Raw genomic sequence first — 55,220 nt, forward strand, 5'->3', positions numbered from 1 at the left:
CTGACGGCGGCCTTGGACAGCATCCTCGCGCAATGCTTCGCCGACTTCGAGCTGGTGATCGTCGATGACGGATCGACGGACGCCTCTCCGGCGATCATCGATCGTTACGCCGCGCGCGACCCGCGCATCCGGGTGATCCGCCAGGCCAATCAGGGGCTGATCGCCAGCCTGAACCATATCATCGACGTGGCGCGCGGTGAGTATATCGCGCGGATGGATGGCGACGACATCGCGCTGCCCGAGCGATTCGCGCGCCAGGTCGCCTTTCTCGACGCGCATTCCGATCATGGCGTGGTCGGCACCCAGATAAGGGGCATTACCGAAAGCGGCGCACCGCGCCCCGGTCATAAGGTCGAGTATCCCACATCCTCCGACGCCGTGGCCGAAACGCTCGCGTCGCGATCGCCGCTCTGCCATCCCTCGGTCATGATGCGACGCGAGGTATTGCGATCGGTGGGCAGGTACCGGGCGGCTTATCGCCATTGCGAGGATTATGATCTGTGGCTGCGGCTGGTCGATCGGACGCGCATGGCCAATCTGCCCGATCCCCTGCTCCTCTATCGTGCCTCCGCCACGCAGGTGTCGAACCGGCATGTCCTTGCCCAAAATTTCGGCGCCTCGGTCGCGCGGATCGCACGTGCCGAGCGACTCGCGGGACGCCCCGATCCGACCGACGACTGGGACAGCCTGCCCCCGATCGAGGCAATGGACGCCGCGTTCGGACGCCCCGGCCTATCCGCCCGGATCCGCGCGGACGTGACGCGCGGCATCCTGTTCTCGCCCGATGCACTGGCGGGCGAGGGCCTGTCGCTGATCGATGCGCATCTGGAGGATGTCCGACAGCAGCGGGTTCCGCCGGTCCCCGCCTTGTGGCGGACCGTCGCCCGGCTGGTCCGCCATCACCGCCCGGTCGCGGGCCTTCGGCTGGCGGCGGCGCTGGCCGCCCATGCGGTGCGGCGATGAGCGGCGCGTCGGTACGGGGGGCGGCGCTCTGGTCGATCGGGGCGCAATATATCGCCTTTGCGGTTCAGTTCATCGTCAGCGTGCTGATCTCGCGCTTCTTCCTGTCGCCCTCGGAGATGGGCCTCTATTCGATCGCGCTGTCCGCCGCGATGATGGTGTCGGCGCTTCAGGATTTCGGCATCCGGCGCTTCGTCGCGGGCGAGCGCAACCTGACCGAGGAGCAGATCAGGACCTGCTTCTCGGTGTCGGTGATCTTCGCGCTGGGCATCGGGCTGCTGATCCTGGCGCTCGCCTGGCCGGTGGCGCAATTCTACGACAATGCGCGGCTGACGCCGTTGCTGGTCATCATCGCCAGCTCCTATCTGATCGTCCCCTTCGGCATCGTGCCCAGCGCGATGCTGCAACGGCGGATGGACTATTATTCGATGTTCCTGGTCAGTGTCGGCGCGGCCCTGGTCAATGCCGCGCTGTCGCTGGGGCTGGCCTGGGCGGGCTATTCGGCCTTTGCGCTCGCCTGGGCGGCGGTCGGCCAGCAGGTCGCGCGCGCGTTGATCGGCCAGTGGCGATCGGGCATCCGGCCGCCCTTTCCGCCCAGCCTGCGCGGGCTCGGGCCGATCCTGCGCTTCGGATCGAACAGCTCGCTGCTCTATATCAGCGACGCGATCAGTTCGCGCAGCCCCGATCTGGTCGTCGGCCGCGTCCTGGGCCTGACCGCCGTGGGCCTGTTCAGCCGCGCCTCCAGCCTGGGGGCGCAATTGCAGATGCTGGTCAGCGGCGCGGTCGACGGCGTCTTCTACCCCGCCTTCGCCCGGCTGCGCGATGCGGGCGCCGATCTGGCCGCCCCCTATCAGCGGGTGGTGGCCGCCTATAGCGGCGCGACCTGGCCCGCCATGGCCTTTCTGGCGACCGCCGCGACGCCCATCGTCCTGCTGCTTTATGGTCCACGCTGGGCGGGCGTCGCGCCGCTGCTCAGCTGGATCGCAATCGGGCAGCTTTTCTTCGCCGCCATTCCACTGCATTTCGAGCTGCCTATCCTGCTCGGGCGGATCCGGCGGCTGGTGGTGGTCAACGCGCTCGACACCATCGCCTCGATCGGACTGTTGGTGCTGGGGGCCTGGATCAGCCTGGAATGGGCGGCGGCGTCGCGCATCCTCTATGGGCTGGCGTGGTTCCTGCTCTATGCGGGGTTGATGAAGCCGCTGACCGGATTCCGCTGGCGGGGAATGCTGATCGTCTATGCGCAGAGCCTTGTCGGAACGCTGGCGACGGTGGCGCCGCTGCTGGCGGTGTATCGCTGGGTCGCGCCGCCCGAGGCGGTCGGCATGGGACTGTTGAGCCTGTCCGCTGTCGCGGGGGTGCTCGCCTGGATCGCGGTGGTCTATGCGCTGCGCCATCCGATCCGGTTGGAGATCAATGCGATCGTCACCAGCCTCTGGAGCCGGATCGCGATGCGCGGGGCCGAGCGCACCGCCTGATCCAGGTCAGCCGCCCGCCTTGCCCCGGCGGCGCCCGCGACCCATAGTCGGGGGCATGAGCCCTCCCCCATCCGGTCTCGACGATCCCGAACAGGCGGCCTTCGCCTGGGCGCGGTTCCGCCGCATCATGGCGTGGATGACGATCGCCGCCGCCGTCGCGGTCGGCTTTTCGCTCGCAATCCTCGCGCATGTTTACGGCACGCTCAACTGGGTGACGGTGCTGGGGGTGATCGGTGGGATCGGTGGCATGGTGATGCTGACCGGCGCGCTGATGGGCCTGGTTTTTCTCAGTTCCGGAACCGGTCATGACGAGGATGTCGACCGGCGTTGATCCATCGCAAAAGGGCCGGTCCCCGCGTGATGCGGCGACCGGCCCTTTTTCATCAGCCCGAATAGCGGACGAGGCGGATCAGCCCGCCGCCGCCTCCGGCTCGACCGGCGCGGCCGCACGAACGCGGCGACGGCGCGGCTTTTCCTCGACGGGGGCGTCCGCTTCCGGAGCGGCGCTCAGCGCGGGGGGAAGACGATCGGCGTCGAAGCCTGCGGACTCGACCTGGTCCTGGGTCTCGACCGGGCGCTCGCGGCGCGGACGACCGCGACGACGGGGCGCCTCTTCCTCGGCCTGGGGCGCGAGCGTCTCGACCGCAGCGACCGGCTGAGCCTCTTCGGTCATGACCGGCTGCTCGGCGCGGACCTGTTCGGCGCGGACCGGGCGACGATCGTCGCGGCGCGGGCGATCCTCACGGTCGCGACGGGGACGATCGTCCCGGTTGCGGTCGTCGCGCTGCTGGTTTTCGCGCTGTTGTTGGTTTTCACGGGGCTGATTGTCGCGATACTGACGCTCGCGACGCGATTCCGCCTCGCCCTGCTGCTCGCCCGGACGGATGGGATCGCCCTCGTCGCCATAATCCTCGGCATCGTTGTCGAAGCCGTCATCGAACTGCTCGTCGCGCGGTTCCTCGCGCTGGCGGCGCTGATTCTGTTCCTCGAAGCGCGAACGGCTCTCGCTCAACACCCGGAAATAGTGATCGGCGAACTGCCAATAATATTCGGTGTTGACCCGATCGCCCTGACGCTGCGCCTCGGTCGCCAGATTCTTGTACTTTTCGTACAACTGGTTGGCGTTGCCGCGTGCGCGGTTGTCGATGCGATTGCCATTGTCGGAACGGCCGGGATTGCCACCCGGACGCTGCCCACCATTGTTGTTGCCGCCACGACCGCGACGGCGGCCGGCCTGCCGATTATTGATCAAGCTGTTCGTCCTTAGTCGTCAAACCAACAAGGTCCACTTTTCCCGGCACCGCGCGCGTCCCGCACGATGCGAAGCTCTCGCGCCCTCACCGGGCGCTTGCCACGGCCGCCGGACAGCAGCGACTGCATGACGAAGGGTATGGGCATCGGCCCGACATCAACGACCCCGAAAAACGGTGCCCCGAGATAACGGTGGGAATGCCGAATGTTCGCGTGCCCCTGCGCCCGCTCTAGCGGGTCGGACCTATGTCCTTCAAGTGAAATATGGGGCATCATCGCGATTGTTCAATGTGCCAATAGGGCACGCGGTCGCCCGCCCAGGTCGCGGTGGAGCGTGACGGCGAACCCTTGCGCCTCCAGAAGCGGGGTGACGGCCCCCGCCTGCTCATGCCCGATCTCTACCACCGCCGCGCCGCCCGGGGCGAGCAGCCGCCGCAACGCCGGGGCGAGCAGACGGTAATCGTCCAGCCCGTCGGGCCCGGCGAACAGCGCGGCGCCGGGCTCATAGTCCCGCACCTCCGCCGACAGGGGTTCGTCGGTGCCGATATAGGGCGGGTTGGTGACGATGCAGTCGAACGGGCCGGTCAGCGCCGCCGCCCAGTCGCCGCGCACGAACCGCGCCCGCTCGGACAATCCGCAGGCCGCAGCATTGGCGACCGCATAGCGCAGCGCCTCGCCCGAGCGGTCGACCCCCACCCCCTTCGCGCCCTGCCACTCGTCGAGCAGCGCGAGCAGCAACGTCCCCGGCCCGGTGCCGAGGTCGAGCAATGTCGCGGGCGGCCGATCCCCGAAATGGGCGAGCGCGGCGGCGATCAGCGTCTCGCTATCGACGCGTGGGACGAGCGCGCCGGGGCCGACCATCAGGTCCAACGTCCAGAAACCGCGCGTGCCGGTGATATAGGCGACCGGTTCCTGCGCGGCGCGGCGATCGACCAGCGACCAGAAGCTGTCGGGCACGGCGCGGGTCTGGTCGAGCAGCAGCGCGTTCCGCTCGATCCCCAGCGCATGGGCGAGCAGCAACTCGGCATCGAGCCGCGCGGTCGGCGAAAAGGGGAAACGCGCGGCGGCTTCGACCAGCGCGGTGCGGGCGTCGGTCACCTTATCAGCCGAACACCCCGGCGAAAGCCGGGGTCTGACATGAAGAGAATGGTTCGCGCAGAGGCGCGGAGGACGCAAAGATGTCTCGCCCCTGACAACGCCCGAACATGATTCGCGAGCAAAGGAAAAGGCCTTTGCCGCAGCGGGCCAACCCTCTCTGCGTCCTCTGCGCCTCTGCGCGAACTTCATCTTGCGAGATAGAGCGACACGCTTGAACACTCGTCGCCACTGAACCCCGGCCTTCGCCGGGGTGGAAGGATGAGAGGTAGCCGCAGGCGTCACCCATCGAGTGCGGCGAGCCGTTCGGCCTCATCCTCCGCCAGCAGCGCGCCGACCAGTTCGTCCAGTTCGCCTTCCAATATCTCGGGCAGGCGGTGCAGGGTCAGGTTGATCCGGTGGTCGGTCACGCGCCCTTGCGGGAAGTTGTACGTCCGAATCCGCTCCGATCGGTCGCCCGAACCGACCATCGAGCGACGGGTGCCCGCGCGTTCCGCCGCCAGCCGCTCGCGCTCCGCTTCGTACAGGCGGGTGCGCAGCACCTTCATCGCCTTGGCGCGGTTCTTGTGCTGCGAGCGTTCGTCCTGCTGGATCACGACCAGCCCGCTGGGGATGTGGGTGATGCGGATCGCCGAGTCGGTGGTGTTGACGTGCTGCCCGCCCGCGCCCGACGAGCGATAGATATCGATGCGCAGATCCTTGTCGTCGATCTGGAGGTCGACCTCCTCCGCCTCGGGCAACACCGCGACGGTCGCCGCCGAGGTGTGGATGCGCCCACCCGATTCGGTCACCGGCACGCGCTGCACCCGGTGGACGCCGGATTCGAACTTCAGCTTGGCGAAGACGCCCGCCCCCACGACCGAGGCGACGACCTCCTTATAGCCGCCCGTGTCGGGCACCGAGGCGGACATGACCTCGACCCGCCAGCCCTGCCGCTCGGCATAGCGCTGGTACATGCGGAACAGGTCGCCCGCGAACAGCGCCGCCTCGTCCCCGCCGGTCCCGGCGCGGATTTCCAGCATCGCCGCGCGCTCGTCGGCGGCGTCGCGGGGCAGCAGCGCAAGGGCCAGCGTCCGATCCGCCTCGGCCAGCGCGGTGCGGTTGGCGTGCAGTTCCTCCGCCGCCATCTCGCGCAACTCGTCGTCACCGTCCTGCGCCATGAAGGACAGGCTGTCGGCCTCCTGCCGCAGACGCCGCACCTCGGCGGCGGCGTTGGCGACGGGTTCCAGTTCGGCATATTCCTTCGACACCGCGACGAAGCGGTCCGAGGGCAGGTCGCCGGTGGCCATCATCGCCTGGAGTTCGTCGCGTCGCGCCTCGATCTGGGCGATGCGTTCGGCGGAGATGGTCTTCATGGCGTCGTCAGACGCTGCGCCAATGAGGGAAGCGCCGCGCCATGCTCGGTCGCAGCTTCGTCATCGAACAGCAGGTCGAAGATACTCTCCGCGACCGATTCCAGCGGCACCGTGACCTGATCGCCGGTCTTCAACGCCTTCACCTGCACCTGGCCATTCGCCAGTTCGTCATCGCCCAGGATCAGCGCATAGCTGGCGCGCTGGTCATTGGCCTTGGCCATGCGACGCTTCATGTTGCCACGAAACGCCATGTCGGTGGCGACGCCCGTGCGGCGCAACTCGGCCACCAGCCCGGTCGCGCGCAACTCCGCCGCCGCGCCCATCGGCACCACGACCGCATCGATGACCGGCCTGGGCGGTTCGTCGAGCAGCATCGCCAGCCGCTCGACCCCAGCCGCCCAGCCCACGCCCGCCGTGGCGGGGCCGCCGAGCGACTCGATCAGCCCGTCATAACGCCCCCCCGCCAGCACGGTGCCCTGCGACCCCAGCCGGTCGGTCACGAACTCGAACGCGGTGTGGCGATAATAATCGAGGCCGCGCACCAGCCGCGCATTGCGCGTCCAGGCCACGCCCGCCGCGTCCAGCCCCGCCGTCACCGCCTCGAAAAAGGCACGGGCTTCGGGCGTCAGATAGGCATCGATATCGGGTGCCGCATCGGCGATCGGCCGGTCGCGCGGGTCCTTGGAATCGAGGATGCGCAGCGGATTCTTCTCCAGCCGCACCAGGCTGTCCTCGGACAACGCGCCCCGATGCGCCTCGAAATGCGCGACCAGCGCGTCGCGCCACGCATCGCGCGTTTCGGCATCGCCCAGCGTGTTGAGTTGCAGCGTCACGCCCTCGGCGATGTTCAGTTCGCGCAGCAACTGGTCGGCCATCACCAGCAACTCGACATCCGCCGCCGGTTCGGGCGCGCCCAGGATTTCGGCGTCGATCTGGTGGAACTGGCGATACCGCCCCTTTTGCGGGCGCTCGTACCGGAACACCGCGCCCGACGTCGCCAGCTTCAAGGGCGCATATTGCTGCCACCCCTCGGTCAGGTACGCGCGGGCGATCCCGGCGGTGAACTCCGGCCGCAGGGTCAGCAGGTCGCCGCCGCGATCGGGGAAGGTGTACATCTCCTTCGACACGACATCGGTCGTCTCGCCGATCGAGCGGGCGAAGACCTGCGTATCCTCGAACACCGGCAGGTCGAGCCGCTGGAAGCCGTAGAGTTCGTGGACATACTCGAAAGTGCGCAGCACCTCCGCAAAGCGGCGCTGCTCGTCGCCGAAGATGTCCTGCGTGCCGCGCACGCGCTTGGGGGTTTCGATCCGTGCCATAGAGGTGGCGGTATCTAGGGTAGCGAAGCCCCGTGCGCTAGAGTGCGATCACGCCTCGCTCGCCAACCAGTCCGCCAGCGCGAGTTCGTCGGTGGCACGGGTTTCGGCGCACATGCTGTGCCGCATGATCTCCAGCGCCCAGCGGCGATGCGAATCGCTCTCGCTCGCCACCGTGTCCGCCGGCACCCACAGGTCATATTCGCGCATATGCGCATCGGCGGCGGTGAACAGGACACAGATATCGGCCGCCACCCCGGTCAGGATCAACCGGCTGACGCCCAGTTGCGGCAGCAGCACCGGCAGATTGGTCGCGTAGAAGCCCGAAAATTGCGGCTTCACCACGAAGTAATCGCGGTCGCGCGGGCGCAGCGCCTCGATCAGCGCGCGGCCCGGACTGTCCTCCCGCGCGCAATGATCCACGATCGAGGAGCGCTCGGAATGCCAATGGCCGAAATTGTCGTTGACGTAGAGCACCGGAACCCCGGCGGAGTCCGCCTCGTCCCGAAGGGCGACGATCCGCGCGGCGGCGGCCTCGGCGGGCTCACGAAGATGCTCGCCGCCCTCGAAATCGAGGTCGTTGATCATGTCGATGATGATCAGCGCGGCGGAATGGGGTGCGGAATCGGCCATGGGCGATCATGGCATGATCGGACGGCGGCCGCGTTGATGTACCTTAGTGACCGGCCCCCTCGCCGTCCGGCACGGCGAGGGGGAGGCGCGGCATCAGGCCTTCAGGCCCTTGGCCATGTTGAGATGCGCGGTGACGGTCGGGATCAGGCCGGTCGCGAAGGTCTTGAGCGGCGCGGACTCGCCCGTCGCGGCATAGGCCTTGAGCGTGTCGAGCGTCTGTTGATGCCCGGCGGTCTGCTCCGCGATATAGGCCTGGTCGAAGGCGGTGCCGTTCAGGCCCTTCAACTGGTCCAGCTTCTGCTGCTGCTCGGCGTTCAGCGTGGGATCGGGGGTGATCGCCGGGGTGGCCGAACCCGCCGCGGTCTTCAGCTTGGCGGTCGAGGCGGTGTGCGCCTCGATCATCGTGCGCGCATAGCTCTTGACCGACGCCGATGCGCCGTTGGTCAGCGCCAGCTTCGACGTCTCGATCTCGAAGGCATCGCTCGCCGCCGCCGCATTGGCGAAGACCTGCGCCGCGGGCAGCGCCGCCGGGGTGGCCTCGGCCATCGCATTCCCCTCGGCCATGCCATTGGTGCTCATGGTGTCGGCGGTCATGCCGTTCTGCGCCTGGGGCTCGCTGCGGTTACAGCCCGCAAGGGCCAACAGGGCGGCGGCGCCGAGAGCGGTTGCGCGAATGCTCATGCCAATAAGCTCCTAAGATGTTTCGTCAAACCGTGTAAGCGCGCCGTGACGCAGGACGTTCCGTCGCATCCGGACCCGAAAGCCGATCGCATCGTTTGAACCTGGCAACGCCGCTGGGGCGAGATGATGAAGGAACCCGCGTTATGAGCATCTTCGGCAATATTCTGGGCAAGATCTTCCACCACGGCGCGGCCAAGCCCGCCGGAGCGGCCCCGACGCCCGCCCCCGCACCGACCACGACCCAGGCCGCGCCGCAGCAACCCGCTCCCGCCCCGGTGGCCGATGCCGCACCCGCCGCACAGTCGGTCGATGTCGGCGCGGTGCTGAGCGAAATGGCGGCGATGAAGAATGGCGGCGGCAACTATCAAAGCTCGATCGTCGACCTGCTCAAGCTGCTCGACCTGGATTCCAGCCTGGCCGCACGCAAGGAACTGGCCAACGAACTGGGCGTCCACGCCGCCGAGGACGGCTCCGCCGAGCAGAATATCGCACTCCACAAGGCGGTGATGGCCAAGCTGGCCGAAAATGGCGGCATCGTGCCGGACAGCCTGCGCAACTAAGGTCGGATCAGGCCTCACCGACACGCATGCCGCACCGCCCTCCTGCCTTCCCTGCAAGGATTCCTCTGCGAAATTCATCCACCACCAACCCGGCGAAGGCCGGGGTCCAGTGACGTCACGATGGGAGTGACTTGCCAACGCCTTCCCAACTGGATTCCGGCCTTCGCCGGGTTGGTCTGGCGGGTTTTGCAACGATCCCCTTCCAGGGGAGGAAAAGGACCGTTGCCCATCCGTCCTGTTCAGGGAGTCGGCTAACGGCATCCGACAGCGATAGCCAAGTGAGGCGTGACGGGATTACATCCGGCTCATGACCACCACCCGCTGGCAGCGCCTGACGACCCGTATCGGCGACCGGATCGCACCGCCGCGTTTCCTGGCCTTCGCGCTGATCCTGATCGTATCGGCCATGCTCCTCGTTCCGCCGCTAGGGCTGACGCGGGGCATATTAGCCGGCTTCGATATCGCCGCCTTCCTGTTCCTCGTCTCGCTCATTCCCCTGTTGCGGCAGGGCGAGGCGGCGAAGATGCGGCGGCGCGCGGCACGGAACGATGCCAATCGCGCGGTCCTGCTGGTCTTCTGCGGCATCGTGCTGTTCGTCATCCTGATCGCGGTCGGGGGCGAGTTGCGCGGGCGGAGCAGCCCCGTCACCGTCGCGCTGGTCGTCGGCACGCTGATCCTCGCCTGGCTGTTCTCCAACATCGTCTATGCGCTGCATTATGCGCATCTCTTCTACAGCGCGGGGGACAAGGGGGATGTCGGCGGCCTCGACTTTCCCGACACGGCGGAGCCCGATTACTGGGACTTCCTCTATTTCTCGGTGACGCTCGGCATGACCTTCCAGACCTCCGACGTGTCGATCGCCTCGCGACGGATGCGGCGGGTGGTGACGGGCCAGTGTCTGGCCGCCTTCATCTTCAACCTGGGCGTGATTGCCTTCACCGTGAATGTGCTGGGCGGCGGCGGCGGATAAGGCCTAGCCACGGCGCGCGGGGAAAAGGTCTGGACGACTGGCCTATCGGGTGCCTAACCTGCCCGCATCTCTCTTCGCCGCAAAAGGCTCTCCATGATCCGTCCCGTCTTTCGTTCCCTGATCGTCGCGTCCCTGGTTTCGACCGCCGCCGTCTCGCTCGCGCAGGTGCCGTCGGGCAATTCCGCCCCCGCCGGTCCCCTGCCCTTCGTCAACACGATCCCCGATGCAGTCGACACCCCCTATCCGGGCACGATCAAGCTGGTGGTCGACGCCACCGATACCGAGCGCGGCATCTTTCGCATGAAGGAGACGATCCCCGTCGCCAAGGCGGGGCCGATGGCGCTGCTCTTCCCGAAATGGCTGCCCGGCGCGCACAATCCGCGTGGCGAGATCGAGAAGCTGGCGGGCCTGGTCATCAAGGCCAATGGCCGCATCCTGCCCTGGACGCGCGACCCGGTCGATGTCTTCGCCTTTCATATCGACGTGCCCGCGGGCGCGAAGCAACTCGACCTGGAGTTCCAGTTCCTGTCGGCAACCAAGCCCGACCAGGGCCGCATCGCCGTCACCCCGACGATGATCTCGCTGCAACCCAATTCGGTCAGCCTCTACCCGGCGGGCTATTATACCCGACAAATCCCGATCCAGATGACCGCGATCTTCCCCGCAGGCTGGACGGCGGCGGGCGCGGTTCCGGCCAAGGCGTCGGGCTCGACCTACACCTATGACACGACCAATTACGAAATCCTGGTCGATTCCCCGGTGCTGGCGGGCAAATATGGCAAGGTCTTCCCGCTGACCCCGCGCGTCAACCTGAACGTCTTCGCCGACAACGCCGCCGAGTTGAACGCCAAGCCCGAACAGATCGCCGCGCACCAGCGGCTGGTCGATCAGGCGGTCAAGGCGTTCGGCGCACAGCATTACGATCATTATGAATTCCTGCTGTCGATCAGCGACCAGCTCGGCGGCATCGGCCTGGAGCATCACCGTTCGTCGGAGAATGGCGTGACGCCGGGCTATTTCACCGAATGGGATTCGGGGCCGGGCCGCCGCAACCTGCTGCCGCACGAATTCACCCATAGCTGGGACGGCAAGTTCCGGCGCGGGGCCGATCTGTGGACCCCCGATTTCCGCACGCCGATGCGCAATTCGATGCTGTGGGTCTATGAGGGGCAGACGCAATTCTGGGGCTATGTGCTCCAGGCGCGGTCGGGGATGGTGTCGAAGCAGGATACGCTGGACCAATATGCATCGATCCTGGGCATCTACGACACCGCGCCCGCGCGGCAGTGGCGCGACCTGATCGACACCACCAACGACCCGATCATCTCGTCGCGCAAGCCCAAGGGCTGGACGAGCTGGCAGCGGTCGGAGGATTATTACAATGAAGGCCTGATGGTCTGGATGGAGGTCGATGCGATGCTCCGCCAGAAGTCGAACGGCACCAAGTCGATCGACGATTTCGCCAAGGCCTTTTTCGGCATCCGCAACGGCGACTGGGGCGAGGTGACCTACACCTTCCAGGATGTCGCCGACACGCTGAACGCGATCGTGCCCTATGACTGGGCGGGCTTCCTGACCAAGCGCCTGACCGAAACCGGCCAGCCCGCGCCGATCCAGGGCTTCGCGATGAACGGCTACAAGCTGGTCTACACAGCCGAGCCGACCCCGACCTTCAAGCAGAACGAGAAGGGCCGCACCGATGTCAGCTACTCGCTGGGCATGGTCGTCTCGAACAGCGGCGACGTCACCAGTTCGATTTGGGACAGTCCGGCGTTCAAGGCGGGGATCGATGTCGGCACGCAGATCCAGGCGGTGAACGGCGAAAGCTATTCGGGCGACCGTCTGAAGGCCGCAATTCTGGCCGCCAAGGATCCCGCCAGGCCGGTCAAGTTGTTGATAAAGAACCAGGATCGCTTCCGCGAAGTGACGCTCGCCTATACCGGCGGCCCGCGCTATCCGCGTCTGCAGAAGGTGGGGACCGGCGAAACCGGGCTGGACCGTTTGCTGACCGCACGCTGACGTCTTTCTGACGAGGGCGTCACTGCCCTCTATCGACACCCTATGGCGGGTTGCGCTATCGCGCCCGCCATTGTTTTTCCACCGGAACCCGGTTCCGGTCCATTGGCAAAGAAAGACTGACCGATGCGCATCGACCTCATTCCCGTCGGCAAGAGCCCGCCCGACGACATCAACGTCGTGATCGAAGTGCCCACCGGTGGCGAGCCGGTGAAGTATGAGTTCGACAAGGCGAGCGGCGCGCTGTTCGTCGACCGCATCCTGCACACGCCGATGCGCTATCCGGCGAATTACGGCTTCGTGCCGCACACCCTGTCGCCCGATGGCGATCCGCTCGACGCGCTGGTCGTGTCGCGCACGCCCTTCATTCCGGGCTGCGTCGTGCGCGCGCGCCCGATCGCGGTGCTGAACCTGGAAGACGAAGCGGGCGGCGACGAGAAGCTGGTCTGCGTGCCGGTCGACTCGACCTTCCCTTATTATTCGAACGTTGGCGGTCGCGACGACCTGCCCGAGATCGTGTTCCAGCAGATCGAGCACTTCTTCACCCATTACAAGGACTTGGAGAAGAAGAAGTGGGTGCGCATCGGCACCTGGGGCGACCGCGACGAAGCCCGCCGCATCGTCGTCGAGGCGATCGAGCGCTATGACGACGCCAAGGCGAAGGGCGAAGAGCCGCACGACCACGACGTGCCCGGCCGCGCCTGAACCTTTCGGATTTCTGTTGGAAGGAAACGCCTCGGTGCCCGGCACCGGGGCGTTTCTTTTATCCCCTCTTCTCGCTCCCCTCCCGCAGCCGGCAGGGGCCGTCTCTTCTTCTTTCTCCCCTCCCGCAGGCGGGAGGGGCTGGGGGAGGGCAATCCCGGAGCCCGGGGAGAGGACTTCCCATGACCTTCGACTACGCTCAGGCTGAACGGCGGTTGAGGAAGCGGATGCGCAGTCCCCATCCTCCGTTCACGCTGAGCGAAGTCGAAGCGCACGCCCCGCCGTGCGGCATAGTGACGTGAATCCCTTGGCCTTCGACTATGCCCAGCCTGAACGGGACGGGGATAATCGGCGAAGAAAGAAGGATGGTTCACGCGGAGGCGCGGAGACGCGGAGGTGTCTCGCCCGTCGCTGACGGCATCCGGCAAAACCAAATTGACGGCAGGAAAATGACGCGCGCCGCCAGGCCAACCTCTCCGCGCCTCCGCGCGAACCCTCTTTCGCCCTACCGCCCCGCCAACCGCGCCAACGCCTCGCCGGAAACCCGCTGCACCGTCCACTCATCCATCGCCCGCGCCCCCATCGCACGGTAGAATGCCACGGCGGGCCTATTCCAATCGAGCACCGACCATTCGAACCGGCCCCAGCCGCGATCCCGCGCAATACCCGCGAGATGGACCAGCAACGCCTTGCCCACCCCGCCCCCGCGCGCGGACGGCGTGACGTAAAGGTCTTCCAGATACAGCCCCTGCCGCCCGGTCCAGGTCGAGAAATTGGCGAAAAACAACGCGAAGCCCACTGCCTGCCCATCGCGCTCGGCGATCACCGCCTCCGCCGCCGGGCGCTCGCCGAACAGCGCCGCTTCCAGCATCGGCTCGGTCGCGACGACGGCGTCGGGCTCGCGCTCGAACGCGGCCAGTTCGCGGACGAAGCGCAGGATGGTCGCCGTGTCGGCCCGCTCAGCCGCCCGGATGGTGATGCTCATAATCCCGCCTCGCTCTGGGGCCCCGGTCCCGGTTGCCGCACCGCGAAAACGCAGCCCGCGATGATCAGCGCCGCCCCGACCAGCGTGAACGGCGACACATGCTCCCCGAACACCGCATAGCCCAGGCACGCCGCCCAGACGAAGGCGGTATATTCGACCGGCGCCAATATCTGCGCCTCCGCCCGCGCATAGGCCCAGGCGAGCAGCAGCGCCGACAGGCTGCCCAGCGCCGCGGCGGTGACGATGGCGGGCCACTGCCCCATGGCGGGCCAGCCCGAGACGAAGGGGGCGGCGGGCGTCATCAGCACGGCGATCACCAGCATGGTGAACAGCGCCACCTCGGTCGGACCCGCGACCTGCGCCTGTCGCCGCAACAGCACCAGGCTGACCGCATAGAGGATCGAGGCGACGAGGATGGCGAGCGAGCCCAGCACCGTCTGGGTCGAAGCCTGCGCCTGCACCTCGCCGCCCGCGATCACCAGCACCCCCGCCCCCGCGATCAGCGAGCCCAGGATCGCCGCCCGCCGGACCGTCTCGCCCAATGTGAAAGCCGCCAGAAACAACGCGATCAGCGGCGCCAGGAAGGTCAGCGCCACGCTCTGCGCCATCGGCACCCGCGCCAGCCCCCAGAAGAACAGCAGCACCGACGCGCCCCCGGTCGCCCCGCGCGCGATATGAAGTGTCAGCGCATGACGCCCCGGCCAGCGCCCACCGCGCAACAGGAACAGCGCCCCCGTGATCGCAACGCCCACCCAGGAGCGCCACAGCACCGCGCTATAGGCTCCGCTATCGATCGACAGCCGCTTCATCAGCGTGTCCATCACCGAATAGATGGCGATGCCCAGCGCCGCGGCGCCGAAGGCGATGACGGGAGAGGTGCGCGCGCTCATGCGGTCGGCGATACCGGGCGTGACGGGGAAAGGCGAGTGTCCGATCACCACGTCGCCACCCTCACCCTTCCGACGCTTCGCGCCTCCCTCCCTCTCCCAACGGGAGGGGGAAGGATCAGGGTATCACCCCATCGAACATCTCCGGGATTAAACCCCGCCCCGCATCCGTTGCCCCTGCGAGACACGACACCAAGGGACAAAGGGTCATGAAGACGCTCCTCGCCGCAACGGGTCTGGCCATGCTGCTGGCGGCGCCCGCGAGTGCACAGGTCACCGCCTCGATCGGTGCCGACTATACCTCGGGCCAATATGGCACCGGCCAACGCGTGCGCAGCGCCAGTTCGACCGCCTCGCTGCGCGCCAAGCACAAGCGGGTGACGGTGTTCGCCGCGCTGCCTTATGTGCAGGTCGATGCGCCGGGCAATGTCGTCGCCCCCGGCGGGCCGCTGGGCCTGCCGATCCTGGTCGATCCTACCCGCCCCGCGACCCGCGTGAAGCGCAGCGGGCTCGGCGATGCGGTGGTGGGGGCCTCGGTGCAACTGGTGCCGCCGCGCCGTCATCACCTGGCGCTGGCGCTGACCGGCAGCGCCAAGCTGCCCACCGCCTCGGCCTCGCAAGGACTTGGCACCGGCAAGGCGGATTATTCGGTCGTCGCCGAAGCCGCCGTGCCGGGCAAGGTCACGCCCTTCGCGGCGGTCGGCCACACCTTTGTCGGGCAGCCCGACGGCTATGCCTTGCGCGACGTGACCAGCGCGCGCGGCGGCGTGGCGCTCGGCATCGGCAAGGCGAGCGAGGTCAGCGTCTCGTACAATTACGCCTCGCGGGTCAGCGATCAGGTCGCCGACCGGCAGGAGATCGGCGCGGGGCTCGACACCGCGCTGTCGCAGCGCCTGTCGCTGGGCGTGCAGGGCAGCGCCGGGGTCAGCAAGGGCGCGCCGGACGTGGGCGCGGGGGTGCGACTGGGACTGCGGCTGTAATCAATCGTCGGAGGACGGCGGGTCCGCATCGGGGCCGAAATATTCGTAGCGATACGCCTTCAGGGCGGTCCCCACGCATTCGACGCTGGGCGCCGCCCGGACATTGCTGGCCTGCGCCGCGTCGCGATACAGGAAGCGGATATAGGGCAGGCCGCTGCGCGCCGTCTTGAACTCGGTTGGCGTGACCCCGCAGCTGCGGGCAATGCGTTGAAAGGCGCGCTTGGTCAGAATGGGCTTTTTCGTCCTGGTGGTCGCGCAGCCCGACAACGCCAGGGCACCCACCAAGATCAACGCGATCCATCGCATATCGTCACCCCTCTGCCCGCTTCGTCCCGCCAGCATGGCAGGATATGTTCGCGGAGCAAGGGCGCGATCGGCATCGCCTCGACCGAATCGACATCGACCCAGATCGCCTCCGCAATTTCGGCGGCGGGGACCGGGTCGTGATCGACGCACAGGTGAAAGACGGTGGCATCGACCTGGTGCCCCGGCTCGTTCGCCGCCGCGGCCGAGAAGCGACCGACCGGGCGTAGCGCGTCCTCCGCGATCGTCAGCCCGATTTCCTCGTCCAGTTCGCGGACCAGCGCGGCGGCGGGGGTTTCGCCCAGCTCGATCTTGCCGCCCGCCTGCATGAAGAAGCGGGTTCCCGTCTTGCGGACGAGGAGGAGCCGTCCGGCGGAATCCTCGATCAGGGCGGCGGCGATGCGAATGACGGTCATGCCCAAACCGTAACGACACCCGTTCCTCCCCTGCAAGGGGAGGGGGACCATCCGAAGGATGGTGAAGGGGCGTTCGACAAAGGATGTCCTGTGAGGAAGCCGCCCTCCGTCAGGGCTGCGGCCTGCCACCTCCCCTTGCAGGGGAAGGCAAGGCTACTCCGCCGCGATGGCCGCCTTGGCGATATCGGCCGCTTCCAGTTCAGCGGCCTTGGCCTCGACCAGCTTGACGATATGGTCGACCATGTCGGCATCCTCGACCGTGTGGTCGGTCAGGCCCGACAGATAGACCATGTGCTTGCCATTGCCGCCGCCGGTCACGCCGATATCGGTTTCGCGCGCCTCGCCGGGGCCGTTGACGACGCAGCCCAGCACCGACAGCGACATCGGCGTGCGGATATGCTGGAGCCGTTCCTCCAGCACCTGCACGGTGCGGATCACGTCGAAGCCCTGGCGCGCGCAGGACGGGCAGGAGACGACCCGCACGCCGCGATTGCGGATGCCCAGCGCCTTCAGTATCTCAAAGCCGACGCGCACCTCTTCCTCGGGCTCGGCCGAGAGCGAGACGCGGATCGTGTCGCCGATCCCGAACCAGAGCAGCGAACCGATGCCGATCGAGGACTTGACCGTCCCGCCGATCAGCCCGCCCGCCTCGGTAATGCCCAGATGCAGCGGACAATCGGTCGCCTCGGCCAGCCCCTGATAGGCCGCCACCGCCAGGAAGACGTCGGACGCCTTCACCGCAACCTTATATTCGTGGAAGTCGTGATCCTGGAGCAGCTTGATATGGTCGAGCGCCGATTCGACCAAAGCCTCGGGACAAGGCTCGCCATATTTTTCCAGCAGGTCCTTTTCCAGCGACCCCGCATTCACCCCGATGCGGATCGCACAGCCATTGGCCTTGGCGGCGCGGACGACTTCGGCAACGCGCGCGGACGAACCGATATTGCCCGGATTGATCCGCAGACAGGCCGCGCCCGCATCGGCGGCTTCGAGGGCGCGCTTATAGTGGAAATGGATGTCCGCGACGATCGGCACCCGCGCCGCCTTGGTGATCTTGGCCAGCGCGGCGGTCGAATCGGTGTCGGGGCACGAGACGCGAATGATGTCCGCCCCCGCCTCTTCGCAGCGCCGGATCTGGTCGAGCGTGGCGACCGGATCGCTGGTCGGCGTGTTGGTCATGGTCTGCACGGTGACGGGGGCATCGCCGCCCACGGGCACGTTGCCCACCATGATCTGACGGCTTTGGCGGCGGACGATGTCACGCCAGGGACGAATGGACATGGGCCCTTATATACGCGCCCGGCGTTGCGGTTCAAAGTCAGTGCTGTACCAGACGCCCCATAATGATCGCCCGATGACCCCCCCATGACTGCTGTCGCCCCCATTCCCCGTCATTACGGACTCGACTGGCTGCGCGTCGGGGCCTTCGCCATATTGATCCTCTATCATATCGGCATGGTGTTCGTGCCCTGGGGCTTTCACGTCCAGCTGGCGCGGCTGCCCTGGGTCGCGATCCCCATGCTGGCGACCAATCCGTGGCGACTGATGCTGCTGTTCGTCGTGTCGGGCTATGCCACCCGCGCGCTGGCGGTGCGGCATCCGAGCATCTTCAGCTTCGTGCGCGGGCGGAGCATCCGGCTGCTCGTCCCGCTGGCCTTTGGTGTAGCCATATTGGTGCCGCCGCAAATCTGGGCCGAACTGGCGAGCAAATACAGCTATGGCGGGTCCTATTGGACCTTCTGGACGCGCGACTGGCTGGGTTTTCGCGCGATTGGCGGGGTGGTGCCGACGCCTGCCTGGAACCATCTGTGGTTCGTCGGTTACCTATGGGCCTATACCATGGCGGTGGCGGCGATGCTGGCGACCGGGCATCGTTGGGGTGCGAAGGCGCAAGGGCTGTTCGACCGGGTGCTGGGGCGGATGGGGCGGCGCGGTGTTGCCGGTGGTCTGGCTGCTGCTGGTCGATATCCGCTTCTTTCCCGGCCAGTCGGAGACGCATGGGCTGTTCGACGACTGGCTCGCCCATGCCATCTATTTTCCCGCCTTGCTGTTCGGATTCGGCATGGCGGGGTCGGAGCGGGTGCTCGACAGCTTCCGGCGCGGCTGGGCGGCGGCAGGGCTGATCGCACTGGCGAGCTATGGCGTGGCGGCGGGGCTGGAATGGCGCTGGCCGGGCCTGGCGGGGGCGCCGCAGGGGCTGGGCATCGTCTTTGCCGGTGCGCGCGCGGTGCAGGGATGGATGGCGGTCGTCGCGCTGATCGGCGTGGCGGAGCGGTTCTGGAACCGCGATCATCCCTGGCGGCGGACCCTGACCGAGGCGGTCTTTCCCTTCTATCTGGTCCATCAGACGATCATCATCCTGGTCGCCTTCTATCTGCGGCGGGCGGGGTTGCCTTTATGGCTCGACGCGCTGGTGCTGATCGTGGCGACGGTGGCGGGGTGCTGGGCCTTCTACCTCATCGGGCGCAGGGTGCGCTGGTTGCGACCGCTGATCGGCCTGAGGCCCCATCCCGTTGGTCGGCCTGCGGCCTCGGGGGATGGCAGGAAAGCCGCGATCTGATAGGGGCGCGGCCATCCTTTCCCCTGGTTTATCGGAGTTCCCGCCATGTCCGCTTCCTGGTCGCTGGTCATCCATGGCGGCGCGGGCCGGATCACCCGTGACGTGCTGACGCCCGAACAGGATGCGGGCGCGCGTGCCGGGCTCGATGCCGCGCTGAAGGCCGGGTCGGCGGTGCTGGCGAGCGGCGGAACCGCGCTCGACGCGGTCGAGGCGGCGGTGCGGGTGCTGGAGGATGATCCGCACTTCAATGCCGGGCGCGGCGCCTGCTTCACGCGGGAGGGGACCAACGAACTCGACGCCGCGATCATGGACGGGCGCGACCGGCGCGCCGGATCGGTAGCGGGCGTGACCCGCACCCGCAATCCGGTGTCGCTGGCGAGGGCCGTCATGGAGGCCAGCCCGCACGTCCTGCTGGCCGGATCGGGCGCGGACCGGTTTGCGGTCGAACAAGGGCTGGAACAGGTCGACCCCGCCTGGTTCCACACCGATGAGCGCCGCCGCCAGCTGGACGAACTGCTCTCGCGGGGGGCCGACGCGTTCGACAGCGACATGAAATATGGCACGGTCGGCGCGGTCGCTTGCGACGCGCAGGGCCATGTCGCCGCCGCCACCTCGACCGGGGGCGTGACGGGCAAGCGCTGGGGCCGGGTCGGTGATTCGCCGCTGGTGGGTGCGGGCACCTATGCCGACGACCGGGCCTGCGCAGTGTCGTGCACGGGTTCGGGCGAGGTCTTCATTCGCATCGGCGTCGGCCATGAGATCGCCGCGCGCCGCCGCTTCGCCGGTGAGGACGTGCAGGTGGCGGCCGACACCGTGCTGGCCGAGGTGAAGGCGCTGGGCGGGACCGGCGGCACCATCGTCGCCGCGCCCGACGGGACCATCGCCTGGAGCATGACCACCGCAGGCATGTATCGCGGCCGCGCGACGGCGGCGGGCGAACACCGGGTGGCGATCTACGCCGACGAAGGATAAAAGGCACGCCCATGAAGCACTTGCGTATCCTCCTCGTGATGCTGGCGGGCCTGTTCGCCAGCCTGTCCCTGGCCTCCCCCGCCGCCGCCTATTGGGAATATGGGCATGAGACCGTCGCGGCCATCGCCTGGGCCAATATCACGCCGCACGCCCGCGCCGAGATCCGCCGGATCCTGCGCGCGCAAGGTCAACTCGACACGCCGACCTGCCCCGTGCGGACGATCGAGGAGGCCAGCGTCTGGCCGGATTGCGTCAAGCCGCTGAAGGATGCGGAGGGCAAGTCGCGCTTCGGCTATGCCTATGTCTGGCACTATCAGAATATCGACATCTGCCAGCCCTTCCGCCTGCCCCCGGCCTGCGACACGGGCGACTGCGTGTCGGCGCAGATTCCGCGCCAGCTTGCCATCCTGAAGGACAAGCGCACCGCGCCGAAGGAGCGGGTGATGGCGCTGGCCTTCCTCGTTCATTTCGTCGGTGACCTGCACCAGCCGCTTCATGCCGGGGACAAGAGCGACAAGGGCGGCAACGACACCCATGTCGATTACGGCTTCTATGCGACGCCCCGGCTGAACCTCCATTCGATCTGGGACGGCCTGCTCGCCGAGCGGGCGATCTCCGCGCCGCCCAAGCTGGTCCGCCCCTATCCGGCGGCCGAACGGCGACGCGAATCGGCGGGTGATGTGATGGACTGGAGCCGGGAGAACTGGGCCATCGCCAAGCGCGCCTATGCGGCCGCGATGGGCGGCGATCCGTGCCAGCCGACGCCTGCGCACATGACGATGAACGAGGAAGCGATCCGTGCCATGGCCCCGCTCGAGCGCGAACAGGTGAAGCGCGGCGGGTTGCGCTTGGCGAGGCTGTTGGACAGCGCGTTCCGGGGCTAACGCATTCCTCCCCAAGCTTTGCTTGGGGAGGGGGACCACCGCGGAGCGGTGGTGGAGGGGCAAGGACGGACCAGCCTGCCCTATCCGATCGCCCTCACGGGCGACGCCCCTCCACCATGTCCTTCGGACATGGTCCCCCTCCCCATCAGAGATGGGGAGGAATGAAGCGGATCAGCTCAGGACGATCGTCACCGCGCGGCGGTTTTGGGCGTAGCTGGCATCGTCCGAACCCAGCGCGATCGGGCGTTCCTTGCCATAGCTGATGACGTTCATCCGGTCGGGCGAGACACCGCGCGCCGCCAGATAGTTCTTGGCGGCGTTGGCGCGGCGGTCGCCCAGCGCGAGATTATATTCGCGGGTGCCGCGCTCGTCGCAATGACCTTCGATGGTGATGCGGACATTGGGATAACGCTGCAACCAGGCGGCCTGGCTGTCGAGGATCGCGCGCGCCTCGGGATCGATGTCATATTGGTCGAGCCCGAAATGCACCGTGTTCGACGTCACCGAGCGACGGAAATCGGCGTCCGAGCCGGGCACGATCGCGCCGTCCGGGTTGGTGTTCGCGCCCGCATTGGGGTCCACCGGCGCATTCTGGTCCACCGGCGCGGGCGGCAGCACTTCGGGCCGCTTCTTGGCGCAGCCGGCGATCGCGAGCGCCATGGTGGCGACGACGAACGTGGTCTTGATCTTGGTCACTGGACTATCACTCCCTTTTGGTTCGTTTCGCCCCCGAAACTCATGCCCGTAAACGCTTACGGTCGCAACGGCCCCCAGGCCGGATCCGATCCGTCGAGCGGGGTCGGAATCCGCCGTTCGTTGACACCGGTCAGGTCGACCATCCATACATCCGCCTTGCCCGAAGACCCTTGGGTCGAACGCTGGAAGGTGATGACCCGGCCATTGGGGGACCAGCTCGGCCCCTCGTCCTGCCAGCTATTGGTCAGCAGCTTTTCGCCGCCGCCCGACGGGCTCATGATACCGATGCGGAACGCCCCGCCCAGCTTTGTGAAGGCGATCAGGTCGCCGCGCGGGCTCCAGACCGGGGTCGCATAGCGCCCGCCGCCAAAGCTGATCCGCTGCTGGTTCGATCCGTCGGCGTTCATCACATAGATCTGCTGCCCGCCCGAGCGGTCACTCTCGAAGACGATCTTCGAGCCATCGGGCGAATAGCTGCCGCCCGTGTCGATACCCGGCGCGTTGGTCAGCCGCTGCGGCGTGCCGCCTTGCGCGGAGACGCGGTAGATATCGGTATTCCCGGCCTGCGCCATCGAGAACAGGATCCACCGGCCATCGGGCGAGAAGCGCGGCGCGAAGGTCGTCGCGGCATTCTGCACCACCAGACGCTGTCGCCCCGATCCGATGTCATAGACATAGATGGCGGGCCGCTTGTCGACATAGGACATATAGACGATCGACTGCTGATTGGGCGCGAAGCGCGGGGTCAGCACGATCGACTGGCCGTTGGTCAGGAAGCGGTGGTTCGCGCCGTCCTGGTCCATGATCGCCAGCCGCTTGATCCGCCGCCCCTTGGGGCCGGTCTCCGAGACATAGGTGATGCGGCTGTCGAAATAGGGGCCTTCGCCGGTCAGCTTGGTATAGATGCTGTCGGCGCACTTATGCGCCGCGCGCCGCCAGTCGCCGGGCGAGACCACGAAACCCTGTCGCGCCAGTTCGCTCCTGGCCAGCACGTCGTACAGATAGCATCCCACGGTCAGCGTCCCGTCGCCATTGGCGCGGACATAGCCCTGGACCAGCGCCTGCGCGCCGGTGCCGTTCCAATAGTCGAAGGCGGGCGCGGTCACTTCCGGGAAGGACACGGTGCGAAGCTGCGCGGGCGGAACGGGCGTGAACAGCCCCGAATTGCGCAGGTCGTTGGCGATGATCTGCGACAATTGCTGGCCGACGACATCGGTGGTGCCCGCCGCCGTCTGCACCACCGCGCTGGTCGGCATGGCGGGGATCGCGATCGGCATGGGGGCGGAGATGCCGCCCTCGACATCGACGACCAGCCCTTCCTGCCCATTGGCGGGCGCGAGCCCCGGCTGCTGTCCCGCCGGGACGGGCTGTTGCGGCTGCGGGGCGGGCGCGGGCACGTCCTGCGCGCCGACGGCACTGGCGGCGAGCGCCAGCGTGAGTGGAAGAGTCAGCAGGGAACGGGGCATTAGCATCATCCTCAACCCGGTAGTTTGTAGCGCAGCGTGAAGTTGCTCCAGCCGCCCGGCACGTCATAAAGTTCCGCCGGCAGCCCGCGCAACGGCGAGCAGCCCTTGAAGGTGGCGATCGCCAGCGCATCGACCCGGTCGACATAGCGCTCATTCTCGCCATCGACCCCGCTATGCCCCATCACGCGCGGTTCGCCCGCCAGGCTGCCGTCGCGGTTGAGCCGCAGGTTCATCGTCACCCGAATCCGCTCCGCGCCCGGCCCCGGCGTGACCTGCCGGTTGGCGCAGGGCTGCACCTGCCGCAGGATCGCCGAGGCGATATTGGCGAGCTGCTGCGCGCCGATCTTGGTGGCGGGGGCGGCGGTCGATTTGGATGGCGACGGATCGGGCGAGAGGCCCTTCAGGAAATTGTCGCCGAGCCGCGATCCGCGCGGTTTGGCGGCGGTCGCCGTCGCGCTGTTGCCGCTGCCGCGCGCGGGCGTTGCGGGCCTGGTCGCCGCCGGCTTGGCCGCGGACTGGCTGGGCCTGGCCGCGGGCGCGGGCTTCGCCGCCGGGGCGGGCTTGGCGGGCGCGGGTTTCGGTTGCGGTTTGGGCTGTGGTTTCGGTTGGGGCTTTTGCGCCGGTTTGGGCTGCGGTTGCGGCTTGGGCTCGGGGCGCGGCTGGGGCTGGGCCGGTTCGGGTTTCGGCTGCGGCTGTGGTTTGGGCTGGGGCTTCGGCTGGGGAGCCGGAGGCGGCGGCGCGGGCTGGGGTTCGGGCTCGGCCCTGATCGGTTCAGGGACCGGTTCGGGCGGGGCGGCGTCCTCGGGCGCGCCCTCTTCCGGGGCGATCGACTGGGCAGGCTGCTGGTTAGGCGTGGGCGATTCGGCCTCCAGCCCGACATCCTTGACCAGCGAGATGTCGATCGGCGTGACCTTCAGCTTTTCGGGGTTCGGCGTCGCCAGAAAGCCGACCGACAACAGGCCGAACAGGACGATATGTCCTGCGACCGCGACGGCCAGTCCGATCCGCTCACCACGCTCCATCAGCGGGGACCCGCCCCCTCGCCAGCGCCGCCCTCGACCGTGACCAGCGACACGCGGTTCAGCCCGGCGCGGTTCAGTTCGCCCATCACCCGCATCACCCGGCCATAATCCAGCGCCCGGTCGGCGCGCAGATAGACCTGCGGCACCTGTCCATCGGGGTCTTTTCGCGCCGCGATCGCGTCCAGCCGGGCGGGCAGGTCGGCTTCGCTGATCTCATCCTCGTTCAGGAACATCCGCCCCTGCTCGTCGATCGAAATCTGTTCGGGCTTCTGTTCCTGCTCCAGTGCCTTGGCGCGGCTGTCAGGCAGGTTGACCGGTACGCCCGTGGTCAACAGCGGCGCGGTCACCATGAAGATGATCAGCAGCACCAACATCACGTCGACCAGCGGCGTGACGTTGATCTCCGCCATCGGCGTGCGGCGGCCCCGACCGGATCGGGAGGGAAGGTTCATGGCCATCGCCCTTACCCTTTCAACGCGCCTGGTCGAGCTGGCGGCTGAGCGTGGTGTGGAAGCCGTCGGCGAAGCGGTTCAGCGACGCCTCCACCCGGTTCACCCCGTGGCTGAACCGGTTATAGGCGATCACCGCCGGGATGGCCGCGAACAGGCCGATCGCGGTGGCGAACAGCGCCTCCGAAATACCGGGTGCCACGACCGCCAGCGAGGTGTTCTGCGCCTGCGCGATGCCGGTAAAGCTGCGCATGATGCCCCAGACGGTGCCGAACAGCCCGACGAACGGCGCGACCGATCCGACCGTCGCCAGCACGTTCAGCCGGTCCGACAGCTTGTCGATCTCCCCCGCGACCGCCGAACCCATCGCGGTCGCCAGACGCTCGCGCGTGCCGTCGCGGTCGACATGTCCGCCCGCCGTCGAGCGCCGCCATTCCTGCACGCCCGCCGAGAAGACGCGTGCCGAGGGAAGCTCGCTGTCCTGCTCCATCCGGTGAAAGGCGTCGATGTCCTCGGCCTTCCAGAAATCACGCTCGAACCGGGTCATGCCCTTCCGGGTCCGCGCCAGCTTGCGCGAAAAGGCGACGATGATCGTCCAGGTCCAGATGCTGGCGAGCAGCAGGCCGATCATCACGATCTTCACCACCCAGTCCGCATGAATGAACAAGGCGACGGGCGACAATGAGGCGGCATCCATGTTGAAGACGGGATTCATGGGCGTTCGGTGTCCCCCTGCCAGACAAGGCGTTGGTAGATGGCGATCCAGTCGGCGGGCTGGCGTCGTGGGCGGCCGTTCGAGCCGACCCAGGCAACGGTAACCCTGGCGTCGGTCAGCTTGACCGTGCCGCACCTGACTGTCTGATGAATGACGACGCGAACCGCACTGACCTCGATCAATCGCGAGGTCACGAACAGGTCGTCGTCGAGCCGCGCGGAGGCGGCATAGCGGATGGCGATGTCAGTGACGGCATAGGCCCCCTCGCCCGCCTCATGTGCGGCGCGCTGGTCGATCCCGGCGACGCGCAACATGTCCGAGCGGGCGCGCTCCATGTAGCGGAGGTAGTTGGCGTGATAGACCACGCCCGACAGGTCGGTATCCTCGAAATAGACGCGCACCGCAAAGCGATGCTCATTCCCCTCGAAGCGGCCGCCGATCGGCTGGTCTTCTCCCGTCACCGTCATGGTGTCTGCCCGTTAACCCATCCGTCCGGGGGAAGGAAGGCACTTGCGCGCTTGTCACCTACGGGTTACATGACACCTATAGGTTACAGGAGGCCGTGATGAATCTCGTGGAAAAGGCGGAACGCAAGAGTCGGACGAGAGCCATGCTCAGCTATCTGATCGCGGCGACGCTGCTTGCATCCGCCGTGCTGGCGATCGCAGGTCATAGCGAAGGCGCATCGCGGCTCGCACCCTGGTTCGTCATGATCGGTCTTACCGCGCTGAACCTGACCGGCCTCCCGTTTCGATGGCGCAGTTATGGTGAGGTTTCGAAGCTGATGAATGACGAAACGACGCGCGATCATCGTCGGTCGAGCTTCGCGGCCGGGTTCTGGGCGATGTTCGCAGCGGCTGCCGCGGTGATGATCGTCGCCTCCTTTCGTCCCATGGAGGCCGTCGCCATCGGACGAATCACCATCACCGCTGGCCTCATGGCCGCGCTGATCTGCTTCGCCACGCTGGAACTGCGCGCCAGTCGATGAACGAGACACTCGCCAACGATCTGAAGGCCGCGCGCGAGGCGGCGGGGCTGACCCAGGGCGGCCTCGCCGAAGCGATCGGGGTCAGTCGCAAGACGATCAACACCGTCGAGAACGGCGTCTTCCAACCCTCGACCCTGCTCGCGCTCAAACTGGCGCGGGCCTTGGGCCGATCGGTCGAATCGCTGTTCTGGATCGAGGGGTGAGCCCGCTTACTGAATGGCCGCCGGATTGACCGTCAGCCTGGGCGGATTGATGACCGGCGGGGCATAGGGCCTGGCGGCGGGCACCGGCTGGCTGGACAGGACCGGCTGGCTCGCCGAGCGCGGCGCGACGGGCGGATTGGCGCTGGCGGCCATGCTCAGTGGCGAGGCGGCCTGCTCGACCGGGACCATCGTCCCCGCGCGCCAGGCGTCATAGGCGCGGAAGAAGGCGATAAAGGGGGCGTTCAGCTTTTCCAGATGCGCCGCCGCGCCGGTTTCGAAACCGTTGGCCGGTCCGCTGCTCACATCCGACAGCACCTGATCGGCGGCGGCGCAGAAGGTCTTGCGCACCGGGGTGATGGAGAAGAAATTGTAGAGCCGCGTCATCGCGTCGTCGTAGCGATCGCGCCAGTCGCCGCCCTGCGACTGATACTCCGCCGAATAGCGCTTTTCCGCCGCCGCCAGCGTGATCCGCTGCACCGTCAGCATGGTGTTGTAGCGGGTGACGATCTGCCCCTCATCCGGCCCGCGACAGGCAAGCGCCGCGACGTTGAGCGCCGAGCGAAGGTGCCAGATCGTCGCCGCGCTGGTCAGCGAGCGGTTGGGCGTGGCGTAGCTGCCGTCGGGCAGCAGCGCGGGAATCCGCATCCCCGGCGTCGCGCCGGGCGGCAAGGGTGCCTTGGCATATTGCGGCTGGGGCGCCGGGATCATCACCGGCGGCGGGGCGACCTTGGCGGTTTCGCGCGCGGCGCATCCCGCCAGCGACAGACCGATCGCCACACCCGATACGATACGCAAACTCGCCATGACCCTGATCCCTTCAAGCCCGCCCCCCGGCCGTTGGCGCATATCATGCAGAATCGAGGTTAACACGTCGTAAGCCGTGCGATGAAACGAGCCGTATGTCCGAGGGTTCGAAATCCTCCCCGGCACGGGGAGGGGGACCGCCGCGAAGCGGTGGTGGAGGGGGCTTTCCGCAAAGAACGTGCTATAAGGCAGCCCCCCTCCGTCAGGCCTTCGGCCTGCCACCTCCCCGTGCCGGGGAGGATCAGGTGGTGCGGGCGACCAGCGCGGCGGCGGCCTCCGCCATCAACTGCGCCAGGATATCGGCGATCGGCTCTTCCTTCGTCACCATGCCGACCGACTGGCCCGCCATCACCGAGCCATGCTCGACATCGCCCTCGATCACCGCGCGACGCAGCGCCCCCGCCCAATAATGCTCGATCTGGAGTTGCGCCTCCATCATCGCGACCTTGCCCTCGTCCAGCGCCTGGGCGACTTCGCGCTGCTTGGCGGTGAAGAGTTCGCCGCCCGCATTCTTGAGCGCGCGGACCGGGATGACCGGCAGGCGCGGGTCGATCTGCACGCTCGCCACCGCGTCGCGGGCCGAGGCGCGGATGAACGCATTCTTGAAATTGGGGTGCGCGATCGATTCGGTCGCGCAGACGAAGCGGGTGCCAAGCTGCACCCCCGCCGCGCCCATGTCGAGATAGGCGGCGATCGCCTCGCCACGGCCGATGCCGCCCGCGACGAAGACGGGCACCTGCTCCGCGATCTCCGGCAACATCTCTTGCGCCAGCACGCTGGTCGAGACGGGACCGATATGGCCGCCCGCCTCCATCCCCTCGATCACCAGCGCATCGACGCCCGAGCGGATCAGCTTCTTGGCCAACGACAACGCGGGCGCGAAGCAGATGACCTTGGCCCCCGTCTCCTTGATCGCCTCCAGCGCGCCCTTGGGCGGCAGGCCGCCCGCCAGCACGACATGGCCGACCCGGTGACGGCCGCACACCGCGATCAGGTCGAACAGCTGCGGGTGCATGGTGATCAGGTTCACGCCGAACGGGCGGCTGGTCATCGCCCTGGTCGCGGCGATTTCGGTATCGAGCAGGTCCGGGGTCATCGCCCCGCACGCGATCACGCCGAAGCCGCCCGCATTGGACATGGCGGAGACGAGGTTGCGCTCCGACACCCAGGACATGGCGCCCGCCATGATCGCCATGTCGGCGCCGAGGAATTCGGCCCCGCGCGCCATGCGGGTGGCCAGGCGCTGTTCGCCGGTGGTGATGAGGGTGTCGGTCATCGGCGCTCCATGCCGTGGAGAGGGCCGGACGGCAAGATTTGGTTCACGCGAAGCCGCGATGGCGCGAAGAAGAAGGGGTTCGCGCAGAGGCGCAGAGGACGCAGAGGGGTTTCGCACGCGGCAGCGCAATAACTTTCTTAACGGGCGTCGAGAAGAGCAGAGCGTGTGGCCGGACACGCCACCTCTGCGCTCTCTGCGCCTCTGCGCGAACCAATCTTTTGAATACGCTTCGCGTCTTCGCGGCTTCGCGCGAACAAAACAAACCCCTCCCCGAACCGATGCCGGAGAGGAGCAACCAGATTACGCCACCTCGGCGTCTAGGCCGTATGCTGTGTGCAGGACCCGCACCGCCAGCTCGGTATAATCCTCTTCGATCAGCACGCTGACCTTGATCTCCGAGGTGGTGATCGCAAGGATGTTGATCCCGCGCGCGCCCAGCGTCTGGAACATGGTCGACGCCACGCCCGCATGGCTGCGCATGCCCACGCCGACGACCGAAATCTTGGCGACCCGCGTGTCATGGACCAACGTGGCATAGCCGATTTCGCCGCTCGCCTTTTCCAGCACGTCCAGACTCCGCGCCAGGTCGGCGGACGGCACGGTGAAGGTCACGTCGGTCGAGCCGGTCGAATGCGCGATATTCTGGACGATCATGTCCACATTGATCCCCGCATCGGCCAGCGGCGCGAAGATCGATCCGACCGCGCCGGGGCGGTCCGGCACGGCGGTCAGGGTGATCTTGGCTTCGTTCTTGTCATGCGCGATGCCGGTGATGAGCTGGCGTTCCATATCGTCGATTTCCTCTTCGCCCACGATCAACGTGCCGCGATGTCCGTCTTCGTCCCGTGCGTCGTCGAACGAGCTGAGCACTCGCACCCGCACCTGTTCCTTCATCGCCAGACCCACCGAGCGGGTCTGGAGCACCTTGGCGCCGACGCTGGCGAGTTCCAGCATCTCTTCATAGGTGACCTTCGACAGCTTGCGCGCGCGGGGCACGATGCGCGGGTCGGTCGTATAGACGCCGTCGACATCGGTATAGATGTCGCACCGCTCCGCCTTCATCGCCGCCGCGACCGCGACCGCGCTGGTGTCCGATCCGCCGCGCCCCAGCGTCGTGACCCGGTTGCCCTCAGCCACGCCCTGGAAGCCCGGGATCACCGCGACCACGCCGCTGGCCAGGCTCTGGTCGAGCGCGGTCGTGTCGATCTCGCCGATCCGTGCCTTCGCAAAGGCGGTGTCGGTGTGGATCGGCAATTGCCAGCCCAGCCAGGACCGCGCGGGTACGCCCATCGCCTGGAGCGTGATCGCCAGCAGCCCGCTGGTGATCTGTTCGCCCGCCGAGACGACGACGTCATATTCCTGGGGATCGTAAAGCGACGAGGCCTCGCGGCAGAAACCGACCAGCCGGTCGGTCTCGCCCGCCATCGCGGAGACGACGACCGCGACCTCATGGCCCGCCTCCACCTCGCGTTTGACCCGCGCCGCCACGTTGCGGATGCGCTCGATTCCGGCCATCGAGGTGCCGCCGAACTTCATCACGATACGGGCCATGCGGTTTTTGCCAATCTCCTTGGGGTAAAACGGCGGTCCTGATAGGTAGCCCCCATGACGAACGCAAGCCATTTGAACGATTCTACCATTATCGGGGCCGAAGCCGCACATTTCGGAAAGATGGCCGCCCAATGGTGGGACCCCAAGGGATCGAGCGCGATGCTCCATCGGCTCAACCCGCCCCGGCTGCGCTATATTCGCGAGCAGATCGACCTGCATTGGGATGCCGATGGACAGGGATTCACGCCGCTGGCGGGCAAGCGCGCGCTCGATGTGGGTTGCGGCGCGGGGCTGTTGTGCGAGCCGCTCGCCCGGCTGGGGGCGGAGGTGACGGGGCTCGACGCCGCGCCGGAGAATGTCGCGGTCGCCGCCGCCCATGCCGCGCAATCGGGGCTGGAAATTCATTACCGCGCGGGCAGCGTCGATGGGCTGGCGGGCGAGACGTTCGACCTCGTCACCTCGCTGGAGGTGATCGAGCATGTCGCGGATCCGGCGCGATTCGTGCGCGGTCTGGCCGATGCGCTGGCGCCGGGCGGGCTGATGATCCTGTCGACGCCCAACCGGACGCCGTTGTCGAAGCTGGCGCTGATTACGCTGGCGGAGGGGACGGGCACGATCCCCAAGGGCACGCATGACTGGTCGAAATTCCTGACGCCCGAGGAACTGACCGCGCTGCTGACCGACGCGGGGCTGACGGTGCGCGACGTGCGGGGGCTCAGCTTCTCCCCGACCAGGGGGTTCACGGTCAGCGACTCGACCGCGCTAGATTATTTCGTGACGGCGACTCGCTGACGTCCCTCATTCTCCCCTCCCCTTCGGGGGAGGGGCCGGGGGTGGGGTGCTGCCGCAAACCCGGCGCCCGTGGAAAGGCCCCACCCCAACCCCTCCCCTGAAGGGGAGGGGCTTGTTCGGATCACCCTTATGTCCTCACATTTAAAACCATCGGCGATACGCCCCACCGGCTCTGCCGCCCACCGCCTGCTGATCCTTTTCGCCGTCGCACTGGCCGCCCGCGTGGCAACCTTCAGCAATCCGGTGGTGCATGTGGATGAGGAATTCTATTTCTTCACCGGCCATGCGATGTGGCAGGGGGCTTGGCCGTTCGTCGATGTGTGGGACCGCAAGCCGATCGGGCTGTTCCTGCTCTACGCCCTGCCCGCCGCGTTCGGCTTTCCGGCGGGGATCTGGGCCTATCAGGCGATGGCGCTGGCGAGCGTGGTCGCGACCGGCTGGCTGATCGCCCGAATGGCCGAGCGGCTGGGCGGGGGCGCGGGCGCGACGGCGGCGGGGATCGCCTATATCCTGTGGCTCGACGTCCTTGGCGGACAGGGGGGCCAAGCGCCGGTCTTCTACAATCTGCTGATGATCGGGGCGGCGTGGCTGATCCTCGAATCGGACGCACGGGGTTCGCGGATGCCCGGGCTTGGTGCGATGGCGCTGGTCGGTGTCGTCCTCCAGATCAAATATTCGGCGGTGTTCGAGGGGATGGTGTTCGGCCTCTGGCTGCTCGGTGCCGAGTGGCGGCGGAGCCGATCGCCGCTGGCCCTGATTCCCTATGGCATAGCGCTTATCGTCATCGCGCTGACCCCGACCCTGGCGGCGGCGGGAGTCTATGCCGCCATCGGGCAGTGGGATGCGTTTCTCTACGCCAATTTCCTGTCGATCTTCCATCGCAACCCCGATCCTTTGCCCGAACTGGCGGGCAATCTGGGGCAGATGGTGCTGATCCTCTCGCCCATCGTCACGCTGGCGGTGCTGGGGTTGAAGCGGACGTGGCGGGAGGACAGCGGAAAGACCTTGCTGGCCGTCTGGCTGGGCGCGGCGATCATCGGCGTGCTGCTGTTCCGACCCTGGTTCGACCATTATGGCCTGCCGATCCTGCTTCCCGCCTGTACCGCCGCCGCCGCGATGCTGGGTCGTGAAGACTGGCGGCGACGCGACACCCCTGCCCTGCTGCTGACCGTGGCGCTGGCGGGGCAGATCGTGCTGCTATCGCTGCGTCACGAGCGCGGTGACGGCGCGGAGTTCGCCGCTCTGTCCGACGCGGTCGGCAAGGGGCCGGGCTGCCTGTACGTCTATTCTGGCACCACCATGCTCTATGTCGCGACACGGCGTTGCACCCTGTCGCGCTACATCGTGCCCGCGCATCTCAGCCGGGCGCGCGAAGCCGGGGCCACCGGCGTCGACCAGGATGCCGAGATCGCCCGCATTCTCGCCCAGCGGCCCGGCGTGGTCGTGATGCGCCCAACCTATAATGGCGAGCGGTCCGCCGCCCATGCCCGCGTGCTGACGGCGATGGAGGATGGATACCGGCTGACCGCGAAACTGCCGATGGGCAATGAGATGATCCGCGTCTATAAATCCACACGATGAAACGCCTTCTCGCCTCGATCCATGACGTGTCCCCCCGGTTCGAGGGAGCGGTCGATGCGCTGTTCGACCGGCTGTCGGGGCATTTGGGGGGCCCGCGCCTCGCCATGCTGGTCATCCCCGACCATTGGAACAGCGCGCCGATCGCGCCGGGCACGCCCTTCGCCACGCGGTTGCGCGGCTGGGCGGACATGGGAATCGAGATGTTCGTCCATGGCTGGTCGCACAAGGACGACATGGTCCACACCGACTCGAAGACCGCATTGAAGGCCAGGCACATGACGGCGGGCGAAGGCGAGTTCGTCGGACTGGACCGCGCCGAAGCGCTGCGCCGGATGCAACGCGGCACCGCGCTGATCGAGGATATCATCGGCCGCCGCGCGACCGGCTTCATCGCGCCGGCCTGGCTCTATTCGGACGAGGCGCGCCTGGCGCTGGGCGATGCCGGATTCGCGCTGCGCGGAGGATCATTTCCGCGTCTGGACACCGACCGACGGCAAGGTCGTCGCGCGGGGGCCGGTCGTCACCTGGGCGAGTCGGTCGCGCGGGCGGCAGTTGAGCTCGCTCGCCGCCGCCGCCGTCCTGCGCCATGGCCTGCGCCCGACCTCTGTGGCGCGGGTCGCGGTGCATCCGGGCGACAATGGCGTGCCCGCGCTGCTCGACAGCATCGACAAGACCTATTCGCGGCTGGCGCGGACGCACACACCGTCTCGCTATGCGGATTTGCTGGCCGCCTGACCCCCACATCCGTTTGCGCTGAGCGAAGTCGAAGCGCACGCCATGCGCTGGCCGATAGGGAATCCCGTGGCCTTCGACGTCGCTCAGGCTAAACGAAGGTGGGGACTCAGGCGGCCACCCGCTCGCCCGCTTCCCCATCGAGCAGCCGCTGATAGCGCGCGATCAGCGCCTCGGCATGGTCGCGGTCGCTGAACACCTTGCCCGCCGCGACTCGCGCCGCGTTGCGCAGGACACGCGGATCACGTGACAGCAGCCGCTCGATCGCCTCGGCACAGGCTGCGCCGTCGCGCGCGCGGAAGGTCTCGGCGAACAGCGGATTGGCCACCTCGGCGCATCCGCCATAATCGGGCACCACCAGCGGCAGGCCCGAGGCCAACGCCTCCGACGCGACCAGTCCGAACGTCTCGGTCTCGCAGCCATGCACCAGCGCGTCGCAGCTCGCCATGATCCGGGCGAGGCGCGGGCGGTCATAGACCGGGCGGAACAGGCGGATATGCGGGCTGCCCGCGATCCGCTTTTCCAGCGTCCGGCTGGCGACGCCGCCGCCGATCAGGATCAGCCCGATCGGCCGGGTCGAGGCCACGCGCTCGACCGCATCGATGACCATCGGCCAGCGCTTTTCGGGGTGATGCCGCCCCAGGCCGAGCAGCAGATGGGCGTCTTCGGGCAGCGCACACTGGGCCAGCAACGCCGCACGCAAACGGTCGTCGCGGTGGTCGGGCGAGAAGAAATGCCGTTCGATGCCCAGCGGAATGCCCTCATCCACCCGCACGCCGCGCTTGCCCAGCCGCTTGACCAGCGCCGGTCCGTTGGACAGCACCAGGTCATAATGGTCGAGGAAGCGGTTCATGTAGCGGCTGTACCAGCTAAACCAGTCCTCCACCCGCTCCTGCGCGACGATGCCGTCCAGCCAGCGAACCGGATAGGTGCCGACATTGTCGTTGTGCATGAAGAAGACCTTCTTCGCGCGCCCCTGCCAACTGGCGACGAACCAGGCGGGCTTGGCAGGCGAAGACACCTCGACGATATCGGGGTCCAGTTCGTCGAGCAGGCGGCAGACGGGCGCGCCGTCCCAGAACATCCCGTAATTGGTGTCCAGGATCAGGCGCGGCGCCTTGATATAGATGATCTTGCCGCCGCCCGGACGCTCCTCGACCACATCCTCGGTGCCGGGGGCCAGGACGATCAGTTCATGGCCCATCTCGGCCAGGATCGCCATCTTGCGGTCGATATAGGTCCGCACGCCTCCGCCGGTGGGCGAGTAGAATTCGTTGACGTCGACGATACGCATCGTCGTCCCCTTACTCTACCGGGCCGAAACCACCCAGCCCGCGCAGATATTGCGCGCGAATGGTGGTCGTCGCCACACCGTTGGGCACGTCGATCAGCGCGGAGGCGAGCGGCGGCTTGCGGCGGCCCAGCTTGGTATTGGCGGGAAAGCCCGCCCCGTCGCTCCAGAAGTTGAACTTGTTCTTGCCGTCGCGGTCATGGGTGAAGAGCAGTGCATAGCGGCCGGGGCGCGGCACGCGGATGCACAGGGCGATCGCGCCACCCCCGGCCGGGGTGGGCACCGACACCCGGCGAAAGGTCTTGCCCGCCCGCTCCAGCACGCTGTCATCGGCCAGGAAATCCTCATCGTTCGCGGGATAGAGTTCGAGCTTCAGATTGCCCTTGCGATCCTTCAGCCCCTCGATCCGCGCCAGGATGGCGGGGCCGCCATTGGTGCAGGCCGCCGCATCGCTGCCCAGGATCTGCGCGCTCGCCACCTGCGGCATCGCCGCCAGCCCGATCGCCGCCACCGCCACCATCTTCATCACGCGAATCATGCGCGTACCTTCCGAACCAATGCCGTCAGACCAAAGCCCGCGATCAGCACGACATGGACCAACAGGGTCAGTGCCGCGGTGAACGCGATCAGCTCGCTCAATTCCTGATCCTGCCCGATCAACAGGATCGCGAAATTGGCGAAAAGAAGGTCCTTGTTGGGCACGAGCGGCAGGCGCGACACGAGCAGCCGCGCCGCCGACAGGAACAGCCACATGCCCAGCGACACGCTCGGCATCCCGTAATGCCAGGCCAGCGCGACCAGCAGCGAATTGGCGATCAGCCGCACGCAGTGAACCGTGAAGATCCACCACAGCGTCTTGCGGTCGAGCGAGAAGACCCGCCGCGAGAAGATCAGGAAGGGCAGCGAGGTCGCCATGACGATCGCGATCGATCCCCAGACCAGCCGCAACTGCTCGGGCGTCAGCAGTTCGCGACCGACCGGCAGGGCCAGGCCGATCATCAACAGGGTGATCGCATTGCCCGCGATCGCCGACAGGATGCCGACATCCTTGACCGCGCCGAACGGCGCCGCGACCATCTTCGCATGGGCCCGCGCCCAGGCGTAGAAATAGGCCTCGCCCGAATAGCTGAAGGCGACCTCGTTGGCGATCCGCTTGCGGATCAGCGCGGCCAGGCCGCTGATCGGAATACCCCAGAGACGGCGGAAGATGATATAGTCGCCGATCGGCAACGCCATGTAGAGCCCGACGAACACGACATAGAAGAGCGGGTTGGTCGGCACCGAATGGCTGAGCCCCACCAGCCCGCGCCCGAGCAGTTCCTGCCCCAACCCGACCACCATCGCGATGGTCAGGACCGCGCCGATGATGGCGGGCCAGCGCCGCTTCACGGTCTTCAACGGCTCCAGCGCGGCGATGTCGCGCGCCACCGGGGCACCGGTTGCGGCCGGGGGTCCGACAGGCACGGCCTGTTGCGGGGTCATGGGATCATCTCGTTCATTCTGCACGTTAGGGAGATTCCTCGGCGGCGTTCGCCGGTGGCGCCCGCTAACCTCAACACTGCTTTCTCGCACCTGAATAAGAATTCACCTTTGGGGGGCGATTGTGTCCACCTTAGGGCTGGAATTGACATATTTACGCGACAAGCTGCGCGTACCTCCGGCACCCGATCCCCTCCTCATCCGTTACCGGAGCCCATGCCAGCCGATCACATCCTGACCTATGCGCTGGCGATGCGTGGCGGCGTGGAAGCCGCACTGGCGCGCATGCTCCAGGGCTGGACCCGGCAGGGTCGGCGGGTGACCCTGGTGCTGGGCGAGGAAAGCGGCCGGTTCCAGCACGGCGTGCCGTCGGGGGTGGAGATAGTGACGCTGGGGCACCAGCGCTATACCGGGCTGTGCACCACCCTGCCCGCGATGATCGACCGGATGCGGCCCGACATCATCTTCTGTCCCGGCAATCATTATACCAGCATGGCGGCCTGGGCGCGGCTGCGGCTGGCGGGGGCGTGCCCGCCGATCGTCGGCAAGATGTCCAACGCGGTCGACCGGGGCGATCATCATCCGATCGTCGCCTGGGGCCAGCGGCAATGGCTGGCCCGGCACCGGCTGTTCCTGGACTCGCTGGTGGCGATGACCCCCGCCACCGCGCGGGCGGCGCGAGAGGCGACCGGGCTGTCGGTCGCGGTTATCCCGAACCCACCCTCCGCCCTTCCCGCCAGCGGCCCCGACACGATCCTGCCGCCCGGTCGGCGGATCTTGGGGGTCGGACGGCTGGAGCCGCAGAAGCGCTGGGACCGGCTGATCACCGCGCTGACCCATCTGCCCGAGGATGTCGGGCTGACCATATTGGGCGAGGGCAGCCTGCGGCCCGCGCTGACCGCGCAGATCGCGGTGCTGGGGCTGGAACATCGCGTCTCGCTGCCCGGCCATGTCGCCAATCCGAGCGCCGCCATGGCCGCCGCGCCGGTACTGGCGCTGCCGTCCGATTATGAAGGCGTGCCGGGCGTGCTGCGCGAGGCGCTGGCGGTGGGCACGCCGGTCGTCACCACCGATTCGAGTCCCGCGGTGCACGAGATCGTCACCGATCCCTCGCTGGGCACCATCGTCCCGCGTGAGGATCTGGGTGCGCTGGTCGCGGGGTTGCGGCACTGGCTGAACCCGGTCGCGCCCCGCCCCGATCCGGTGCCGGAACCGGGGCAGGACTCGGCGGAGCGCTATCTGGCGCTGTTCGACTCGATCGTCACCGCCCGGCAGCGACGCGACGCGCTGGCGTCAGGCGATGTCGGATTCGGCGCGCGCGCTGTCGCCGTCGCGCGCCGCCTCGCGCTCCGACCGGCGCTGTAGCGCGGACTTGATCATCGCGGTCATCGGGTCGGCCAGCGCCAGCCCGAGAATGCCGAACAGCGCGCTCGCCATGATCTGGGTCGACAGGGTCAGCGCCGGGGGCAGGTCGACGGTGCGCTTGGCGACCATCGGCACCACGACATAGCCGTCGAAGGTCTGCACGACCAGATAGGTGCCGATCGCCCAGAAGCCCGCATCGGTGCCCGCCGAAAAGCCGACCGCGACCATCAGCGCGCCGGTGATGATCGCCCCGATATTGGGGATGAACGCCAATATCCCCGCGATGATGCCGAGCAGCAGCGCCATCGGCACGCCCCCGATCATCAGCGCGATGCCGGTCAGCACCCCCTCGAACGCCATGCCGAGCAGCCGTCCGGCGAGCAGCTTGCGAAGCGTGCCCATTACCCGTGCCTGGGTGATCGCGAATTCGGCGCGCGCGGCGCGCGGCACCACCCATTGCAACCCGCGCGCATAGCCATCCGGGTCCATCGCCAGGAACAGGCCGATGATCAGCATCATGAACATGCTCGTCACCGCGCCGACTGCCGTGCCGACCCAGGAGGTGAGCCGCCCGATCGATCCCAGCGACTGTTTGAGCAGGCCGTTGATGTCCGAGGTGCCGGGCATCAACCCCTGCGACGCCAGCCAGCCGGCCACGCGCCCCGCCTGCGTCTCCAGCGTGGAGCGAAGCTGGGTCACCTGCTGCACGACCTCGACCCCGGTGAGGTAGAAGGTGCCGAGCAGGAACGCCGTCACCGCCAGCACGACGATCGACAGCCGCCAGCCGCGCCCGATCGGCAGCACCCGGCCGAGCAGCCGGACACCACCGTCGAGCAGCGTCGCGAAGACCAGCCCGGCGAAGATCACCAGCAGCGGCTGGACCAGCAGCACCGTCACCGCCATCGCCGCGATCAGGCCCAGCCAGATCGCCGCGCGCATCAGTTCCCGCCGGACGAAGCCCTCGCGAAACTCGATCGGCGCGGGGTCTTTCGTCAGCGGGACGGGATCGCTCATGATCCGGGATTCACCGTGGTCGGATGGAGCGAGCTGCCCGCCCGGCCCGAGCGGAGCGAACCCCACCAGGTCAACGGATTGAGCGTCGCGTCGCCGTCCAGGCTGAAGGTCACGAACTCGGCCCGCCCGCCGATATTCTCATAGGGCACCGGCCCGCCCAGCCCCAATTCGGCCAGCGAGAAGCGGCTGTCGGCCGAACGGTCGCGATTGTCGCCCATCAGGAAGACATGGTCGGCGGGGATGGTGATCGGCCCGTAATTATCACCGGGACTCCATCCCAGTTCGACCGTGTCGTAACGGCGGTTGTTGGGCAGCGTCTCGGTCACGATCGGCAGGTGGCAGACCCACTGGCCGCTCGGCAACCGCACCTTGGCTTCCTCGCCATAGTCGGAGGCCTTGCAGGGGCTGTTGGTGTCGACCGGAATGTCGACATAATGGAGCGGCCCGCGCTCGACCGGCTTGCCGTTCAGGATGACGGTGCCGTCGCGCACCTCCAGCCGGTCGCCGGGCAGGCCGATCACCCGCTTGATATAGTCGTTATGCGTGCCCGGCGGCGTCACGATCACCACATCGCCGCGCGTCGGCAGCGAGCCGAACAGGCGGCCATGGATGAAGGGTAGCTGCGCGCTCCAGCTATCGGTCGGCTGGCGAAGGACCAGCGACTTGAAGATCGCGATCGGGTTCGGAATGGTCGGCGAGACATAGGACCAGCCATAAGCGAACTTGCTGACGACCAGCCGGTCCCCGACCTGCAACCCCGGCAGCATCGATTCGGACGGGATGTAGAAGGGCTTGGCGAGGAAGCTGTGAAAGCCGAGTACGATCAGGAGCAGCCAGAACAGCCCCTTGACCTCGGCCCACCAGTCGGTGCCCTTTTTCCTGGCGGGCGGCGTGGCATCCGACGGCTTGACCGCCGGTTGATCCGCGGGCGTGCCCTGGTTCGTGTCCAACACCGCGTCCTTCATGCGGAAACTTCCGGTCTCGCCTCGATCACGACAAAGGCCTGGGCCCAGGGGTGATCGTCGGTCATGGTCAAGTGAATATAGGCGACGTGGCCCGCCGGGGTCATCGCGTCAAGCCGTTCCCGCGCGCCGCCCGTCAAAGACAAGGTCGGCGCGCCGCCGGGCAGGTTGATCACCCCGATATCGCGCATGAAGACGCCGTGGGCGAAGCCGGTGCCGACCGCCTTCGAAAAGGCCTCCTTGGCGGCGAAGCGCTTGGCATAGGTGCCCGCGCGGGTGAAGGGGCGTCTGGCGGCCTTGGCCTGTTCCACCTCGGTGAAGCAACGCGCCTCGAACCGGCCGCCATGCCGGTCGAGCGCGGCCTGGATCCGCTCGATATTGCAGAGGTCCGAGCCGAGACCGATGATCATGCTATCCTCCCCGGTACGGGGAGGGGGACCAGCCGCAGGCTGGTGGAGGGGGGGCTCCACCGCGCGAATCCCTTGGGGCGATCCCCCTCCACCCCCGCTTCGCGGCGGTCCCCCTCCCCGTGCCGGGGAGGATTCACCGCGCCAGGTCCATCGCGGCGCGCATCTTGCGCACGACTTCCGGCAAACCGACGAACACCGCATCGGCGATCAGGAAATGGCCGATGTTCAGTTCACGCACCTGCGGGATCGCCGCGATGGGGGCGACATTGTCATAGGTCAGGCCGTGGCCCGCATGAACCTCGATCCCGTTCTTCGCCGCCAGCGCCGCCGCGTCCGACAAGCGGCGCAGTTCCTCGGTGCGCGCCTCGCCATCCCGTTCGGCATAGCGACCGGTGTGCAGTTCGACGACCGGCACGCGCAGGTTCAACGCCGCCTCGATCTGGCGCGGATCGGGTTCGATGAACAGCGAGACGCGGATGCCCGCCTCGCCCAGCTTCGCCACCATGGGAGCCAGCCATTCGCGCTGCCCGGCGGCGTCGAGTCCGCCCTCGGTCGTCCGCTCCTCGCGCTTTTCGGGAACGATGCAGGCGGCGTGGGGGCCGTGCTTCAGCGCGATGACGAGCATCTCCTCCGTCGCCGCCATTTCCAGGTTGAGCGGCACGGTCAGTTCCGCCGACAGCCGCGCGATATCGTCATCGGTGATGTGCCGCCGGTCCTCGCGCAGATGCGCAGTGATCCCGTCCGCCCCGGCCTCGGCCGCGATCAGCGCCGCCTTGACCGGATCGGGATAGCCCGCCCCGCGCGCGTTCCGCACGGTCGCGACATGGTCGATATTGACGCCCAGGCGCAGATGCTCGGTCATGCCGCCGCGCGGCTCCCCGGCTTGATCGCAGGCGTAGCCGCCAGTTCGGGGGGCAGATCGTCCGGGCTGTAGCTGGGCACGTCGAGTCGGATCAGCGGGAAGAACGGCACACCCAGATCGGCCTTGCCGTTCGAGCGATCGACCAGCGAAGCCGCCGCGATCGTCTCTCCCCCTTCGCGCGCGATGGCGGCGATCGCCTCGCGGCTGGACAGGCCGGTGGTGACCACGTCTTCCATCATCAGCACCTTCTGCCCCGCATCCAGCCGGAAGCCGCGACGCAGGTGGAAAACTCCCTCGGGCCGCTCCAGGAACATGCCCGGCACGCCCAGCGCGCGCGCCATCTCGTGGCCGACGATCACGCCGCCCATGGCGGGGGCGACGACCGCGCTGATCTGCTCCCGGATCTCCGCCGGAATTTTCGCGGCGACCGCCTCGCACAGCCGGGCGGCGCGGGCCGGGTCCATCAGCACGCGCGCGCATTGCAGATAGCGCGGGCTGCGCAAGCCGGAGGAGAGGATGAAATGCCCTTCGAGCAGCGCCTCTGCGGCGCGGAACTCGGCTAGGACGTCTTCATCGGTCATGGGGCAACTCCGGCATCGGTCAGATGACCCGGCCTCATAGGATCGCCCCCGCCCCCATGCAATCGGCCATGCGACGCTCAAGGGTTGAGGGGGCGCGGTCCCGTGCTATAGTCGCCTCAACAAAAATGACAGGACGCCCCGTCTCAGCCCGTCGAACCACCGACGGACAGGCGAGGGAGGATGGGAGACGAAAGCGGGATGAGCGAGGTCAAGCGCATGTCCGGACCCCGGAGGATGAGGATGCCGAAACGGATGAAGGCGCTGGCGATCGCCGCCGGGCTGGGCCTGTTGTCGAGTGCGGCCATCGCGACTCCGGCCGCGCCGCCCAAGGCTGCACCACAGGCCGCCGCCGAGGGACAGGGCGTCTCCAACACCGCGCCGACCAGCGCCGCCGCGCCCGCCACCGCCGCGCCGACCAGCCCGCTGCTTGCGCAGGACGGCGCGCCCGCGACGACCATCGATCCCAATGTCGGCCTGCCGATCGACGGGCGCATCGGCCTTCAGCCTCAGGTGACGAAGAACGGCGAGTTCGCGCACTGGATGCACAATGGCGTGCTGATGCCGGTCATCACGATCATCTGCATCCTCGTGCTGCTGCTGCTCGCCTGGGTCGTGTTCCGCTATCGCCGCGCCGCCAATCCGGTCGCGTCCAAGACCAGCCACAACACGCTGGTCGAGGTGTTGTGGACGCTGGGGCCGGTGGTGGTCCTGGTCCTGATCGCCATCCCCTCGATCGGCCTGCTCCAGGCGCAGTTCAAGCCCGCGCCCGCCGGGGCCGTCACGCTGAAGGCGATCGGCAACCAATGGTATTGGACCTATCAATACCCCGATCATGGCGGGATCGAGATCACCGCCAACATGCTGAAGGAAAAGGATCAGGTGGCGCCGGGTGAGCGCGCGCGCACCGATGCCGACGGTCCGCGCCTGCTGGCGGTGGACAATCGCATCGTCCTGCCCGTCGGCGTGCCGATCCGCCTGATCACCACCTCCAACGACGTCATCCATAGCTGGGCGATCCCCGCCTTCTGGATGAAGCTGGACGCGGTGCCCGGTCGGTTGAACGAGACCAGCTTCACCATCGAGAAGCCGGGCCTGTATTTCGGCCAATGCTCCGAATTGTGCGGCGCGCGCCACGCCTTCATGCCGATCGCGGTGCAGGCGGTGCCCCCGGCGCAATTCGCGGCCTGGGTCGCGGCCAAGGGCGGCCAGATGCCGGGTTCCAAGGCCCCCTCCTCCTCGGTCATTCCGCAGCCGGGTGCCGAGGGCTCGGCCTCCGAGGCGGCGCAGGCCAATGCCTCCGAGGCGGTGACCGGCCCCGCCGACAACGCCTCGACGCCCGCCCAGTCCCCCACTTCCGCGCAGGGCGCCACCGGCAATCCGGCGGGCCCCGGCAACGCTGGACAATAAGCCATGACCGACACCGCACTTCACCCCGGATCGGCTTTCGTCGGTCATGAGGACCATCACCACGCGCATCATGACGCCGATCACAAGCCCGGCTTCTTCGCGCGCTGGTTCCTGTCGACCAATCACAAGGATATTGGCACCCTCTACCTGATCTTCGCGATCGTCGCGGGGATCATCGGCGGCGCGATCTCCGGCCTAATGCGCGCCGAGTTGAAGGAGCCCGGCATCCAGTATCTGGGTATCTGGGCGGGGTTGCTGCACGGCGGGGCGCAGAGCCTCGACCAGTCGCTGCATCTGTGGAACGTGCTGATCACCGCGCACGGCCTGATCATGGTGTTCTTCATGGTCATGCCCGCGATGATCGGCGGGTTCGGCAACTGGTTCGTGCCGATCATGATCGGCGCGCCCGACATGGCCTTCCCGCGCATGAACAACGTGTCCTTCTGGCTGCTGATCCCGGCCTTCACGCTGCTGCTCGCCTCGCCCTTCTTCGGTTCGGGGGCGGGTGTCGGCTGGACGGCTTACGCCCCGCTATCGACCTTCGGCGAGCCGGGGCCATCGGTGGACATGGCGATCCTGGCGCTTCATCTGGCGGGCGCGTCGTCGATCCTGGGGGCGATCAACTTCATCACCACCATCTTCAACATGCGCGCGCCGGGCATGACGCTGCACAAGATGCCGCTGTTCGTCTGGTCGGTGCTGGTGACGGCCTTCCTGCTGCTGCTCTCGCTGCCGGTGCTGGCCGCCGCGATCACCATGTTGCTGACCGACCGTAATTTCGGCACGACCTTCTTCGATCCCGCCGGGGGCGGCGACCCGATCCTGTACCAGCATCTCTTCTGGTTCTTCGGCCACCCCGAAGTGTACATCATGATCCTGCCCGGCTTCGGCATCGTCAGCCAGATCATCGCGACGTTCAGCCGCAAGCCCGTCTTCGGCTATCTCGGCATGGCCTATGCCATGGTCGCGATCGGCGTGGTCGGCTTCGTCGTGTGGGCGCACCATATGTTCGCCACCGGCCTGTCCGTGAACACCAAGATGTATTTCACCGCCGCGACGATGATCATCGCGGTGCCCACCGGCATCAAGATCTTCTCGTGGATCGCGACCATGTGGGGCGGCTCGCTCAGCTTCAAGACGCCGATGGTCTGGGCGATCGGCTTCATCTTCATGTTCACCGTCGGCGGCGTGACCGGCGTGGTGCTGGCGAACGGCGGCATCGACGATTACATGCACGACACCTATTATGTCGTCGCGCACTTCCATTACGTCCTGTCACTGGGCGCGGTGTTCGCGCTGTTCGCGGGCTTTTATTACTGGTTCCCCAAAATGTCGGGGAAGATGTATAGCGAGTTGCTCGGCCAGTTGCATTTCTGGGTGTTCTTCATCGGCGTGAACCTGTTGTTCTTCCCGATGCACTTCCTGGGGTTGCAGGGCATGCCGCGCCGCTATCCCGATTACCCGGATGCCTATGCGACGTGGAACGCGGTCGCGACCCATGGTTATGAGATCATGGCGGCGGGCATGGGCATCTTCTTCATCAACCTGGTCTGGTCGCTGGTCGCCGGAAAGCCAGCCGGGGACAATCCCTGGGGCGAGGGGGCGACGACGCTGGAATGGACGCTGTCCAGCCCGCCGCCCTATCACCAGTTCGAGACGCTGCCGCGCATCGACTGACCGGCGTTTCCTCCTCCTCGATCAAGGCCCCCGGACCCATTGTCCGGGGGCCTTTTTCATTACGCCATCGTCACGATAGGTCCGTCTCGGCCAAATCGTTTCCATGATGCGACGAATCGAGGACCCCTGCACCTTCCATTAACCAGATAGGCTCATCCTGTCCCTCGGTCGCCAACCCGGCGACGCTATCGGACATGGATGTGATGACGGGGCGGGACTTTGTGGCGGAGCCGATGGCGGCGACCGTCGAGGACGGCACGGAACTGCCCATCGTCGAACGGCCGTCTGGCCATGCGGCGGGCAGGGCCGGCGCGGCGGCGCTGCCGCTGCTGGCGCTGGCCGCCTGTGGCGGCGGCGGAGGGGGCGGGAGCACGGCCACCGCCACGGGCAGCGCCGAGGGCACGGCATCCACTCCCGCCACCACGACCCCCATCGTCGTGGTCAACGCCGCACCGACCGCCGTCGAGGCCAGCCGCTTCCTGGCGCAGGCCACGATGGGCGCGACCCGCGCCAGCATCGATACGGTCGTCTCGCGCGGCTATGACGGCTGGCTGAGCGACCAGTTCGCCCTGCCGCGCGCGACCAGCCATTGGGACTGGCTGATCGCCAATGGCTATGACACCGCCAAGGCGAACGCGATCAGCGGCTTCGACCCGTCCATGTGGCGCCAGATGATCGTCGAGCCCGACCAGCTTCGCCAGCGCGTGGGCATGGCGCTGCTCGACATTCTGGTGGTCGGCATCGACCAGGCGAGCAGCACCTGGCGCGCCTTCGCCATGGCCGCCTATGTCGACATCCTGCTGGACAACGCCTTCGGCAATTATCGCGACCTGCTGGGCGCGGTGACGACCAATTTCGCGATGGGCCAGTTCCTGACCTATCAATATAATCGCAAGGCCAACCCGACCACCGGCACCCAGCCGGACGAGAATTACGCGCGCGAGCTGATGCAGTTGTTCACGCTGGGACTCAGCCAGCTGAACATGGACGGCACCCCCAAGCTGAACGGCGGACAGCCGATCGACACCTATGGCCAGGCCGATGTGTCCGGGCTGGCGCGCGTGTTCACCGGACTGGTCCCGACCAGCACCGACAGCAACACGCCGACCCGGCTGCGCCAGCCGCTGGTGATGAACGCCACCCTCAACGAAACCGGCGCGTCGAGCTTTCTGGGCACCACGGTCAGCGGTGGCGGCATGGCGGGGATCGGCGCGGCGCTGGATGCGATCTTCGCGCATCCCAACGTGCCGCCCTTCATCTCGAAACAGTTGATCCAGCGGCTGGTCACCAGCAACCCGTCGCCCGCCTATGTCACCCGGGTCGCGACCAAGTTCGTCGACAATGGCCAGGGCGTGCGCGGGGACATGAAGGCGGTGATCCGCGCCATCCTCCTCGACAGCGAGGCGCGCACCCTGTCCACCGCCACCACGGCGGGCAAGCTGCGCGAGCCGGTCCTGCGGCTGACCGGCTGGGCGCGCGCCTTCGGCGTCAATTCGCCCTCCAATGGCTGGGCGATCGGCGACACCTCCAACCCGTCGAACCGGTTGGGCCAGGCCAAGGGGCACAGCCCGTCGGTCTTCAACTTCTATCGCCCCGGCTATGCCCCGCCGGGCACCGGCATGGCGAGCAGCGGCCTGGTCGCGCCCGAGCTCCAGATCACCAGCGAACAGAGCGTCGTCGGCTATGTGAACTTCATGTACGGGCTGATCGCCAACGGCATCGGCGATGTGAAGGCCGATTACACCGCGATCCTGACCAAGGCGGCCGACAGCGCCGCGCTGGTCGACGAGGTCAATCTGATCCTCGCCGCCGGGCAATTGTCCGCCGCGACCCAGGCCACCATCCGGTCCGCGGTCGACAGCGTGTCGGCCAGCGCGACCAACGGCCCGATCAACCGGGTCGGCATCGCGATCCTGCTGACCATGGCCTCCCCCGACTATCTGACCCTGCGGTGATGAGCATGATGCACGACCAGTCCCTCCATGATCAATCACGGCGCGCCTTCCTCAAGCGCAGCGCCCTGCTCGGCCTCGCCGGGACCGCCACCCCCTTCGTCTCCAGCCTGGCCGCGATCGGCGAGGCGGCGGCGGCGACCGCCTCGGACTACAAGGCGCTGGTGTGCGTGTTCCTCTATGGCGGCAACGACTATGCCAACACGCTGGTCCCCTATGACGAAGGCAGCTTCGCCGCCTATCGCGCGGCGCGGGCCAATATCGGCTATCAGCGCGACGTGCTGGCGGGCACCCTGCTGAACCCCTCGGTCGCGCTGCCCGATGGCCGCGCCTATGCCCTGTCGCCCAGCATGCCCGAGATGAGCCAGCTCTTCGCGGCGGGCAAGATGGCGGTCGCGCTGAACGTCGGCACGCTGGTCGAGCCGACGACCAAATCGCAATATCAGAAGCGCAGCGTCCGCCTGCCCCCGAAGTTGTTCAGCCATAACGACCAGCAGAGCTTCTTCCAGGCATCGAGCCCCGAAGGCGCGGGCAGCGGCTGGGGCGGGCGGATCGGCGACGTGTTCCAGAACGGCAACGGCAATGCCGCGCTGACCTGTATCAACGCCACCGGCAATGCCGTGTACCTGACCGGACGAAGCGCGATCCAATATTCGGTCGGCACCGGCGGCCCGGTCGCGCTGCTGAACAGCAGCCGGACGCTGTACGGATCATCCACCGCGCTCGACACGCTGCGCACGCTGATGACCTCCGACTCCAGCCTCGCCATCGCCAGCGAGCATGCGCGGATCAGCAAGCGGGCGCTCGATATCCAGGCGCAGTTGAGCAGCGCGCTGGCGGGCGCACCCGCGACCAGCTTCCCGCTTTTCCCCAGCAACAACCCACTGGCCGACCAGTTGAAGATGGTCGCGCGGATGATCTCGGTCAGCCAGACCCTGGGGCTGAAGCGGCAGGTGTTCTTCGTGTCGCTCGGCGGCTTCGACCTGCACGACAATCTGGTCGCGCAGCATCCGGGGCTGCTCGCCCGCATGTCTTCGGCGATGAAGGCCTTTTACGACACCACCGAGGCGATGGGCGTCGCCAATCAGGTGACCAGCTTCACCGCGTCCGATTTCGGGCGCACGCTCCAGTCCAATGACGACGGGTCGGACCATGGCTGGGGCGGCATGCACTTCGTCGTCGGCGGCGCGGTGCGCGGGCAGCGGCTCTATGGCAAGGCCCCGACGGTGGGCGTCAACAACAATGACGATGTCGGTCAGGGCCGCCTGATCCCGACCATGTCGGTCGACCAATATGCCGCGACGCTGGCAAGCTGGTTCGGCATCGATTCGGGAGGCCTGCGCACCGTGCTGCCCAATATCGGCAATTACGACAGCTCGACCTGGAATCAGGGATTCATGGGGTAAGTCCGGTCCTGGCTCCGGGCATGGCAGGGCCAGTGACAATATAACATATTGAAGTTTCACATTTTCCCGATCAGCGCCGATCGGAAAAACTAGCAGGCCCACCGCCCTGGCATGCGACTCCCCGGGTCCCATATGAGCGCCGCGATCCTTCGGTCGCCCCTATCGATTCCAGAGGAGCTTCCATGCCCACTCCTGCCAAGGCCTATGCGGCCCAGTCGGCCGACGCCGCGCTCGCCCCCTTCTCGCTGGAGCGTCGCGATCTGCAAGCAGACGATGTCGCGATCGACATCCTTTATTGCGGCGTCTGTCATTCCGACCTGCACACGGCGCGCGGCGAATGGGCGGGCACGCTCTATCCGTGCGTTCCGGGACACGAGATCGTCGGGCGCGTCACCGCCATCGGCGACGCGGTGACCAAGTATAAGGTCGGCGACGTGGTCGGCGTCGGCTGCATGGTCGACAGTTGCGGCCATTGCGCCTCCTGCCATGGCGGCGAAGAGCAATATTGCGAGACCACCGGCTTCGTCGGCACCTATAACGGCCCCGATCCCGTGATGGGCGGCCATACCCTTGGCGGCTATTCCGACCATATCGTGGTCAAGGAAGGCTTCGTCCTGAAGATCAACCATGACGAGGGTGATCTGGCTGCCGTCGCGCCGCTGCTCTGTGCGGGGATCACCACCTATTCCCCCTTGCGCCACTGGAAGGTCGGGCCGGGCCAGAAGGTCGGCATCGTGGGGCTTGGCGGACTGGGCCATATGGGCGTGAAGATCGCCGCCGCGATGGGGGCCGAGGTCTATGTCTTCTCCACCTCGCCGGGCAAGGCCGAGGACGCCAGGCGGCTGGGCGCCAGGGACCTGATCGTGTCGAAGGACGCCGACCAGATGGCCGCGCACGCCAACAGCTTCGACTTCATCCTGAATACGGTGGCCGCGCCGCATGACCTCGATGCGTTCCTGATGCTGTTGAAGCGCGACGGCACGATGACGCTGGTCGGCGTACCCGATTCGCCGCATCCCTCGCCCTCGGTCGGCAACCTCGTCTTCCGCCGCCGGTCGCTGGCGGGCTCGCTGATCGGCGGCATCGCCGAGACGCAGGAGATGCTCGATTTCTGCCACCAGCATGGCCTGACCGCCGATATCGAGATGATCGCGATGGACGAGGTCAACACCGCCTATGACCGGATGCAGAAGAGCGATGTGAAATATCGCTTCGTCATCGACATGGCGACACTGAAGCAGGACTGACGCTCCTGAGACTCACGCCCCTCCCGTAAACGGGAGGGGATGGGGGAGGGCAAGCCACGGGCGATGGTCTCTGTGAGACTCCAGGCCCTCCCCCCATCCCCCTCCCGCTTGCGGGAGGGGGTGCGCTTGGGGCTGGCAGATATCCCAAGCTCCAACCACTTCGATTGCCCGCCCACCTCACAGCGCCTATATGCGGGGCTCCCATGTCCAGCATTCCCTCCTCCGTCTTCGTCCCCGCCGACTGGCGCGACTTCCTCGCCTTGACCAAGCCGCGGGTGATGACGCTGGTGGTGTTCACCGGGCTGTGCGGGATGCTGGCCGCGCCGGTGGGGGTCGATCCGGTGATCGGCTTCACCGCGATCCTGTGCATCGCCTTGGGCGCGGGCGCGGCCGGGGCACTCAACCAATGGTATGAGGCGGACCTGGACGCGCTGATGAAGCGCACCGCCAAGCGCCCGCTGCCCGCCGGGCGGATGAATCGCGAATCGGCGCTGCATTTCGGGGTCGGGCTCGCCTGTTTCTCGGTCATCCTCATGGGGTTGGCGGTCAATTACGTCGCCGCCGGCATCCTGAGCGTCTCGATCCTGTTCTATGTGCTGGTCTATACCGTCTGGCTGAAGCGGCGGACGCCGCAGAACATCGTCATCGGCGGGGCTGCGGGCGCGTTTCCGCCATTGATCGGCTGGGCGGCGGCGACCGGGCAGATCGCGCTCCTCCCCTTCCTTCTGTTCAGCCTCGTCTTCCTGTGGACACCACCGCATTTCTGGGCGCTCGCGCTGTTCGTGAAGACCGATTACGCCAATGCGGGTGTGCCGATGCTGCCCGTCGTCGCCGGGGAGCGGGTGACGCGCGCGCAGATCGGGCTCTACACCATTCCGATGGCCGTCGCCGCCGTCGCGCCCTGGCCGCTGGGGCTGACCGGCGCGATCTATGGCGTGATCGCCAGTGCGGGGACCGCGCTGTTCGGGCTCTACGCCGCGATCGTCGCCTTCCGGCATACGCAACCCGACGATGCGATGAAGCCCGAAAAGCGGCTGTTCAAATATTCGATCCTGTATCTTTTCCTTCTCTTCGGCGCGCTGGTGGTGGATCGTTGGGCATGACGCCTGACGATTCGAACCGGATTCGCGCCAAGCAGCGCGCTCGTGCCACCGCGATGGCGCTGCTGCTCGGGTTCCTGGTGGTGCTGATCTTCTTCATCACCCTGTCCAAGATCCGGTCGGGAATGCATTGATGCGGCTCACGCGGCAGGCTCGGACCGTGGTGTTCGCGCTGTTCGGCGTGGTGTTCATGACCGGCCTCGCCTTCGCCAGCGTGCCGCTCTATCGCATGTTCTGTCAGGTGACGGGCTATCAGGGCACGACGCAGCGGGGCACACAGGCGCCGGGCAGCGTCCATAGCCAGATCAGGGTCGATTTCGACGCCAACGTCTCCTCGCGCCTCGCCTGGACGTTCAAGCCCGAAAATCCGCACGAAACCGTCGATATCGGCGCGCGGGACATGGTGTTCTTCACCGCGACCAACAATGCCAAAGTGCCCGTCACCGGCACCGCGACCTTCAACGTGACGCCCGACCAGGCGGGACGCTATTTCACCAAGATCGAGTGTTTCTGCTTCACCCAGCAGACGCTGAAACCCGGCGAGACGGTGCGGATGCCGGTCATCTTCTTCGTCGATCCCAAGATCCTGAACGACCCGGACGCGAAGGACATCGAGACCATCACCCTGTCCTACACATTTTACCCGGTGGATTCGGCGGGAAAAGCGGGTTAGCCTGCCCCCAAAATAGCAAAAAGCTAAGGGACGGGATCATGGCTGGCGCGAAGAACCACGACTATCACATCCTGCCGCCGAGCCCCTGGCCGCTGGCCAGTTCGATGTCGGCGCTGCTGATGGCCTCGGGCGCGATCATGTGGATGCACAGCGCGCCCGGTGGTGGCTGGGCGTTTCTGGCTGGGCTCGCCGCGGTGCTGTTCTGCATGGGAAGCTGGTGGGCCGATGTGGTGCGCGAGGCGCATCATGGCGACCATACCCCGGTCGTCCAGCTTCACTTCCGCTATGGCATGATCCTGTTCATCGCGTCCGAAGTGATGTTCTTCGTCGGCTGGTTCTGGGCCTTTTTCGACTTTTCGCTCTTCCCGACCGCGATGAGCTTCGTCGACGGACAGGTGGAGCGCGCCGCCGAGGGGGCCACCGCCATCGCCGCGACCTGGCCGCCCAAGGGGCTGGAGGTGATCGACGCCTTCAAACTGCCCTTGCTCAACACGCTGATCCTGCTGACCAGCGGCACCACCGTGACCTGGGCTCATCACGCCCTGATCCACAACCAGCGCGGCGGGGAGAAGCGCGGCCTGTGGGGCGCGCTGGGCGTGGGCGACCGGGACGGGGTGCTCAAGGGGCTGTGGCTGACCATCGTGCTGGGCCTGATCTTCAGTTCGATCCAGGCCTATGAATATATCCATGCGCCCTTCCCGTTTAAGGGGATCAATTACGGCGCGGCCTTCTTCATGGCGACCGGTTTCCATGGGTTCCACGTCATCGTCGGCACCATCTTCCTGATCGTCTGCCTGATCCGCGCCTATCGCGGCGACTTCACGCCCCGCCAGCATTTCGGGTTCGAGGCGGCGGCCTGGTACTGGCATTTCGTCGACGTGGTGTGGCTGTTCCTCTTCGTCACCGTCTATGTCTGGGGTGGCTGGGGCGCGCCGGTTCATAGTGGCTGAGCCGACGCCTCCCACTATCGCGCAAGCGGCATTCCAGGGGCTGTGTCCGCGTTGCGGCCAGCCCCATTTGTTTGCCGGGCCGCTGCTCTCGACCAAGGTCGTGACCTTCGCCGATCGCTGTAGCGCCTGCGGGCTGGATTTCACGCGCTTCAACATCGGTGACGGCCCCGCCGCCTTCCTCACCCTGATCCTGGGCACGATCATCACCATCGCTGCGATCATCGTCGAGTTGACGCTGCACCCGCCGCTCTGGCTGCACATGATGATCTGGCTGCCGCTGACCGCGATCGGCGTGGTCTATACGCTGCGACTCGCCAAGGGCGCGCTGATGGCCGCCGAATATCGGAACGAGGCGCGCGAGGGCGCGGTGGTCCGCCCCGAGGAAGACGGGGAATGAGGCGTGCGCCCGTCCTCCCGACGCTGATCGTCGGCCTGGCCGTCGCGGCGATGGTGGCGCTCGGGCTATGGCAGTTGCTCGACCGGTTGCCGAAGAAGCAGGCCTATCTGGCGCAACTGGCGGCCAATCCGGCGCGGCCGGTCATCGCCTTTCCGCTGTTCCCCGACGACAGCCTGCTCTTCCGCCGCACGGTCGCCGATTGCCACCCGCCGATTACGATCCGTCGCGCGGGTGCGGGCGCGGCGGGGTTCCGGCTGATCGCGACCTGTGCGGTGCCGCAGGGGTCTTTACAGGTGCAGCTTGGCACCACCCATGACCCGCGCAAGGAGGTGGCGTGGCCCGGCGGACGGGTGAGCGGCTATGTCTCCCATGCGCCCGACAGCCGCTCGCTGATCGAGTCGGCCTTCGACCACCGCCCGCAGGCGATGCTGCTGGTCGCCGACACGCCCGCCGCCGGACTGGAATCCAACCCCCGTCCCGATACCGACGGCGTGCCCAACAACCACCTGGCTTACGCCATCCAATGGTTCCTGTTCGCCGCGATCGCCGCAATTATCTATGGTTTGGCGGTCGCTCGACGCAATCCAACGGTTGTGGTGACGGGCACACGCCGTTAAGCCCCGGCGCATCATGCGCTATCTCAGTACCCGCGGCTCCGCCCCCATCCTCGATTTCCGGGGCGCGACCCTGGCCGGTCTCGCCAGCGATGGCGGCCTCTATGTGCCCGAAGCCTGGCCCAGCCTGACCGGCGAAGAGATCGAAGCGCTGGCGGGCCTGTCCTATGCGCAGACCGCCGCGCGGATCATGGCCCCTTTCGTCGGCGACAGCCTGACTCCGCAGGAACTGCAAGACCTGTGCGACGCCGCCTATGGCCGCTTCTCGCACGCCGCCGTCACGCCGCTGGTGCAACTCGACCATGACCAGTGGCTGCTCGAACTCTTCCACGGCCCGACGCTGGCGTTCAAGGACGTGGCGCTCCAGATGCTGGGGCTGTTGTTCGAGCGGTTCCTGCGCGGCACCGACACGCGCCTGACCATCGTCGGCGCGACCAGCGGCGACACCGGATCGGCGGCGATCGACGCGGTGGCGGGGCGCGCCAATATCGACATCTTCATGCTCCACCCGGCGGGTCGCGTCACCGAGATCCAGCGCCGCCAGATGACCACGGTGCTCGCGCCCAACGTCCACAATATCGCGATCCAGGGCAATTTCGACGATGCCCAGGCGCTGGTGAAGGCGATGTTCAACGACCGCGCCTTTGCCGACCGCCATACCCTGTCGGCGGTCAACTCGATCAACTGGGCACGGTTGATGGCGCAGGTCGTCTATTATTTCTACGCCGCCGTCCGGCTGGGCGCGCCGGGCAAGGCGGTGGCCTTCTCGGTCCCGACCGGCAATTTCGGCGACGTGTTCGCCGGTTACGTCGCCGCGCGCATGGGGCTTCCCGTCGAGCGGCTGATCGTCGCGACCAACGTCAACGACATCCTCCACCGCGCCCTGTCCTCGGGCGATTATTCCAAGGGGCAGGTACAGGCGACCGCGACCCCCTCGATGGACATCCAGGTCAGTTCCAATTTCGAGCGGCTGTTGTTCGACGCGAACGGGCGCGACGGCGCGGCGCTGGCAACGCAGATGAAGGGGTTCGAGGCGTCGGGCGCGATGCGGCTGACCAATGCGCAGAGCCAGGCCATCGCCCCGCTCTTCACCAGCACCCGCGTCGATGCCGACGACATGAGCCGCGCGATGCGCTGGGCAGCGGAGGAAGCGGGGCAGATCCTCGACCCCCACACCGCCATCGCCCTGTCCGCCGCCCGCGCCGCCGGGACAAGCGCGCCCGTCGTGACGCTCGCCACCGCGCATCCGGCCAAGTTCACCGACGCGGTCGAGCGCGCGACCGGCGTTCGCCCCCCGCTCCCCCGCCGCGTCGGCGACCTGTTCGAGCGCGAGGAGCGCTACACCACCCTGCCCGCCACCTTCGAGGCGGTGACGGCCTTTATCGACGGGCATGGTTTGCGCTAACGCGGGCGCATGAAACTCGAAACGATGATCGGCGAGCCCTGGGCCGACTATGGGCTGGTCGACTCCGGCCATGGTCGCAAGCTGGAACGCTATGGCCGGTTCCGCTTCATCCGCCCCGAGCCGCAGGCGATGTGGGCCCCCGCGAGCCAAGACTGGCGCGCGGCGGCCGAGTTCGTGCCGGGCTCGGACGAGGATGGCGGCGGCCGCTGGAATTTCAACGAGCCGGTCCCGCGCGAGGGCTGGCCGCTCAAGTGGAACGAGGTGCGCTTCACCGCGCAGAACACCCCCTTCCGCCATCTCGGCTTCTTCCCCGACATGGCGCCCGTCTGGAGCTGGATGCGCGAGCAGGTCGACGGCCTGGCCGAGCCGGAATGCATGAACCTGTTCGGCTATACCGGCGTCGGCACGCTGGCGATGGCGAGCGCGGGGGCAAAGATGGTCCATGTCGACGCTTCCAAGAAATCGGTCGAGGCGGCGCGCGGCAATGCCATGCTGTCGGGTCTGGGCGATGCGCCGGTGCGCTGGATCATCGACGACGCCGCCAAATTCGTCGCGCGCGAGGTGCGGCGCGGGCGGCGCTATGACGGCATATTGCTCGACCCGCCCAAATATGGACGCGGACCGGAGGGCGAGGTGTGGCGGCTGGAGGAGGACCTGCCGGGCCTGATCGCGAACTGTCGCCAGTTACTGGATACCGAATCGCGCTTCCTGTTCCTGACGGTGTACGCCGTGCGCATGTCGGCGCTGGCGATCGGCGAGATGATGCGACAGGCGATGGCCGACCTGCCCGGCCAGGTCGAATGCGGCGAACTCGGCGTGCGCGAGGAAGCGCGCGGGCTGGTCCTGCCGACGGCCATCTGGGCGCGGTGGAGCCGGTAAACCCAGACATCCGTTCGTGCTGAGCGAAGTCAAAGCACATGCCCCGCCGCCATCATCTGGCGTGGCCTTCGACTTCGGCGCACAGCGCCGAAGTTTATTCTGAGCGGCTGGCTTGCCAGTCAGCCGAAGGGCTCAGGCTGAACGGGGGTTGGGGATTTCGATCAACGCGACCTCATAGGTCGCCACCGCCCCGCGCGCCTCGAACCGCTTCGCAATCCGCCGCATCGCGCCCGGCGGGATTGGCCGGTGCCCCTCACGCGGCGTCCCCGC

Annotated in this window: 58 protein-coding genes and 2 pseudogenes (2 of these 60 running past the window's edge); 31 read left to right on the forward strand and 29 right to left on the reverse strand. The window is 67.2% G+C overall.

From position 1 onward, the window contains the following. The 3 genes in view from QE379_RS00560 to QE379_RS00570 are tightly spaced (at most 55 nt apart) and all read left to right on the forward strand, a layout consistent with a single transcriptional unit that may run on beyond the window. On the forward strand, positions 1-963 hold the 3' portion of the coding sequence (locus QE379_RS00560; RefSeq protein WP_306996822.1) for a glycosyltransferase. It extends 54 nt beyond the left edge of the window; 963 of the gene's 1,017 nt are visible here — the last part of the coding sequence; its start codon lies beyond the left edge, outside the window; its stop codon occupies positions 961-963. Next, complete coding sequence (locus QE379_RS00565; protein WP_306996824.1) at positions 960-2,438, forward strand: oligosaccharide flippase family protein; 1,479 nt, start codon at positions 960-962, stop codon at positions 2,436-2,438. The genes QE379_RS00560 and QE379_RS00565 overlap by 4 nt, the downstream gene beginning before the upstream one ends. Before the next feature lie 55 nt (positions 2,439-2,493). Then, the gene (locus QE379_RS00570) at positions 2,494-2,769 is read left to right on the forward strand and encodes a hypothetical protein (RefSeq protein ID WP_306996826.1); all 276 of its coding nucleotides are present in this window, start codon (positions 2,494-2,496) and stop codon (positions 2,767-2,769) included. A 78-nt stretch (positions 2,770-2,847) separates the two neighbouring features. Here QE379_RS00570 and QE379_RS00575 read toward each other — a convergent pair whose 3' ends face one another. The 6 genes from QE379_RS00575 to QE379_RS00600 form a co-directional block, all read right to left on the reverse strand. Beyond that, complete coding sequence (locus QE379_RS00575; RefSeq protein ID WP_306996829.1) at positions 2,848-3,690, reverse strand: DUF4167 domain-containing protein; 843 nt, start codon at positions 3,688-3,690, stop codon at positions 2,848-2,850. A gap of 284 nt (positions 3,691-3,974) precedes the next feature. Beyond that, entirely contained in the window at positions 3,975-4,787 is an 813-nt protein-coding gene (gene prmC, locus QE379_RS00580; RefSeq protein ID WP_306996833.1) for a peptide chain release factor N(5)-glutamine methyltransferase, read from the reverse strand. A gap of 278 nt (positions 4,788-5,065) precedes the next feature. After that, on the reverse strand, positions 5,066-6,139 hold the full coding sequence (prfA, locus tag QE379_RS00585; RefSeq protein WP_306996835.1) for a peptide chain release factor 1: 1,074 nt from the start codon (positions 6,137-6,139) through the stop codon (positions 5,066-5,068). Further along, on the reverse strand, positions 6,136-7,458 hold the full coding sequence (gene hisS, locus QE379_RS00590; protein WP_306996837.1) for a histidine--tRNA ligase: 1,323 nt from the start codon (positions 7,456-7,458) through the stop codon (positions 6,136-6,138). The genes prfA and hisS overlap by 4 nt, the downstream gene beginning before the upstream one ends. Before the next feature lie 48 nt (positions 7,459-7,506). Next, positions 7,507-8,088: a cysteine hydrolase family protein gene (locus QE379_RS00595; protein WP_306996839.1), complete on the reverse strand. Its 582-nt coding sequence runs from the start codon at positions 8,086-8,088 to the stop codon at positions 7,507-7,509. 93 nt (positions 8,089-8,181) lie between these two features. Continuing rightward, a complete protein-coding gene (locus tag QE379_RS00600) occupies positions 8,182-8,769 on the reverse strand; it encodes a DUF4142 domain-containing protein (protein ID WP_306996841.1) in 588 nt (195 codons plus the stop codon). Between the two features lie 143 nt (positions 8,770-8,912). Between QE379_RS00600 and QE379_RS00605 the strand changes: the two genes are divergently transcribed. The 4 genes from QE379_RS00605 (at position 8,913) to ppa (ending at position 13,020) form a co-directional block, all read left to right on the forward strand. Further along, the gene (locus QE379_RS00605) at positions 8,913-9,329 is read left to right on the forward strand and encodes a DUF3597 family protein (RefSeq protein ID WP_306996844.1); all 417 of its coding nucleotides are present in this window, start codon (positions 8,913-8,915) and stop codon (positions 9,327-9,329) included. Between the two features lie 307 nt (positions 9,330-9,636). Continuing rightward, positions 9,637-10,299 (forward strand): DUF1345 domain-containing protein, encoded by a 663-nt coding sequence (locus QE379_RS00610; protein WP_306996846.1) that lies wholly within the window; start codon positions 9,637-9,639, stop codon positions 10,297-10,299. 93 nt (positions 10,300-10,392) lie between these two features. Beyond that, entirely contained in the window at positions 10,393-12,318 is a 1,926-nt protein-coding gene (locus tag QE379_RS00615; protein WP_306996848.1) for a M61 family metallopeptidase, read from the forward strand. 123 nt (positions 12,319-12,441) lie between these two features. Beyond that, positions 12,442-13,020, forward strand: coding sequence for an inorganic diphosphatase (gene ppa / locus QE379_RS00620; protein WP_306996850.1), 579 nt, complete (start codon positions 12,442-12,444; stop codon positions 13,018-13,020). Positions 13,021-13,522: 502 nt separating this feature from the next. Here the strand turns inward: ppa and QE379_RS00625 are convergent. Continuing rightward, complete coding sequence (locus QE379_RS00625) at positions 13,523-14,002, reverse strand: GNAT family N-acetyltransferase (protein WP_306996852.1); 480 nt, start codon at positions 14,000-14,002, stop codon at positions 13,523-13,525. Further along, positions 13,999-14,892: a DMT family transporter gene (locus tag QE379_RS00630; protein WP_307003013.1), complete on the reverse strand. Its 894-nt coding sequence runs from the start codon at positions 14,890-14,892 to the stop codon at positions 13,999-14,001. Before QE379_RS00630 ends, QE379_RS00625 begins: the two co-directional genes overlap by 4 nt. 206 nt (positions 14,893-15,098) lie before the next feature. Here QE379_RS00630 and QE379_RS00635 point away from each other — a divergent pair, with 206 nt between their 5' ends. Continuing rightward, a complete protein-coding gene (locus QE379_RS00635; RefSeq protein WP_306996854.1) occupies positions 15,099-15,869 on the forward strand; it encodes a transporter in 771 nt (256 codons plus the stop codon). Here the strand turns inward: QE379_RS00635 and QE379_RS00640 are convergent, their stop codons facing one another. The 3 genes from QE379_RS00640 to ispG all read right to left on the reverse strand — a co-directional run bounded on the left by QE379_RS00640 (position 15,870) and on the right by ispG (position 17,869). Then, positions 15,870-16,175 (reverse strand): hypothetical protein, encoded by a 306-nt coding sequence (locus QE379_RS00640; RefSeq protein ID WP_306996856.1) that lies wholly within the window; start codon positions 16,173-16,175, stop codon positions 15,870-15,872. After that, the gene (locus tag QE379_RS00645) at positions 16,157-16,588 is read right to left on the reverse strand and encodes an NUDIX domain-containing protein (RefSeq protein ID WP_306996857.1); all 432 of its coding nucleotides are present in this window, start codon (positions 16,586-16,588) and stop codon (positions 16,157-16,159) included. The genes QE379_RS00640 and QE379_RS00645 overlap by 19 nt, the downstream gene beginning before the upstream one ends. A gap of 153 nt (positions 16,589-16,741) precedes the next feature. Continuing rightward, positions 16,742-17,869 carry a flavodoxin-dependent (E)-4-hydroxy-3-methylbut-2-enyl-diphosphate synthase gene (gene ispG / locus QE379_RS00650; RefSeq protein WP_306996858.1) on the reverse strand — a complete coding sequence of 376 codons (1,128 nt, stop codon included), beginning with the start codon at positions 17,867-17,869 and terminating at the stop codon, positions 16,742-16,744. Positions 17,870-18,043: 174 nt separating this feature from the next. On the opposite strand from ispG, the pseudogene QE379_RS00655 reads away from it, so the two are divergent. The 4 genes and pseudogenes from QE379_RS00655 to QE379_RS00670 all read left to right on the forward strand — a co-directional run. Beyond that, positions 18,044-18,409 (forward strand): annotated as a pseudogene (locus QE379_RS00655) (acyltransferase); the annotation flags it as partial. A 58-nt stretch (positions 18,410-18,467) separates the two neighbouring features. Then, the gene (locus tag QE379_RS00660; RefSeq protein ID WP_306996860.1) at positions 18,468-19,148 is read left to right on the forward strand and encodes an acyltransferase family protein; all 681 of its coding nucleotides are present in this window, start codon (positions 18,468-18,470) and stop codon (positions 19,146-19,148) included. Between the two features lie 45 nt (positions 19,149-19,193). Then, positions 19,194-20,120: an isoaspartyl peptidase/L-asparaginase family protein gene (locus QE379_RS00665; protein ID WP_306996862.1), complete on the forward strand. Its 927-nt coding sequence runs from the start codon at positions 19,194-19,196 to the stop codon at positions 20,118-20,120. Between the two features lie 11 nt (positions 20,121-20,131). Beyond that, positions 20,132-21,004 carry a S1/P1 nuclease gene (locus QE379_RS00670; protein ID WP_306996864.1) on the forward strand — a complete coding sequence of 291 codons (873 nt, stop codon included), beginning with the start codon at positions 20,132-20,134 and terminating at the stop codon, positions 21,002-21,004. A 171-nt stretch (positions 21,005-21,175) separates the two neighbouring features. Here the strand turns inward: QE379_RS00670 and pal are convergent, their stop codons facing one another. Genes pal through QE379_RS00700 form a run of 6 tightly spaced genes read right to left on the reverse strand, consistent with a single transcriptional unit; the run spans position 21,176 to position 25,819 of the window. Beyond that, complete coding sequence (pal, locus tag QE379_RS00675; protein ID WP_267435995.1) at positions 21,176-21,700, reverse strand: peptidoglycan-associated lipoprotein Pal; 525 nt, start codon at positions 21,698-21,700, stop codon at positions 21,176-21,178. Between the two features lie 56 nt (positions 21,701-21,756). Beyond that, a complete protein-coding gene (gene tolB, locus QE379_RS00680) occupies positions 21,757-23,166 on the reverse strand; it encodes a Tol-Pal system beta propeller repeat protein TolB (protein ID WP_306996867.1) in 1,410 nt (469 codons plus the stop codon). Between the two features lie 11 nt (positions 23,167-23,177). Then, a complete protein-coding gene (locus QE379_RS00685; RefSeq protein WP_306996868.1) occupies positions 23,178-24,188 on the reverse strand; it encodes a cell envelope biogenesis protein TolA in 1,011 nt (336 codons plus the stop codon). Next, a complete protein-coding gene (gene tolR, locus QE379_RS00690; protein ID WP_306996871.1) occupies positions 24,188-24,646 on the reverse strand; it encodes a protein TolR in 459 nt (152 codons plus the stop codon). Before tolR ends, QE379_RS00685 begins: the two co-directional genes overlap by 1 nt. A gap of 13 nt (positions 24,647-24,659) precedes the next feature. Beyond that, positions 24,660-25,352 carry a protein TolQ gene (gene tolQ, locus QE379_RS00695; protein ID WP_306996873.1) on the reverse strand — a complete coding sequence of 231 codons (693 nt, stop codon included), beginning with the start codon at positions 25,350-25,352 and terminating at the stop codon, positions 24,660-24,662. Further along, positions 25,349-25,819 (reverse strand): YbgC/FadM family acyl-CoA thioesterase, encoded by a 471-nt coding sequence (locus QE379_RS00700; RefSeq protein WP_306996875.1) that lies wholly within the window; start codon positions 25,817-25,819, stop codon positions 25,349-25,351. Before QE379_RS00700 ends, tolQ begins: the two co-directional genes overlap by 4 nt. A gap of 98 nt (positions 25,820-25,917) precedes the next feature. Between QE379_RS00700 and QE379_RS00705 the strand changes: the two genes are divergently transcribed. Both QE379_RS00705 and QE379_RS00710 read left to right on the forward strand, forming a co-directional pair. Further along, positions 25,918-26,340, forward strand: coding sequence for a hypothetical protein (locus tag QE379_RS00705; RefSeq protein WP_306996877.1), 423 nt, complete (start codon positions 25,918-25,920; stop codon positions 26,338-26,340). Then, positions 26,337-26,543, forward strand: a complete 207-nt coding sequence (locus QE379_RS00710; RefSeq protein ID WP_306996879.1) for a helix-turn-helix transcriptional regulator — start codon at positions 26,337-26,339, stop codon at positions 26,541-26,543. Before QE379_RS00705 ends, QE379_RS00710 begins: the two co-directional genes overlap by 4 nt. Positions 26,544-26,549: 6 nt before the next feature. Here the strand turns inward: QE379_RS00710 and QE379_RS00715 are convergent, their stop codons facing one another. The 3 genes from QE379_RS00715 to QE379_RS00725 all read right to left on the reverse strand — a co-directional run bounded on the left by QE379_RS00715 (position 26,550) and on the right by QE379_RS00725 (position 30,174). Next, positions 26,550-27,347: a hypothetical protein gene (locus QE379_RS00715; protein ID WP_306996881.1), complete on the reverse strand. Its 798-nt coding sequence runs from the start codon at positions 27,345-27,347 to the stop codon at positions 26,550-26,552. Positions 27,348-27,588: 241 nt separating this feature from the next. Then, entirely contained in the window at positions 27,589-28,623 is a 1,035-nt protein-coding gene (locus QE379_RS00720) for a nitronate monooxygenase family protein (protein ID WP_306996883.1), read from the reverse strand. A gap of 300 nt (positions 28,624-28,923) precedes the next feature. Next, entirely contained in the window at positions 28,924-30,174 is a 1,251-nt protein-coding gene (locus QE379_RS00725; protein ID WP_306996885.1) for an aspartate kinase, read from the reverse strand. Between the two features lie 54 nt (positions 30,175-30,228). Between QE379_RS00725 and ubiG the strand changes: the two genes are divergently transcribed. The 3 genes and pseudogenes from ubiG (at position 30,229) to QE379_RS00740 (ending at position 33,282) form a co-directional block, all read left to right on the forward strand. Continuing rightward, the gene (gene ubiG, locus QE379_RS00730; RefSeq protein ID WP_306996887.1) at positions 30,229-30,966 is read left to right on the forward strand and encodes a bifunctional 2-polyprenyl-6-hydroxyphenol methylase/3-demethylubiquinol 3-O-methyltransferase UbiG; all 738 of its coding nucleotides are present in this window, start codon (positions 30,229-30,231) and stop codon (positions 30,964-30,966) included. Positions 30,967-31,188: 222 nt separating this feature from the next. Then, the gene (locus tag QE379_RS00735) at positions 31,189-32,547 is read left to right on the forward strand and encodes a hypothetical protein (RefSeq protein WP_306996889.1); all 1,359 of its coding nucleotides are present in this window, start codon (positions 31,189-31,191) and stop codon (positions 32,545-32,547) included. Beyond that, a pseudogene (locus tag QE379_RS00740) lies at positions 32,544-33,282 on the forward strand (DUF2334 domain-containing protein). Before QE379_RS00735 ends, QE379_RS00740 begins: the two are co-directional and overlap by 4 nt. 106 nt (positions 33,283-33,388) lie before the next feature. On the opposite strand, the gene QE379_RS00745 reads toward QE379_RS00740, so the two are convergent. From QE379_RS00745 to QE379_RS00755, 3 genes are read right to left on the reverse strand one after another with little or no spacing between them, the layout of a single operon-like run. Next, the gene (locus QE379_RS00745; protein ID WP_306996891.1) at positions 33,389-34,573 is read right to left on the reverse strand and encodes a glycosyltransferase; all 1,185 of its coding nucleotides are present in this window, start codon (positions 34,571-34,573) and stop codon (positions 33,389-33,391) included. Positions 34,574-34,583: 10 nt separating this feature from the next. Beyond that, a complete protein-coding gene (locus QE379_RS00750) occupies positions 34,584-35,108 on the reverse strand; it encodes a DUF2141 domain-containing protein (RefSeq protein WP_306996892.1) in 525 nt (174 codons plus the stop codon). After that, positions 35,105-36,052, reverse strand: a complete 948-nt coding sequence (locus QE379_RS00755) for a hypothetical protein (protein ID WP_267434900.1) — start codon at positions 36,050-36,052, stop codon at positions 35,105-35,107. The genes QE379_RS00750 and QE379_RS00755 overlap by 4 nt, the downstream gene beginning before the upstream one ends. A 213-nt stretch (positions 36,053-36,265) precedes the next feature. On the opposite strand from QE379_RS00755, the gene QE379_RS00760 reads away from it, so the two are divergent. After that, on the forward strand, positions 36,266-37,414 hold the full coding sequence (locus tag QE379_RS00760) for a glycosyltransferase (protein ID WP_306996896.1): 1,149 nt from the start codon (positions 36,266-36,268) through the stop codon (positions 37,412-37,414). Here the strand turns inward: QE379_RS00760 and QE379_RS00765 are convergent. From QE379_RS00765 to pyrE, 5 genes are all read right to left on the reverse strand, one after another. Beyond that, complete coding sequence (locus QE379_RS00765; protein ID WP_306996899.1) at positions 37,343-38,428, reverse strand: AI-2E family transporter; 1,086 nt, start codon at positions 38,426-38,428, stop codon at positions 37,343-37,345. The genes QE379_RS00760 and QE379_RS00765 overlap by 72 nt on opposite strands. Then, positions 38,425-39,393 (reverse strand): signal peptidase I, encoded by a 969-nt coding sequence (lepB, locus tag QE379_RS00770; RefSeq protein ID WP_306996901.1) that lies wholly within the window; start codon positions 39,391-39,393, stop codon positions 38,425-38,427. The genes QE379_RS00765 and lepB overlap by 4 nt, the downstream gene beginning before the upstream one ends. Further along, positions 39,390-39,800, reverse strand: a complete 411-nt coding sequence (gene acpS / locus QE379_RS00775) for a holo-ACP synthase (RefSeq protein ID WP_306996903.1) — start codon at positions 39,798-39,800, stop codon at positions 39,390-39,392. The genes lepB and acpS overlap by 4 nt, the downstream gene beginning before the upstream one ends. A gap of 133 nt (positions 39,801-39,933) precedes the next feature. After that, complete coding sequence (locus tag QE379_RS00780; RefSeq protein ID WP_306996905.1) at positions 39,934-40,662, reverse strand: pyridoxine 5'-phosphate synthase; 729 nt, start codon at positions 40,660-40,662, stop codon at positions 39,934-39,936. Beyond that, positions 40,659-41,243 carry an orotate phosphoribosyltransferase gene (gene pyrE / locus QE379_RS00785; RefSeq protein ID WP_306996907.1) on the reverse strand — a complete coding sequence of 195 codons (585 nt, stop codon included), beginning with the start codon at positions 41,241-41,243 and terminating at the stop codon, positions 40,659-40,661. The genes QE379_RS00780 and pyrE overlap by 4 nt, the downstream gene beginning before the upstream one ends. Positions 41,244-41,483: 240 nt before the next feature. Between pyrE and coxB the strand changes: the two genes are divergently transcribed. The 13 genes from coxB to QE379_RS00850 all read left to right on the forward strand — a co-directional run bounded on the left by coxB (position 41,484) and on the right by QE379_RS00850 (position 54,950). After that, complete coding sequence (gene coxB, locus QE379_RS00790) at positions 41,484-42,650, forward strand: cytochrome c oxidase subunit II (protein WP_373461699.1); 1,167 nt, start codon at positions 41,484-41,486, stop codon at positions 42,648-42,650. Between the two features lie 3 nt (positions 42,651-42,653). Next, a complete protein-coding gene (gene ctaD / locus QE379_RS00795) occupies positions 42,654-44,327 on the forward strand; it encodes a cytochrome c oxidase subunit I (RefSeq protein ID WP_306996910.1) in 1,674 nt (557 codons plus the stop codon). 194 nt (positions 44,328-44,521) lie between these two features. Further along, positions 44,522-46,282, forward strand: coding sequence for a DUF1800 family protein (locus QE379_RS00800; protein ID WP_306996912.1), 1,761 nt, complete (start codon positions 44,522-44,524; stop codon positions 46,280-46,282). Then, positions 46,282-47,685 carry a DUF1501 domain-containing protein gene (locus QE379_RS00805; protein WP_306996914.1) on the forward strand — a complete coding sequence of 468 codons (1,404 nt, stop codon included), beginning with the start codon at positions 46,282-46,284 and terminating at the stop codon, positions 47,683-47,685. Before QE379_RS00800 ends, QE379_RS00805 begins: the two co-directional genes overlap by 1 nt. A gap of 182 nt (positions 47,686-47,867) precedes the next feature. After that, the gene (locus QE379_RS00810; protein WP_306996916.1) at positions 47,868-48,932 is read left to right on the forward strand and encodes an NAD(P)-dependent alcohol dehydrogenase; all 1,065 of its coding nucleotides are present in this window, start codon (positions 47,868-47,870) and stop codon (positions 48,930-48,932) included. 203 nt (positions 48,933-49,135) lie between these two features. Further along, positions 49,136-50,035, forward strand: coding sequence for a heme o synthase (locus tag QE379_RS00815; protein ID WP_306996917.1), 900 nt, complete (start codon positions 49,136-49,138; stop codon positions 50,033-50,035). Then, on the forward strand, positions 50,032-50,166 hold the full coding sequence (locus QE379_RS00820) for a hypothetical protein (protein WP_257575300.1): 135 nt from the start codon (positions 50,032-50,034) through the stop codon (positions 50,164-50,166). The genes QE379_RS00815 and QE379_RS00820 overlap by 4 nt, the downstream gene beginning before the upstream one ends. Next, positions 50,166-50,705, forward strand: coding sequence for a cytochrome c oxidase assembly protein (locus QE379_RS00825; protein WP_306996919.1), 540 nt, complete (start codon positions 50,166-50,168; stop codon positions 50,703-50,705). Before QE379_RS00820 ends, QE379_RS00825 begins: the two co-directional genes overlap by 1 nt. Positions 50,706-50,743: 38 nt before the next feature. Beyond that, positions 50,744-51,655, forward strand: coding sequence for a cytochrome c oxidase subunit 3 (locus QE379_RS00830; protein WP_306996921.1), 912 nt, complete (start codon positions 50,744-50,746; stop codon positions 51,653-51,655). 67 nt (positions 51,656-51,722) lie between these two features. Then, entirely contained in the window at positions 51,723-52,052 is a 330-nt protein-coding gene (locus QE379_RS00835) for a DUF983 domain-containing protein (RefSeq protein WP_373461700.1), read from the forward strand. Beyond that, positions 52,049-52,669, forward strand: a complete 621-nt coding sequence (locus QE379_RS00840) for an SURF1 family cytochrome oxidase biogenesis protein (protein WP_306996925.1) — start codon at positions 52,049-52,051, stop codon at positions 52,667-52,669. The genes QE379_RS00835 and QE379_RS00840 overlap by 4 nt, the downstream gene beginning before the upstream one ends. 13 nt (positions 52,670-52,682) lie before the next feature. Beyond that, positions 52,683-54,071, forward strand: a complete 1,389-nt coding sequence (thrC, locus tag QE379_RS00845) for a threonine synthase (protein ID WP_306996927.1) — start codon at positions 52,683-52,685, stop codon at positions 54,069-54,071. 9 nt (positions 54,072-54,080) lie between these two features. Then, complete coding sequence (locus QE379_RS00850) at positions 54,081-54,950, forward strand: class I SAM-dependent methyltransferase (protein ID WP_306996929.1); 870 nt, start codon at positions 54,081-54,083, stop codon at positions 54,948-54,950. 132 nt (positions 54,951-55,082) lie between these two features. On the opposite strand, the gene QE379_RS00855 is transcribed toward QE379_RS00850, so the two are convergent. Continuing rightward, positions 55,083-55,220: the 3' portion of a methyltransferase gene (locus tag QE379_RS00855; RefSeq protein ID WP_306996931.1), read on the reverse strand. 609 nt of this gene lie beyond the right edge of the window; 138 of the gene's 747 nt are visible here — the last part of the coding sequence; the start codon falls outside the window, past its right edge — the gene reads right to left on this strand; the stop codon is at positions 55,083-55,085.

The sequence above is a fragment of the Sphingomonas sp. SORGH_AS_0879 genome, assembly GCF_030819175.1.
Lineage (GTDB): Bacteria > Pseudomonadota > Alphaproteobacteria > Sphingomonadales > Sphingomonadaceae > Sphingomonas.

Bases quoted from the DNA above. Each gene is read 5' to 3' on its own strand.
- ctaD (WP_306996910.1), top strand. From the start codon at position 42,654: ATGACCGACACCGCACTTCACCCCGGATCGGCTTTCGTCGGTCATGAG.
- QE379_RS00705 (WP_306996877.1), top strand. From the start codon at position 25,918: ATGAATCTCGTGGAAAAGGCGGAACGCAAGAGTCGGACGAGAGCCATG.
- prfA (WP_306996835.1), bottom strand. From the start codon at position 6,139: ATGAAGACCATCTCCGCCGAACGCATCGCCCAGATCGAGGCGCGACGC.
- thrC (WP_306996927.1), top strand. From the start codon at position 52,683: ATGCGCTATCTCAGTACCCGCGGCTCCGCCCCCATCCTCGATTTCCGG.
- QE379_RS00630 (WP_307003013.1), bottom strand. From the start codon at position 14,892: ATGAGCGCGCGCACCTCTCCCGTCATCGCCTTCGGCGCCGCGGCGCTG.
- QE379_RS00565 (WP_306996824.1), top strand. From the start codon at position 960: ATGAGCGGCGCGTCGGTACGGGGGGCGGCGCTCTGGTCGATCGGGGCG.
- ubiG (WP_306996887.1), top strand. From the start codon at position 30,229: ATGACGAACGCAAGCCATTTGAACGATTCTACCATTATCGGGGCCGAA.
- QE379_RS00645 (WP_306996857.1), bottom strand. From the start codon at position 16,588: ATGACCGTCATTCGCATCGCCGCCGCCCTGATCGAGGATTCCGCCGGA.
- QE379_RS00715 (WP_306996881.1), bottom strand. From the start codon at position 27,347: ATGGCGAGTTTGCGTATCGTATCGGGTGTGGCGATCGGTCTGTCGCTG.
- QE379_RS00665 (WP_306996862.1), top strand. From the start codon at position 19,194: ATGTCCGCTTCCTGGTCGCTGGTCATCCATGGCGGCGCGGGCCGGATC.
- QE379_RS00755 (WP_267434900.1), bottom strand. From the start codon at position 36,052: ATGACCCCGCAACAGGCCGTGCCTGTCGGACCCCCGGCCGCAACCGGT.
- QE379_RS00710 (WP_306996879.1), top strand. From the start codon at position 26,337: ATGAACGAGACACTCGCCAACGATCTGAAGGCCGCGCGCGAGGCGGCG.
- QE379_RS00685 (WP_306996868.1), bottom strand. From the start codon at position 24,188: ATGGAGCGTGGTGAGCGGATCGGACTGGCCGTCGCGGTCGCAGGACAT.
- QE379_RS00810 (WP_306996916.1), top strand. From the start codon at position 47,868: ATGCCCACTCCTGCCAAGGCCTATGCGGCCCAGTCGGCCGACGCCGCG.
- QE379_RS00800 (WP_306996912.1), top strand. From the start codon at position 44,522: ATGGATGTGATGACGGGGCGGGACTTTGTGGCGGAGCCGATGGCGGCG.
- QE379_RS00825 (WP_306996919.1), top strand. From the start codon at position 50,166: ATGCGGCTCACGCGGCAGGCTCGGACCGTGGTGTTCGCGCTGTTCGGC.
- ppa (WP_306996850.1), top strand. From the start codon at position 12,442: ATGCGCATCGACCTCATTCCCGTCGGCAAGAGCCCGCCCGACGACATC.
- QE379_RS00640 (WP_306996856.1), bottom strand. From the start codon at position 16,175: ATGCGATGGATCGCGTTGATCTTGGTGGGTGCCCTGGCGTTGTCGGGC.
- QE379_RS00670 (WP_306996864.1), top strand. From the start codon at position 20,132: ATGAAGCACTTGCGTATCCTCCTCGTGATGCTGGCGGGCCTGTTCGCC.
- QE379_RS00805 (WP_306996914.1), top strand. From the start codon at position 46,282: ATGAGCATGATGCACGACCAGTCCCTCCATGATCAATCACGGCGCGCC.
- ispG (WP_306996858.1), bottom strand. From the start codon at position 17,869: ATGTCCATTCGTCCCTGGCGTGACATCGTCCGCCGCCAAAGCCGTCAG.
- acpS (WP_306996903.1), bottom strand. From the start codon at position 39,800: ATGATCATCGGTCTCGGCTCGGACCTCTGCAATATCGAGCGGATCCAG.
- QE379_RS00595 (WP_306996839.1), bottom strand. From the start codon at position 8,088: ATGGCCGATTCCGCACCCCATTCCGCCGCGCTGATCATCATCGACATG.
- tolB (WP_306996867.1), bottom strand. From the start codon at position 23,166: ATGCCCCGTTCCCTGCTGACTCTTCCACTCACGCTGGCGCTCGCCGCC.
- QE379_RS00780 (WP_306996905.1), bottom strand. From the start codon at position 40,662: ATGACCGAGCATCTGCGCCTGGGCGTCAATATCGACCATGTCGCGACC.
- pyrE (WP_306996907.1), bottom strand. From the start codon at position 41,243: ATGACCGATGAAGACGTCCTAGCCGAGTTCCGCGCCGCAGAGGCGCTG.
- QE379_RS00610 (WP_306996846.1), top strand. From the start codon at position 9,637: ATGACCACCACCCGCTGGCAGCGCCTGACGACCCGTATCGGCGACCGG.
- QE379_RS00815 (WP_306996917.1), top strand. From the start codon at position 49,136: ATGTCCAGCATTCCCTCCTCCGTCTTCGTCCCCGCCGACTGGCGCGAC.
- QE379_RS00745 (WP_306996891.1), bottom strand. From the start codon at position 34,573: ATGCGTATCGTCGACGTCAACGAATTCTACTCGCCCACCGGCGGAGGC.
- QE379_RS00625 (WP_306996852.1), bottom strand. From the start codon at position 14,002: ATGAGCATCACCATCCGGGCGGCTGAGCGGGCCGACACGGCGACCATC.
- QE379_RS00615 (WP_306996848.1), top strand. From the start codon at position 10,393: ATGATCCGTCCCGTCTTTCGTTCCCTGATCGTCGCGTCCCTGGTTTCG.
- QE379_RS00570 (WP_306996826.1), top strand. From the start codon at position 2,494: ATGAGCCCTCCCCCATCCGGTCTCGACGATCCCGAACAGGCGGCCTTC.
- QE379_RS00760 (WP_306996896.1), top strand. From the start codon at position 36,266: ATGCCAGCCGATCACATCCTGACCTATGCGCTGGCGATGCGTGGCGGC.
- hisS (WP_306996837.1), bottom strand. From the start codon at position 7,458: ATGGCACGGATCGAAACCCCCAAGCGCGTGCGCGGCACGCAGGACATC.
- coxB (WP_373461699.1), top strand. From the start codon at position 41,484: ATGCCGAAACGGATGAAGGCGCTGGCGATCGCCGCCGGGCTGGGCCTG.
- QE379_RS00700 (WP_306996875.1), bottom strand. From the start codon at position 25,819: ATGACGGTGACGGGAGAAGACCAGCCGATCGGCGGCCGCTTCGAGGGG.
- QE379_RS00820 (WP_257575300.1), top strand. From the start codon at position 50,032: ATGACGCCTGACGATTCGAACCGGATTCGCGCCAAGCAGCGCGCTCGT.
- QE379_RS00765 (WP_306996899.1), bottom strand. From the start codon at position 38,428: ATGAGCGATCCCGTCCCGCTGACGAAAGACCCCGCGCCGATCGAGTTT.
- lepB (WP_306996901.1), bottom strand. From the start codon at position 39,393: ATGAAGGACGCGGTGTTGGACACGAACCAGGGCACGCCCGCGGATCAA.
- QE379_RS00605 (WP_306996844.1), top strand. From the start codon at position 8,913: ATGAGCATCTTCGGCAATATTCTGGGCAAGATCTTCCACCACGGCGCG.
- QE379_RS00840 (WP_306996925.1), top strand. From the start codon at position 52,049: ATGAGGCGTGCGCCCGTCCTCCCGACGCTGATCGTCGGCCTGGCCGTC.
- QE379_RS00750 (WP_306996892.1), bottom strand. From the start codon at position 35,108: ATGATTCGCGTGATGAAGATGGTGGCGGTGGCGGCGATCGGGCTGGCG.
- tolR (WP_306996871.1), bottom strand. From the start codon at position 24,646: ATGGCCATGAACCTTCCCTCCCGATCCGGTCGGGGCCGCCGCACGCCG.
- QE379_RS00850 (WP_306996929.1), top strand. From the start codon at position 54,081: ATGAAACTCGAAACGATGATCGGCGAGCCCTGGGCCGACTATGGGCTG.
- QE379_RS00725 (WP_306996885.1), bottom strand. From the start codon at position 30,174: ATGGCCCGTATCGTGATGAAGTTCGGCGGCACCTCGATGGCCGGAATC.
- QE379_RS00830 (WP_306996921.1), top strand. From the start codon at position 50,744: ATGGCTGGCGCGAAGAACCACGACTATCACATCCTGCCGCCGAGCCCC.
- QE379_RS00600 (WP_306996841.1), bottom strand. From the start codon at position 8,769: ATGAGCATTCGCGCAACCGCTCTCGGCGCCGCCGCCCTGTTGGCCCTT.
- QE379_RS00635 (WP_306996854.1), top strand. From the start codon at position 15,099: ATGAAGACGCTCCTCGCCGCAACGGGTCTGGCCATGCTGCTGGCGGCG.
- QE379_RS00720 (WP_306996883.1), bottom strand. From the start codon at position 28,623: ATGACCGACACCCTCATCACCACCGGCGAACAGCGCCTGGCCACCCGC.
- tolQ (WP_306996873.1), bottom strand. From the start codon at position 25,352: ATGAATCCCGTCTTCAACATGGATGCCGCCTCATTGTCGCCCGTCGCC.